The sequence below is a fragment of the Paenibacillus sp. PDC88 genome (genome assembly GCF_900106725.1).
Lineage (GTDB): Bacteria > Bacillota > Bacilli > Paenibacillales > Paenibacillaceae > Paenibacillus > Paenibacillus shunpengii.
In genome coordinates, this window is sequence record NZ_FNNT01000004.1 from 1 (window position 1) to 57671 (window position 57671).

Genomic DNA, 57671 nt, shown 5'->3' on the forward strand with positions numbered 1-57671 from the left:
CCGAAGATATCACAGCGCAAAAATCATGTTTGGTGGCGATAGCGGAGGGGTTCCACACGTACCCATCCCGAACACGACCGTTAAGCCCTCCAGCGCCGATGGTACTTGGACCGCAGGGTCCTGGGAGAGTAGGACGCCGCCAAGCTGAACTATTATTTTATTACATATTCCCTGATAGCTCAGTTGGTAGAGCACTCGACTGTTAATCGAGTTGTCACAGGTTCGAGTCCTGTTCGGGGAGCCAGCGGCCCGTTGGTCAAGGGGTTAAGACACCTCCCTTTCACGGAGGTAACAGGGGTTCGAATCCCCTACGGGTCACTTTCTTTTAAACTTTACATAATGGAGACTTAGCTCAGCTGGGAGAGCATCTGCCTTACAAGCAGAGGGTCGGGGGTTCGATCCCCTCAGTCTCCATTCTTAATATCGCGGGGTGGAGCAGCTCGGTAGCTCGTCGGGCTCATAACCCGAAGGTCGCAGGTTCAAATCCTGCCCCCGCAATTGATTTACGTGGAACTGTGGTGTAGAGGCCTAACATGCCTGCCTGTCACGCAGGAGATCGCGGGTTCGAATCCCGTCAGTTCCGCCATTTAAATCTTTGATAACTAGTTGGTTCGAGTCTATATGACTCTCCATATATATGCGCGTGTGGCGGAATTGGCAGACGCACTAGACTTAGGATCTAGCGTCTTTGACGTGGGGGTTCAAGTCCCTCCACGCGCATCCTATTAAGCGGAAGTGGCTCAGCGGTAGAGCATCGCCTTGCCAAGGCGAGGGTCGCGGGTTCGATTCCCGTCTTCCGCTTTTTCTTTATTTTACAAAATAGGCCGGTGTGGCGGAATTGGCAGACGCGCGCGACTCAAAATCGTGAGGGAAACCGTGGGGGTTCGAGTCCCTTCACCGGCATTATTTATCGGGATGTAGCTCAGCTTGGTAGAGCACCTGGTTTGGGACCAGGGGGTCGCATGTTCAAATCGTGTCATCCCGATTCAGGGAAAGGTTATCGCTAAGGCGGTAACCTTTTTTGTATATATTTATTGAATTCCGGTCACACTTAACAAAAAAGTGTGATAGAAGGGGATTCCATTGATTTTTTTTCGACGAAAAAATAAAGATAAACGATTTAAACGACTTAAACGTACTTTCTGGACGCTTACCATATGTTTGCTTCTCGCGGCTATGGCTATCGGAGGGCTTCCGTTATCACAATCTTTGCAGTCTTTATTGACTTTGCCGGACAGTGTGGAGGTCATTGGACATCATATGACGTTTATAAAAGAGTCAGACCCCTCACAGGAGGTGCTTATCAAGAAGCTCGAAGGAACAAAACAGGTAAGAGAAGTCTCCTTGGAGAAGAGTTATATATGTGGCGTAGAGACTATATCTCTGGGGATATTTGATACCGCTGAAATGGTCTCCATGATTAAGCAGCATCCCGATTGGAGCGGTCGCTTGGAACAGGACCGACTTATACTGAATGAACAGATTCATGATCTATCTCCAGAATGCAGAGAAAATGCATTTATGGGAGTAGATCCTAATGGGAATTTGATACTGTACCAAGGTGAACCTGATGAAGAGAAGGTCATTCGTACTTTTTTTCAGCTGGACGTAGGGACGATGGAATCTTCCCTCCCGGAAGGTGTCCTTGAGCAGCTTCATAAAGGAATTCGCATTCAGGATGTTGATGAATATAATAGTGTTTTATCGACTTTTAGCGATTATGCAGTTGCACCGGTCGGGAATATTGTAAGGTAAGTATATTTCGAATTTAATATGCAGTTATATTGAAGAAGGCAGTGAGAACTGCCTTTTTTGTGTTTCTTTTGTTCGAAATTCACGAAATTGTAGGAGTTTTCGTCGAAGTGCAAACTTTTTCGTTCTATGCCTTGAACATTTGATATAATGATTAAACGATACATATGTTCGCAGATGTTAAGGAGAGATGGTTTTGCGCTTTTTAGGAATTGACCCTGGGATAGCTATTGTAGGGTTTGGCTTCGTGGATAAAACAGGGAACAAATTAACACCTGTACAATACGGATCGATACAGACAGAGGCACACACGCCTGATGAGGAACGACTACTACACGTATATGAAGCCATGTGCCAATTGATAGATAAATATAAACCGGATGCAGTTGCACTGGAAAAATTGTTTTTTAATCGAAATGTAACTACAGCGATGTCAGTAAGTCAGGCGAGGGGAGTGCTGGTGCTTGCTGCTACGCAGAGGGGACTGCCTATAGCTGAGTACACACCGATGCAGGTTAAGCAGGCTATCGTTGGCTACGGTAAGGCAGAGAAGAAGCAGGTTCAGGAGATGGTTCGAATGTATCTCAAGCTGCAGACCGTCCCTAAACCAGACGACGTTGCAGATGCCTTGGCTGTGGCTATATGTCATGCCCATTCCTATACACTAAATTCGAAGTTAAATGAGGTTACGAGAAAATGATAGATTATATTAAAGGGCCTGTTGTCATGATTGAAAATGATTATGTGGTCATCGATGTTCAAGGAATCGGCTATCAGATTTTTTGCCCGAACCCTTTTGTTTTTGCTAAGCAGGAAGGAACTGCTGTAACGGTGTATACTCATCATCATGTGAGAGAGGACGCAATGCTGTTATATGGTTTTTCTACGCGTGAGGAGCAGCAGCTTTTTCGTAAATTAATTGAAGTCTCCGGGATTGGTCCGCGGGTAGCACTGGGCATCCTAACTGGAGGTACACCAGATCAGCTGATCGCGGCCATTCATCAGGAGAATATTACGTTTCTTACGAAGCTGCCGGGTATCGGTAAAAAGACGGCTCAGCGGATGATACTTGACCTGAAGGACAAGCTTGACGGATTTGGAGGTGCCATGTATGCTACCGGTCTATTTGCACCGAATGTGGCGGAAGAAGGCGATGGCTCCTACTGGTCAGAGGCACGTGAAGGCTTGAAGGCACTTGGATATACAGACAGCGAACTGGATAAGGTATGGCTCAAGATGAAGAATGAGACAACTGCTGAGGATACAGCAGACCTTTTGATGAAAAAGGCACTCAAAATGTTGTTTACTGGATAAAAAAAGCGGGATATCTCCGCTTGTTAATGCTTGAAGCAGAATAGAGGGATAAATATGGATGAACGGATTATATCCGCCAATCTGATGATGGAAGATCACGCGGTGGAGCTAAGTCTGCGTCCCCGCTATTTAAATGAGTATATAGGGCAAGATCAGGTCAAAGAGAACCTGAAGGTATACATTGAAGCTGCCAAGATGCGTAACGAGGCGCTGGATCATGTGCTATTGTACGGACCTCCGGGTCTTGGCAAAACGACATTATCCAACATTATCGCGAATGAGCTGGGTGTTAACCTTCGGACAACCTCAGGACCTGCCATTGAACGGCCGGGTGATCTGGCTGCGCTCTTAACCAATCTGCAGGAAGGGGACGTTCTCTTTATCGATGAAATTCACCGATTGCATCGTTCCGTAGAAGAAGTGCTGTATCCGGCTATGGAGGATTTTGCTCTTGATATTATGATCGGAAAAGGACCGAGTGCGCGTTCTGTGCGACTGGATCTTCCTCCGTTTACATTGGTAGGTGCTACTACACGAGCAGGACTGCTATCAGCACCGTTACGAGATCGTTTCGGAGTAATCAGTCGTCTTGAGTTCTATACCGTGGACGAGCTGACTTACATTGTATCTCGTACAGCGGATTTGCTCGGTATTGAGATTGTTGGCGATGCTGCCGAAGAGATTGCACTTCGTTCAAGAGGAACGCCTCGAATTGCGAACAGATTGCTGAAGCGTGTGCGTGATTTTGCTATGGTGCGGGGAGATGGAATCATTACTTCTGCTTTGGCAGAGGAAGCTTTAAAAAGATTGCAAATTGATCCGCGTGGACTTGACGATATAGATTATAAGATGCTGAAGTCGATGGTTGTGAGCTTCCGGGGCGGGCCTGTCGGACTGGATACGATTGCAGCAACAATAGGTGAAGAAAGTCAGACCATTGAAGATGTTTACGAGCCTTATCTGCTTCAGATTGGATTTCTTCAAAGGACACCTAGAGGCAGAGTGGTAACACCTGCGGCATACGAACATCTTGGTATTCCCATGCCAACAGATAAGTAAGAGTTTGACCTAGAGTAAGACATGTTCATAGGCAATAATGCCCCGCTGCTGGAGAACTGGCCATGTATTTCTGCTGCATATCTTATATCAAATGATGCTCAAAGTGTTGGATAAGTAGAACAAATCTACAGGTATAATTGTACAGCCAGAGAAACGATATGAACATTATGCAATGGAGAGGGAGTCTTTTGCACCAACATGGGGGAGGAGAATAACTAAATGTACCGAAGAACAAAGTCGAGCGAGCGTCGTCTGCATTGGTTACAGGGGGCGAAGCTCGCTGTAGCAGCGGCAGTGGTAGCAGGAAGTCTTTACATGCCGTCATATGCTGATGCATCGGAAGTTGATACGATTCGTGTTGCCATGTTTGCTGATCTAGGCAGCACGTATAAGTCAACCACGCCGGCAGTTACCATGCAAACAGCAGGTAATGGGTCTGCTGGAATAATAGGCAGTAACGGATATGAAGCATGGATCACACTTTCAAATGCTGACGAGGTTCGATTCAGCGTTGACGGATATCGTGTGAAAGTATTCGAAACCAATGAGTTTGCCAAAGCGGCAGCGATCACTAAGGCTCTGCAGAGCACAGCTGACAAACCGATAATGTATTCTGCTTCTAAGAGCGGTAAGACCGTGTATCAGGTATATGCAGGAAATTATAGTACGCTGAGTCTGGCTGAAGCGGCTTCTTCACGTATAGCCCAGAATAACAGCACTCTGTTAAATGGACAAAAGCCTGCAGTGAAGGGAAGTAAACATAGCTCTGTCGGTGTCTATGCTTCCAAGGCGGCAGCTGACAAGGTACGCAGCACAATTACGGCTGAAGGATTGGATGCGTATACTGTGCTGCAAGCTACGGGTACAGGAGCTCCTGAATATGCAGTTTGGATCGGTGAAGAGACGACAGATGCACTGCTCACTTCAGTGGAAAAAGCAGTAAAACAGCAGCTGCCCCAGCTTACCGTGACTCCGGTCTCTCCAAATACCAAGGCAATTATAATTCGTGAGGATACTATGCTGAACCTTGCTTCACCAGCGGCGCGGGATCATTATATCGTCAGTGGAAATGATGCTAAGCTCGTGCTGGACGGAGGAGATGCAGGTATTCGCGTTACGGAACGATCAGCGAGAACCTATCGTGGTGATTTTGAGATTAGCACCTATAACGGTCAATTGGCATTGGTTAATGAGCTGCCGCTTGAGCAATATCTCTACTCTGTCGTGGGAACAGAGGTGTATACCTCCTGGCCGGAAGAGACATTGAAAGCCCAGGCTGTTGCTGCACGGAGCTATGCTCTATATCAGGGCAATCGATTTACAATAGCCAATGTTGTAGATACGACACTTAGTCAGGCCTATAACGGGATCGGAGCAGAGCATGAGCGTGTTACACAGGCCGTTAATGCGACAGCAGGTGAAGTCCTGAAGAGCGGCGGCAAGATTATTGAAGCCATCTTCTCCTCTAATGCAGGCGGAACAACGGCTGATCCTTCGGAGGTATGGAACGGCGGTGGCAACCTATTCGCTAGTGTGGCAAGTCCTGGAGACCAAGCAGCACAGCAAGGTACATACGAGTGGTATCATGTGCTGCTTACGGATGGCAAGACAGGCTACGTAAGGGAAGACAATACCAAATTGCTGGAAGGCACGACGGCAGCAGGGCTTCCAAAGCTGACAGTAACGGCTCAGAATACGAATGTGCGAAAAATTCCATTAATTCAATCGACTGTCAACCCAATAGCTCAATTGAATCCGGGAACCGAAGTCGTCGTTCTGGGTAAGGTTAATGAATCGGGAAGCTTCAGCTGGATGAGAGGTCCTTTCACTTCCGCAGAGGTCGTTGCGATGCTGCAAGGGAAGGTGAACACAGCTGTACCGTCTTCTATCACGAGCCTTGAAGTTACGGAACGAGGGCCGTCAGGCCGGGCTTTAGAAGTACAGGCGAACGGTCAGGTGCTTGGTGTGAAATATGGTGATGCTTATCGGTCTGCATTTGGCAGCTTGCCAAGCACATTGTTTGATATTACGGATACCGGAAGTTATACTGTACTAGGTGCAAATGGACAAACCGCGGAGAAAAAAGGTTCCGGCGGTGCTCATGTCATTTCGGCTTCAGGAACCTCATCCTACTCAGGCAATTCAATGGTCGTTATGAATGGCGAGGGAGATGCGCGAGCTGTAAGCAAGACTCAATCCTTCCTATTTAACGGACAGGGCTACGGTCATGGATTGGGCTTGTCTCAATGGGGTGCCAAGGGAATGGCAGATGAAGGGTATGATTACCAGTCTATTTTGAAACACTATTATCAGAATGTAATTATTGTTAAGGAATGACGAACTTATGAATGTAGATATGTATGATTTTGAACTACCCGAGTCTCTGATTGCTCAAACGCCGCTTAAAGAGCGCAGTGCATCACGGCTGCTTACGCTCAATAAAGAGACGGGTGAGATGGAGCACCACACTTTTACGGATATCATAGATTTTCTTAACCCAGGCGATACCTTAATACTTAATGATACGAGGGTTATACCCGCCAGATTGTTTGGTATTAAAGAAGACACGGGTGCCAAGGCAGAGGTTCTCCTGCTGCATAATCTTGGGGAAGATCGCTGGGAAACGCTCGTTAAGCCGGGGAAAAAGCTGAAGAAGGGAGCCGTCATCCGTTTTGGTGAAGAGTTGTCCGCTACCATTGAGGAAGAGAGTGATATGGGTGGACGAGTTATTCGCTTTAGCTATGATGGTATTTTCCAGGAAATACTGGATCGCTTAGGGCAGATGCCACTTCCTCCGTATATTAAGGAGAAGCTGGAGGATAAAGAGCGCTACCAGACGGTATATGCTAAGCATGAAGGCTCTGCAGCGGCTCCTACAGCAGGACTTCACTTTACTAAAGAGCTTCTTGCAAGAATTCAAGACAAAGGGATCTCCATTGGATTTATTACCCTTCATGTAGGGCTTGGAACGTTTCGCCCCATGTCGGTCGATGTCGTAGAGGAGCATGTCATGCATGCGGAATATTACTCCTTGAATCAAGAAACAGCAGATCTGATCAATGAGACGAAAAAACGTGGGGGACGCGTTATCGCGGTGGGAACAACAAGCTGCCGGACTCTCGAAACCGTTGGAACTCAGCTTGAAGGTAAAGAGCTCACAGCCAGCAGTGGCTGGACAGATATATTTATGTACCCTGGGTATGAATTCAAGGTTGTAGATGCTTTAATTACGAACTTCCACCTTCCTAAGTCAACACTTGTCATGCTGGTGAGTGCTCTTGCTGGTCTTGAGAACATCATGACTGCCTACAAAGAGGCAGTAAATCAAGAATATCGTTTCTTCAGCTTCGGAGATTCAATGTTCATTTACTAAGATAGAGGATGAGAATAATAAAATGTCAGCAGCAATTACTTATGAACATATAAAAACTTGTAAACAATCAGGCGCACGTCTGGGACGAGTTCATACTCCGCATGGTGTGATTGAGACTCCTATTTTTATGCCGGTAGGAACCCAAGCCACAGTTAAGACAATGAGCCCAGAAGAGCTCAAAGAGATGGAGGCTCAGATTATACTGAGCAATACCTATCATCTATTCCTGCGTCCAGGGCACGATATCGTGCGCGAAGCAGGGGGCCTGCATAAATTTATGAACTGGGATCGTCCTATCCTAACGGACAGCGGTGGGTTTCAAGTGTTTTCCTTGAGTGAAATGCGTAAAATCACCGAGGAAGGTGTACACTTCCGTTCGCATCTAAATGGAGATAAGAAATTCCTCTCTCCTGAGGTTGCGATGGAAATTCAGAATTCTCTAGGCTCGGATATTATGATGGCTTTTGATGAATGTCCTCCTTATCCTGCAGACTATGAATATGTCAAGAGATCACTCGAAAGAACGAGCCGCTGGGCGGAGCGCTGTCTTGAGAGTCATGCAAGACCTCATGACCAAGGATTATTCGCGATTATACAGGGTGGAATGCATGAAGATTTGCGTAAACTAAGCGCTCAGGATTTGACTTCCATGGATTTCCCGGGGTATGCTATTGGTGGACTCAGTGTGGGCGAGCCCAAACATTTGATGTACCAAGTTTTGGATTATACAGTCCCATTGCTTCCGGCAGACAAGCCGCGTTATTTGATGGGGGTAGGTTCTCCGGATGCATTGATTGAGGGAGCCATCCGAGGCGTGGATATGTTTGATTGTGTACTTCCTACTCGTATTGCACGTAATGGAACAACAATGACCAGTCAAGGCAGACTAGTGGTTCGTAATGCGAAGTATGCCCGTGATTTCAGTCCGCTTGATCCTGAATGCGATTGCTATACATGCCGGAATTACTCCAGAGCATATCTACGACACTTAATTAAGGCAGACGAAACGTTTGGCTTGCGTCTTACAACGTATCATAACCTGCATTTCTTATTGAATTTAATGAAGAAAGTGCGTCAGGCGATCATGGATGACCGTCTGCTAGATTTCCGTGATGAGTTCTTTGAGCAATATGGACTTCATGATAATGACAAAGGGTTTTAAATCAGGGGAATGTAGCTTATAAGCGGTACTTGATGATAAGGTATGTGAATTTGTGAAAGGGGGGAAAACAGATGATAAATGCTCCATTACAAGCAGCAGGCGGTGGCGGTCTTCAGCTCATCATTATGATGGTACTTATGTTTGCGGTGTTCTATTTTCTTCTGATCAGACCGCAGCAAAAAAGACAAAAAGAACATAGAAATTTGCTGAACTCCTTGAAAAAAGGAGATAAGGTCGTAACCATCGGCGGACTTCACGGTGTAATTACAGAAGTAACGGACGATACGATCGTATTGCGTGTAAACGATGTCACTAAATTGACATTTAACCGCAGCAGCATCAGCTCCGTCGTTCCTAGAGAAAGCGAAGAAACTGCATAAGCTTCTGCCTTAGAAAAGAGTGATATGATGTCCTTAACAGGACTGAGCATTGCCTCTAAAGCTAAAGAAGTGAGAAAGGACTCCATTCAGGAGTCCTTTTTTTGAGATCATCTTTTTACATTGACACCGAATATGCCGCCCAAGGCAGAGACGATAAATGCAATTGCCCATTGCAGCAAATCATATAGTTGAATCGAAGAATTAAGTGCGAGAAATCCGATAACAAAGACGAGAAGACCGTAGACAGCTCCTGTAATACCACCATGATACCATCCGCGTTCTCCTGATTTTTTTCCTGCAGCAAACCCTCCAAACAAAAGGGCAATGGAATGAACTAAATAGGTATAAAAGGATAAGTCTTGCTCTCGCATACCCGTCAGCCACAGAAAGAGAGACAATACCAGGGCACCAACAAACATCCAGATAAAAGCAGTAATCAATCCTGAGAGCAGCGGGCTGTGAATACGAATGGAAAATACGCGGCGTACGAAATCCATACAGGAAACCTCCTTGATCGGCTGTAATTAATACATTCTATGGCCAAGCTATACGGCTTAAGAACTCATTTTCCATTAATTAAATGGAATGGCACTCATGAACTTCGGTCAACCTATCCATTACCAATGTCCACATTTGACCCAAAGCTACAGGGAGGCCTGGATCATGATCGATCATGTCGTGCTACATATACTGCGTACTGTGCTCATGTACTGTATTGCTGCTTTTGCAATTCGTTTGATGGGCAAGAGAGAGATAGGAAAGCTGTCTGTTTTTGATTTAGTCATATCCATCATGCTTGCAGAGATTGCCGTCTTCGCGATAGAGGATGTGGAAAGACCTCTATATGAAGGCATCGTGCCGATAATAACCCTCATTATTCTGCAGGTTAGTCTCGCGCTCCTCGGGCTCAAGAGCAGATGGTTTCGTCTTGCTGTCGATGGTAAACCGGTCATTCTCGTGTCAAATGGGAAACTGCAGCGTGATGAGATGAAGAGACAGCGTTATAATCTCGATGATCTCATGCTGCAATTGCGTGAGCAGAATGTTGATAATATCGATGAATTACAGTTTGCCATTCTAGAGACAACAGGTAAGCTGTCCGTCATTCCAAAAGAGAAGAAGCCGGATGAGCGACACAAGCAGTCGCAGAAAAGCCTGTTTTCGCATATGAGCGAAGCTGCTGAAGAGTTGGATCAGAACAGTATTAATCTGACGAATATCCGATACGAGGCACTGCCGCTTCCACTTATTATGGATGGGAAGGTGCAGGATGCGAATCTGGATATGATTCAGAAAAACCGCTTCTGGCTGAAGAATCAAATCCAAGAGCACGGTATAAAAGATTTCAAAGATGTTTTTCTATGCTCGATTGATCATAAGGGCGAGATTTACGTGAATGCTAAAAAAGACAGCTCTAAAAAATAATTGAAAATTTGCAGCAAACTATTTACGTGGTGATATCCATGAGCCGATAAAAGGAACACGGGATAAATCGTGCAGATCAATTAATCGGCAGGCTGCCATCACTGCTAAATAAACGATAAGACCTATGAAGCTGGAAACTATAAATTGTAAGAAGGATAAATGGGTCCAGGGCAGATGAAGGAATAAATACTGTGTTAGCCCGGCCATAATTACCATACCTGCGGCCACTTTAATAAGATCAAGCCAGCGAAAACGAAAACCAAGCAGCTGTCTCAAACTTTGGCCGTGCAGCAGAGTGACGATGAGAGAGTTAACACAAATAGCGATGACGGCTCCGTATATGCCATATTCAGGTCTTGAAGCCAGCGTAAGGATAAGGGTGATCTTGATAACAGCACCGATTGTGGTGTTAATGAGTGCTCTTCCTGGCCGATCTAAAGCTTGTAATGCTGCCTGAAGTGGTGCCTGTACATAGATGAACAGAGCAAAAGGAGTCATGGTCTTGAGCATGTTGGCAATGGAGCCATCGTCGTATAGCAGCCGGCATAGAGGTTCTGCGAGCACAAACATCACGACGGCAAAGGGTCCCCCGGTAACGAGCGCAAGTCTGAGAGATTGATGTAGTCTCTTATGAATGGTTTTATAATCTTTTCTTGCGGCTGCCTCGGATAAGGAAGGCACGAGGGATGTCGCCAGTGATGATGTGAGCGCACCTGGCAGCAGCAGCAGAGGGATGACCATTCCTTGAAGTGCTCCATATTGTGCTGTAGCCAATGCCTTGGTCAGCCCTGCAAGAGCGAGACTTTGAGCCGTAACGATGGTCTCCATTAAGTAAGACAATGAACCTACTAGGCGCCCGGCTGTAACGGGAATGGAGATGGCCATCAGTTTTTTGAAGATTGATTTTTGTTGCCCCTGACTCTGTTTAGTGGGTGCCGAAGAAGGGAGAGAGGGTAAGGATTTCCCTGTTTTCCTGTGCTTCTCATGCTGCCAGAGGAGCACAATCATACCGATCAGTTCACCTGCGACCGCGCCCAGCATGGCTCCTGCTGCGGCATATTCGATACCCCGAGGGAGCAGAAGATAGGAGAACCACAGCACACATAATATTCTCATGAGCGTCTCGGCAATGGATGAAGCAGCAGAGGGAATCATGTTCTGCTTACCTTGGAAATATCCTCTGTACACGGACGAAACTGCGATGATGAGAATCATGGGGGTCATGCTCACAAAGGTATGATATACTCGCTCATCCGTTAGAATGGTGCTCGTTACCCATGGTGCAAAGATAATACATAAGGTAGTGAATAATACGCCCAGCGACAATGTGAACAAAAGACTGACTCGAAGAATTTTTTCGGATGTGCCGTTATTGCCTAACGATTCCGCTTCAGCAACTAGCTTGGCGATCGCTAAGGGAAGGCCTCCAGTAATCAAAGTTACAATGACGATAAAAAATGGATAGCCTTGCTGGTATAGACCAACCCCCTCAGCTCCAATGACTCTGGGCAGTACGATACGGGGAATAAATCCAAGGATACGATTGATAATGCCGGCTGCAAGTAGAATCATGGTTCCTTGGATGAATGTTTGTTTTTTCATAAATGGATTTCCCTCTTCCCCTGGGTTAATACGTATTTCCTGTGTCTGATGGACTGGCTCTTAATAAATGGATATGCCAAACCTGTCCCATCTCATGACTAGGAAGTTTGCCAATTATGATATTTCCTGAATATAACAGCCTTCTAATCCTGAATCAGGCAGGAGTATAGCGGGTATAAGACGAATAAAGGATTATGGAAGGTCTAAAGGAGGACTGAAGCAGATGGATTCCACAATTGAAGAAATGGATGGACAAGAGCTTGAAGAAGCCATCGAGCTGTTATGCTGCAGTAAGGCTGAGGAACTTCGGTTGGTAGGATATGAGCATGTAACCAGTAAGGATGTGTGGAATTGTATTAGTCATAAATATGAGAAACACGGCGTTCCGCAGCTGCATCAGCTGGTTAACGATATTTTATCGCTGAAGGCAACCAGCTTTATGAATTACATGACGCTGTCCGCTTATCGAGGTTCCTCTTTCTAATGGAAAGAGGGATTTTTTTGTTTCTGAAATAACGGTTCGCCCGATGCCTTTTTCATATAGGAAAATTGACTGAGATTTCCTGCATAGCTATAATAGGAATATTGAGAATGAAGGGGGATAAAAGTGACGGCATGAAGAGAGCTATCAGTTTCATTCTGGTCGTGCTAGTGACCGCCGGCGTTATGGCTTTTACAAGCCCAGGTCTGCTTAACAATATACGCCTCGGCCTCGATTTAAAGGGAGGCTTCGAGATTTTATATGAAGCTGAGCCGCTGGAAGCAGGACAAGAAGTCACCAGAGAATCACTTACTCAGACGGCGAAGAGTCTCGAGCAACGTGCAAATGCGTTAGGAACAAGTGAGCCTGAAGTAACAACAGAGGGTTCGAACCGGATTCGCTTGAAGCTTGCTGGGGTTACGGATGAGACCGAGGTACGCAGCAAGATGAAGGAGCCGGCTGTTCTGACGTTCCGCAGTGCGCAGGATGGGGACGAGCCCGGCGAGTACAGCAAAATTGAACTCAGAGGTAATGAGTTTGTCGAGAACGGCGCCTCTGTTGTATTTGGCAGCCTAAATGAGCCTATGGTGGACATTCAGGTGAAGGATAAGGAGAAATTCGCAGAAATTACGGAGCGTCTGCAAGGTCAAGAGCTTGCCATTTATCTGGATGATGAACTGTTATCTGCACCCATTGTTCAGCAAGTATTGACCGATGGCAAGGCACAGATCACAGGCAGCTACACACGGGAAGAAGCGAACCAGCTTCGAGACACCATCAATCTTGGAGCGCTCCCACTGAAGCTGACAGAGAAATACTCTCAAAGCGTAGGTGCTTCACTTGGACAGCTGTCCCTGGAACAGACAATTAAAGCCGGGATTGTTGCATCCGTCTTTATTTTAATATTTATGATCGCTTTATATCGTATACCTGGGATTGTAGCAAGCTTTTGTCTCATCGTGCATACATGGCTTGTTCTGCTTATTTTTTATTGGGGAGATTTCGTTCTCACCTTGCCAGGGATTGCGGCCTTCATTCTGGGGATCGGGATGGCGGTTGACGCCAATATTATTACTTATGAACGGATTAAAGAAGAGCTTCGCAGCGGAAAGAGCGTCATGTCTGCTGTTAAGTCCGGTGAACGGATCTCATTCCGTACGGTAATGGATTCGAATGTGACCACGATTATTGCAGCTGGTGTTATGTTCTGGCTTGGTACCGGAGCAGTCAGAGGCTTCGCAATCGTTCTGATCATAGATATTGTAACGAGTATTCTTACGAATATCTTCTTCTCCCGCTTCTTGCTGAACTTGCTTGTCAAAGCAAAACTGATTAAGAAGCCTTCTTACTTCGGCGTGAAGGAGAGTGAAATTCGTGCGCTTTAATTGGGAATTTGATTACATCAAAATAAGTAAATATTTTTATACGTTTTCCATCGTCATTACTTTGCTTGGGATATTAAGCCTTGCTGTCTTCGGACTTAATTATGGCGTAGATTTCCGATCTGGCTCGAATGTGGACGTGACTGCGTCCAAAACGATTACAACGGAAGAAATTGAACCTGTCCTTGAAGAGCTGGGGCTTGCAGATGACGAGCCTGCCATTTCTGCAGGTACAAGCCAAGTGAATATTCGTTTTTCTTCGGTGCTCAATGAAGAACAGGAAGCTAATTTGAAGTCCGCTTTTAATGAACAAATTGACCCGGAAGCGTCCTTTGAAGTCAACACCGTTGATCCGGAAATGGCCAAAGAGCTGGGACGCAATGCAATTTATGCCGTACTGATTGCAAGCTTAGGGATTTTGATCTATGTTACCATTCGGTTTGAGTGGAGATTTGCTGTAGCTGCAATCGTCGCACTGCTGCATGATGCATTTGTCGTTATCAGTATTTTCTCTTTATTCAGATGGGAAGTAGATCTGACCTTTATTACGGCAGTATTAACCATTGTCGGTTTCTCCATTAATGATACGATCGTTGTGTTTGACCGGATTCGAGAGAATTTGAGATTTGCTAAGACCAAGACAAGTAAAGATGTGAATGAGGTTGTAAACCGAAGCATTGCACAGACAATGACTCGTTCATTGAATACGACAATTACCGTATTTATTGCATCACTGTTCCTATTCCTGCTGGGCGGCGAATCGATTCGCATGTTCTCACTGGCTATGGTGATTGGTCTTGTCTTCGGTGCCTACTCGTCTATATTTATTGCAAGCCCACTCTGGGCCATTCTTAAAAATAAACAAAAGCCAAAAACAAACAATCCTGCGAAGTCGGCTAACTGACTTCAATGGTAAAACAATGAAAGCCGCGTCTGAGTAAGGCGCGGCTTTCGAATCTAACCGTCTAACGTGTAGAGGGGGAACACGGATGACCACTGATTATATGGAAAAAATGAACAGGTCTCGTTTCTGGACTAGTATGCTCGGAAATATGGGACTTACGATATTAAAAGGCAGTGTAGGTTATATTTCGGGAAACAAGGCACTTTTGAGCGACGCAATATACTCCGCAGGTGAGGTCTCTACACTTATTACACATCGGTTCGGTAACGCTGACAAGGAACCCATCATAGAATCCTCTACAAGCCGCACGGTTCGATTCGGAGAATTTCTCGCACTGATCATTCCTTTGCTCGTTATATTAGGTGCAATGCAAATTGCTTTCTCTTCGATCTATGTTATGGTGGCAGGAGATCTTGAACCGCCGCAGCTGATGGTCTTAATCATCGCGTTTGTTGCTTTTGTTGCAAGAGAGATATGGTTTCAATATGAATGGAGACGCAGCTACAAGGATAAAAGAGCCATACATATCATGGGCCGTCATCACCGTTTAGCTCTATATAGCTCTATAATCGTCCTTACAGGCATCACGCTTGCTATGATCGGTAAAGAAATGGATTACTCTTTGCTTCTATACAGTGAACCTGTTGCTGCGCTTATCACATCCGGAATCGTAATCTGGAAGGGATATGAGCTGCTCGCAAGCTATTTCTTGGGCCGCAAAGATAAGGAAGTTCGACAAGATACCTATGATTACATGGAGACAGTTCAGCGTGTACATGGTATTGTAACGGTTGAACAGATTAACGCCTACGAGCGGACGAGTGGTATCTATGTAGATGTGAGAGTGACCGTAAATCCAAGAATGAGCGTTGCTGAGGCACAGGAAACGTCAGAGCGTGTCAAGGTTCTGCTTACAGGAAGATTTGAACAGGTTACAGAGGTCAGCATAGAAGTTCTGCCGTATCTATCAGAGTATCCATATAAGAGTAATTATGAGCTGGCTGAACGCGAGTCTACTACTTTGCTTCAGTGAACAAACGGCCATTGTATATAAGCAGCTGTTACTTTGGATACAAAAGGTTTGTGGCGTGCTGGATAGATTGAACTATGGATTAATGATGCCAAGTTCATTCTGTATAGAAAGAAAGGTGATTTACAGTGCTTTATTCGAAATATCAATGGAATATGCCGAAGCATGATGAGGAAGAAGTACAGAAATTAGCTGATGATCTAAACATATCTCCCCTGATGGCTAGACTGCTTGCTAATCGAGGCTTAGGTAAGATAGATGATGCTTCACACTTTTTAAATGCTGGTGCGGGGTCCATGCATGATCCCTATCTGTTAAAAGGAATGAAGGAAGCCGTGCCTCGCATTAAGGATGCGCTGGATCAGCGTGAACATATTTTAATATATGGCGACTATGACGCCGATGGAGTCTCTAGTACCTCGCTGATGATTCATTTAATGCGCAGACTCTCTGCCTCTTACGATATATATATTCCCCATCGTGCTAATGAAGGCTATGGCCTTCATAATCATGCGCTGGACTGGGCTCATCAACAGGGAGTTACATTAATCATCACGGTAGATACAGGGATAAGTGCGGTAGAACAAATTGCTTATGCAAAAGAGCTCGGTATCGATGTCATTGTCACTGACCATCACGAGCCTCCTGATGTATTACCGGAAGCCTATACATTAATTAACCCCAAGCAAAAAGATTGTCCCTATCCTTTCAAAGGCTTAGCTGGTGTAGGGGTTGCTCTTAAGCTTGCCCAAGCGATTCTGGGAGATGTACCGAAAGAATGGATGGAAATTGCAAGCATCGGCACGATAGCGGATCTAATGCCGCTTACAGATGAGAATCGAATCATTGTAAAACAAGGTCTCGAATCGATGAAAAATTCGGCGTATCTTGGGATTCGTGCTCTCCTTGAGATCAGCGGAGTTGAACTAGCAACCGTCAATTCTGTTCATATCGGTTTTTCAGTAGGTCCCCGCATTAACGCTAGCGGCAGGCTTGATCATGCAGGCAGGGCTGTTGCCCTATTAACAACCGAGGATCAGGATGAAGCTGTAAGGCTTGCTGAGGAACTGGATCTGCTGAATCGGGAGCGTCAGCAGGTGGTGCAGCAAATGACCCAGCAGGCTGTCGAGATGCTGGAGCAGAAAAAAGCCTCCAAAGGTCACCTTCCGCATGTCATCGTCATTGCAGGAGAGGGCTGGAATCCAGGTGTTGTCGGGATTGTAGCTTCAAAAGTGCTGGAACGTTATTATCGTCCCACACTAATCCTGGGCATCGATCCAGAGACCGGCAAATGTAAAGGCTCTGCCCGGTCGGTTCCTGGGCTCGACATCTATGAGGCACTAACTGCTTGCAAGGATGTCATGGATCATTATGGAGGTCATCCTGCGGCTGCAGGTATGACGCTGCATCGTGATCAACTGACACTTTTTGAGGAGCAGCTGAATGAGTACGCAGAGAGAACGATGCAGCCTGAGCATTTTATCCCGGTGAAGGATACAGATGGAGAGTGCAGCCTAGGCGAGGTACCTCTGTCTGTCATTGAGGAGCTGGAGCTGCTTCAGCCATTTGGCATGGATAATCCTACGCCTAAATTCGTGATTCGAAATGTGAATCTGGTCGGCATCCGCAAGATGGGGAAAGATCAGTCTCATTTAAAGCTTACGCTAGAACAAGATGGTCAGCTTATTGATGCTGTTTCATTTGGGAACGGCATATATGCAGACTATCTTCCAGAGGGCTCTGCACTTGAAGTGATGGGCGAGCTGCAAATCAATGAATGGAATGGCTCCAGGAAGCTGCAGCTGATGCTGGACGATTTCAGATTTCCTGAGCACCAGGTGTTTGATTATCGGGGAAGCAGGGACCCAGGACGCGAAATCGAGCGATTCATACAGCAGCTGGGCAGCCGGGCTCAATCACCGTCAAGCATCAGCGGAGTGCTTGTTCATGAAAAAAATATATTTGGTCTAGAAAACCAATTGAATGAAAAGGCTATTTGGGTATATGATAGGAAGGTTGGAGTCGTTCCGAAGAACGACTTAGCGTTAGAATTTGAGGGAGAGCAGCTGGATAATCTGTTTGTTCTGGATACCCCCGAAACTGCCGAGCAATTAACAGCGATGCAAAGCTTGATCAAGAGAACGGGTAATGTTATTCTTCTTCACGCCCATGTACATCGAAGCGAGAGATTGCAGCGATTTACGCGTGATGATTTTAAACGTATATATGTCCTTATATCCAAATGGGGACAAGAAGCTGTACCGGAAAAAGGAATGATGGAGGCACTCAGTCGTCAGTGCGGATATTCTGTAAGGATGATCTCCAAAGTGATGGATGTGTTTGAGGAGCTGTCATTCATTGAACGAAATTCTGGTACAATAACATTCGTGAGGAATCCTTCCAAGCAAAATTTGATGGATTCCCGAAACTACCAGGCTATTGAACAGCTCGTTGATATGGAACATGCGATGTTCGATTTGGCAGCGCCCCAACTGATGCAATGGATGATGACTCACATGAAAGGTGCATCCTAAGCATTTATTTATTTTAGGAGGAGATTATTTTGGATTTTAAAGATTACATTCGGGTTATTCCTGATTTTCCGCAGCCCGGAATCAGCTTCAAGGACATTACAACACTGCTGAAGGACGGCGAAGTGTACCGCAAAGCGGTAGATGAAATCAAGCAGCTTGTATCTGATTTGAAAATTGACGTGATTGCGGGCCCTGAAGCACGCGGCTTTGTGGTTGGAGCGCCGCTTGCTTATGCGCTGGGTGTTGGTTTTGCACCTATTCGCAAGAGCGGTAAACTACCAGGGGAAACGATTGAAATCGGATATGATCTCGAATACGGTAAGGATCAATTAGCAATGCATACAGACGCCATTGAAAAAGGTCAAAATGTGCTGATTGCTGATGATTTGCTCGCAACAGGCGGTACCATTGCGACTTCCGTAAATCTAGTTCGTCAGTTGGGTGGAAACGTAGTTGGCGCTGCATTCCTGATCGAGCTTGAAGAACTCAAGGGTAGAGATAAACTTACAGATGTGAATGTGTATTCACTTATGAAATACTAATCTCCCGTTTCCCGGGAAATATTTTGACGAATAAACGTCAGATGATTGAAAAAAAGGTGATCAGCTGTAGCTGATCACCTTTTTTCGTTCGTATGTGTGTGTTGTGTATATCTTAGTGAGCGGACTCATCCTCACGTTCATTCATCCAGCCCAGTTTTTCGAAGAGATAGAACAGCAGCGCAGCAATCATACCAACAATCGTGGCAAGTGCCATACCTTTTAACTGTACGGTTCCTATCTCAAGGGTAGCACCGCTGAGCCCTGTAACGAATACAAGTGTAGTCAGCAGCATGTTTTTGGTTTTGGAGAAATTAACTTTTTGCTCGACAAAGATTCGGAAGCCGGATGCGGCAATGATCCCAAACAAGAGAAGGGATACGCCTCCCATTACAGCGGTCGGAATGTTGGCGACAATAGCGGTAAACGTTCCTGAGAACGAAAGTATAATGGCGATAATCGCAGCCCCTCCGATAACGAATATCGAGTAAACGCGAGTTAAAGCCATGACACCGATATTTTCCCCATAAGTTGTGTTGGGTGTAGAGCCAACGAATCCAGATATCACTGTTGAGATGCCGTTACCCAGCAGGGAACGATGAAGCCCAGGATCTTTGGACAGATCCTTGCCTACGATGCTGCCTGTAACGAGCAGGTGACCGATATGCTCAACGATAACGACCAAGGCTACCGGTACAATCGTAAAGATTACCCCCATATCCCAAGTAGGAGTCGTTATTTCTGGCGTTTTAAACAGGCTTGCACTTGAGAAGCTGGCTGTATCGACTACTCCCATAAAGAACGCAAGCAGATAACCTGCCACAATACCGATCAGAATATGAATGATCTTCGCAAATCCACGAAATAGAATGGAGCCCAGCACGGTTACACCAAGAGTGACCATGGATAGTGTGATTGTGGTTGCATCCGGGGACCAACCCTCTTCCGTGCCAACAAGTCCTGCCATTCCTGCTGCGACTGGAACGAGTTCCAGTCCGATTAGAGCCACAACAGCTCCCATCACTGCCGGGGGAAAGAGCACGTCCAGCCATTTTGTGCCGGTATATTTAATAATCAAAGCAACAAGACAGAAGATAATACCCGTGACAATAAACGCGCTGAGGGCCATGGAATACCCATTATCCCCATGTTGTCCTAATACCACTCCCACAGGTGCAAGAAAAGCAAAGCTGGAGCCAAGGTAGGCAGGTATTTTTCCTTTACATATAAAGATGTAGAGAAGGGTCCCTATACCATTCATTAATAGGATCATCCCAGGGTCGACACCAAAGATGTTAGGTACCAGTACAGTGCTGCCGAACATGGCAAACAAATGCTGAATACTTAATAGTAGACCTGGTCCTACAGGGAGCTTCTCATTAACTCCGATTTCACGCTGCAAAATTGTTCACTCCTCAAAATAAAATCATACATAATCGTTAGATGTAGCCTCTGCAATCCTTAATAGATTATACAGTTTTCCGACATTTTTCAATGAATTTCTTTTCATTTCAGTTCTGTGGTTTGACACGCTTTCATAGGGGAACTAGATGCCTATATATTATAGTTGGTGAAAAAGCATAACTTGTCATCTAATGACGACGGTTGACGTAGAAGCAGGTAAGCGTCATAATATTATAAAATCACTTTTTCGGGGAACCTGTGTAGATGTAAGATCGGCGGGTTCCATTTTATTATAGAAAGGAATCGGACAAGATTAGATGGGCATAGAGCAATTACTGGAAAAGGCTGGAGCCTATATCAAAGAACCCGAATTAACCCGGATCCGTGAAGCCTATGACTTTGCTGAAAAAGCTCATCACGGACAGACGAGAAAATCGGGTGAACCGTATATATTGCACCCGCTGGCTGTTGCAGATATCGTGGTGAACATGCAGATGGACAGCATATCAATCATTGCTGCCCTGCTTCATGATGTCGTTGAAGACACTACGGTATCACTGGACGAGATCAAAGAGAAGTTCGGAGATACATGCGCCATGCTGGTGGATGGTTTGACGAAGCTGGAGCGTATTAAATTCCGTTCAAAAGAGGAGCAGCAGAACGAGAACTACCGAAAGATGTTTATTGCGATGGCTCAGGATATCAGGGTCATTGTCATTAAACTGGCGGACCGTCTCCACAATATGCGTACGTTGAAATTTCAGTCCGAAGAAAGTCAACGCCGTATTTCGTATGAAACCTTGGAGATCTTCTGTCCGATTGCCAACCGGCTCGGGATCTCGGCGATTAAGTGGGAGATGGAGGATATTGCACTCCGTTATTTGAACCCGCAGCAGTACTATCGTATTGCTAACCTGATGCACAAGAAGCGTGCAGAACGCGAGCAATATATTGATAATGTCATTGATCGGATATCCGACAAGCTGGGTGAGATGGGAATTCAGGCCGATCTGTCCGGACGCCCTAAACATATATACAGTGTGTATAAGAAGATGACGAGCAAGAATAAGCAGTTTAACGAAATTTACGATCTGCTCGCTATTCGAATTATTGTTGATAATATTAAAGATTGCTATGCTACCCTCGGAATTATCCATACCTTATGGAAGCCGATGCCTGGAAGATTCAAAGATTATATTGCGATGCCCAAAGCCAATATGTATCAGTCTCTGCATACGACCGTAGTAGGTCCAAAGGGAGAACCGACCGAGGTTCAGATTCGTACTTGGGATATGCACCGCACAGCAGAGTTCGGTATTGCTGCCCACTGGGCGTATAAGGAAGGCGGAGGCAATAATTTAGAGGACAGCATTACGTTCTTCAGAGAGATTCTTGAGCTGCAAAATGAAGCGAAGGATGCTTCAGAGTTTGTAGAATCCTTGAAGATGGACTTTTTCTCGGATCTTGTATTTGTGTTTACTCCAAAAGGTGAAGTCATTGAGCTTCCTGCAGGCTCAGTGCCTCTTGATTTTGCTTACCGGATTCATACAGAAGTAGGTAACCGTACGATTGGAGCTAAAGTTAATGGACGAATTGTACCACTGGACTATCAGCTCAAGACCGGCGATATAGTTGAAATTTTGACTTCCAAGCATTCGTATGGTCCTAGCCGTGATTGGTTGAAGATTGCGCAATCTTCTCATGCACGCAGTAAGATTAAACAGTGGTATAAGAAAGAAAAACGTGAAGAAAATGTCGAAAAAGGTCGAGATAGCCTTGAACGTGAGCTGAAACGGATTGGCCTCGAGCCTTCTCAATGGCTTACGGATGACAAATTGCAGGAGGTCTGCAAACGTTTCGCGTTTAACGATATTGACGATATGCTGTCTGCGATTGGCTTCAGCGGTATTACTGCATCCCAAATCGTGACACGTCTGACAGAGAAGCTCCGGAAAGAGCAGGAGGAAGCAAGCCTGCTTGAGCTTACGACAGAACGCAAGGAAATTAAGGCCGCTCCTGAGCGAAAGGCTCAGCATACCAACGGTGTTAAAGTCAAAGGCATTGATAATTTGCTTGTGCGATTTGCACGCTGCTGCAATCCGGTGCCAGGTGACGAAATTGTAGGGTATGTTACGCGCGGGCGCGGGGTTTCTGTCCATCGTACCGATTGCCCGAATCTTCCGTCATTAGACCTCGAAGGGGAAGAAGCGGCACGTGTGATCGAAGTAGAGTGGGAGAACGAGAATGAAACGGCGAGCTACAGCGTCGATATTGAGATTACTGGACATGATCGGAATGGGCTGCTTAATGAAGTACTTCAGGCCGTGTCCGAAAGTAAGACGAATATATCTGCTGTTACGGGGCGTACAGATAAGAATAAGCTTGCTCAGGTTCATATGACCATTCTGATTCGGAATACGGATCATCTGCAATCGGTTGTAGAGCGAATTAAGCGAGTTAAAGATGTATATTCTGTACATCGGATTATGCAATAAGGAGTACAGATCAACATGAGAGTGGTATTGCAGCGCGTAAGCGAAGCGAAAGTAACTGTAGATCAAGAGATTGTCGGTCAGATAAATAGAGGATTTATGCTGCTTGTTGGTATAACGCATGAGGATACACTGAAGGATGCTGACTATTTGGCCGAAAAGATCGCCGGTTTGCGTGTGTTTGAGGACGAAGCCGGAAAAATGAACAATAGCATTATGGATGTCGGCGGTGCCATCCTATCCGTGTCGCAATTTACGCTGTATGGAGATACACGTAAAGGAAAAAGACCGAACTTCATGGCTGCGGCAAGGCCTGATGTGGCAGAGCCGCTGTATGCGTATTTTAATGAGCAGCTTAGAAGCAAGGGGCTTATCGTTGAGACAGGGAAATTTGGAGCGATGATGGATGTTGCGCTGAATAATGACGGCCCTGTGACGCTGATCTTGGAGAGCAAGGTCTAACTCGACTTCGTAGGTTTACATCAGATTAATTCCATAGACACCGGGACATACTAGGTAATGAATAAGCCTAGTGAGGACGGTGTCTTTTTGGTATGCGACAATCTCTAAAGCAAATGAACATGAATGTGTCTATGCTGCTTCTGCCGGGAAGTGTACCCGAAGCCATGAATTTGGCCAATGTAGCAGCAACCAAAACAATCTCGTTGTATGAAACAACAACAACAGATAAGCCGGTCAGAATCCGGCTGCCGCGATCTTAGAGCTATTTTCTTCGAGAACTTCTCTCAAGGAGATAGTTTTTTTCATTTGATGACTTATAAATTTAATTTTTATGGATATAGAGATTTTTGCGGTGGATGTTATAAAACAGGTCATTCAGGGTAATGAATACTCGAGGCGCTATTGCCTTGAAAGGAGACGATAATCAATGAGTAAAGTAGCATTTTTGTTAGCAGACCAATTCGAAGACTCGGAAATGAAAGTTCCCTACGATGAGGTAAAAAAAGCAGGACATGAAGCCGTGATTATCGGCCTTGAAGCAGGAGCTACCGTGAAAGGGAAACAAGGAAAAGAAGAGTACACCATCGAGAAAGCCATTACGGAGGTCAGTGCAGCTGATTATGACGCCGTCGTCATTCCGGGTGGATCTTCACCAGAAAATCTTCGTTTGAATGATCAAATTCTGACCTTCGTTACCGAGGTCAATCAGGCGAAGAAGCCAATCGCAGCGATATGCCATGGCCCGCAAATATTGGCAAGCGCGGATCTGTTGAAGGGACGTACCGTTACTTCTTATCCACCGCTCAAAGACGATATGATTAATGCGGGTGCTGAATTCCGCGATGAGGAAGCCGTTGTAGATGGTAATTTCATTACATCCCGTACACCTGAGGATGAACCAGCATTTGTTCGAGAAATACTAAAAGCGATATAAAATGGAGCTGACTTTCAATGTCGTGCTTCAGAACACAATGAACTAACTATTTTAATAAGGAGGGTTTGTCATGTCGAAGAGAATACAAGCGTATTTCAGAACCGAGGATGATGCAGAAGGTGCCAGAATCTCCCTACATGCGTTTGCTACAGAGCAATTGGAGGTAGGTGAACTGGATTCTTCCATAGGGAGATCAAATCGAATTCTCATTCCTCTTGTTCCCTATAACAACGTAGGGGGGGTTAATACAACCGGTGCTGTAGGCACAGCAGCTGGAACACAAACGGAGGGTATAGTTCCCGTTGTGTCAGATCGTAATCCGGATGAACCAACAGCGGCAGATCGCAATGGAAATCGGGAAGGCGGGCTGCTGAATGCGGAGGATGTATTTACTGACGACTATGACAACCTCCATTATGTATTATCTGTGAAGGTAAAGGATGAAGAATACGAGGAAGTCGTAAACAAAATTCGCTCTAAAGGCGGATATGTGGAAATCGATGAGTAATCTTTAATGATATATGCAAGAGCAAGCTTTTACAGAAGGATTGATGCGGAATCCGCAGGAACTTTGTGTAACGGTTTATGGAATGAGACATTTTAGACCAAGTGAGTTAAAGCGCTTTCAAAATTGTAATACACTCGTAATATTAACAACATCAATTATTAATATATGCTGTTTATAATAACAGCATGACCCCCTTTTTTAATATATACTTTGAACCTACAAACCGTTTTTGTAGGTTTTTTTCTGTCTTTTTTCTGGAATTAGTTTACCTCGCATGTTATTTTCTTTTGTAAAATGCTTGACTTTAATGTATGGGTTCATTACAATCGAACAATAATATAAGGATATATAATGTGATTTGATGACAGGACCAAGTACTCCGTGCCCCACATGCTTAGAGATGAATCCCTTAGGCTGGAAGGATTCTCATGATGACCGGACGAATGACTTCCTCGAGAACGGGCGGCGAAAGCAATGGGTGATTAGCCGTACCGCGCTGGCGAGCGTTACACGCCTTAAGCGAACGAAGGATTAGCAGTAATCTAATCTTTGTTCGGAATGTGGGTGGTACCACGGTAGATATGCTTCTAGCAATCTCTCGTCCCTGTTTCATGTATGAGACAGGGCGGGAGATTTTTTGTTTTGATTCCATTTCATGAAGAATTGGAAAGTGATGGAGGGATGAAGAATGGCTTTTCAAAAACCGACAGGGACACAGGATTTGCTGCCAGGTGTGGTAGAAAAGTGGCAATATGTTGAGAGTAAGGCAAGAGAGCTGTGCGGACGGTTTAACTACCGGGAGATTCGCACACCGATATTCGAGCAGACGAACCTGTTTGAACGGGGTGTAGGAGAAACCACCGATATTGTAGAGAAAGAAATGTACACGTTCAAAGATAAGGGCGATCGGAGCATGACGCTTCGACCGGAAGGAACAGCAGGAGTTGTCCGTTCCTACGTGGAGAACAAGCTGTACGGAGAGCCGGATGTAACGAAGCTATATTACACAGGCCCGATGTTCAGATATGAACGGCCGCAGGCTGGACGCCAGCGTCAATTTCACCAGTTTGGAGTGGAAGCGTTCGGTGCGGTAGACCCTGCGATTGACGCAGAGGTGATTGCACTTGGATATCAATTTTGCCGGGAGCTGGGACTTCAGGGCGTTACCGTGGAGCTGAACTCCGTTGGTAATGCGGAGAGCCGGGCTGCATATCGCGAGACCCTGCTTGCCTTCCTTAATCCGATGAGAGAATCGCTGTGTAAGGATTGTCAATCCCGGATGGATCGGAACCCGCTGCGTGTGCTGGACTGTAAGGTGGATCAGGATAAATTTACTGACGCGCCTTCTATTCTGGACAGCCTGAGTGAGGAAGAAACGAACCACTTCAAGAAGGTACAAGCATATTTAGACAGCATGGAAATTCCTTATACACTGAATCATCGTCTTGTACGGGGACTTGATTATTACACAATGACTGCGTTCGAGCTGAAAGCAGAAGGAATCGGCGCCATTGACACTATTGGCGGCGGTGGTCGTTATAACGGGCTTGTAGCTGGTATTGGCGGCCCGGATCAGCCGGGTATCGGCTTTGGTATCGGTCTTGAGCGTATCCTGCTGATTCTGGATAAGCAGGGAGTGGAGCTTGATGCGGTGAAGCCGCTTGATGTTTATTTTGTTGCCCTGGGCGAAGCTGCTGAGGCCGAGGTGACAGCGCAGCTGTTTAAACTGCGCCAAGCTGGATACAGCGGAGAGCGCGATTATTTGGGCCGGAAGATGAAGGCCCAAATGAAGTCAGCCGATCGCCTGAAAGCGCGGTATACCGCGATTCTTGGCGAGGATGAGCTTGAGCGGGGAGAGATCACGCTCAAGTCAATGCAAGACGGCGAGCAGCGTGTTGTGAAGCTCGCCGACCTGGTCTCCGCGCTGCAATAGAATAGCAGCGCTTCCGCTTGCACCGAGCGAAGCGGTGTAAGACATGCCGAAGGCTAAGGGGTTTTCACGCACTTTCCTTGCATGAAGCGAAGCGATGCAAACCACGCCGAAGGCTACCAGGGTTTTCACGCCCTTGCCTTGCATGAAGCGAAGCAATGCAAGCCACGCCGAAGGCTACCAGGGTTTACGCGCCTTTGCCTTGCATGAAGCGAAGCAATGTAAGCCATGCCGAAGGCTACCAGGGTTTACGCGCCTTTGCCTTGCATGAAGCGAAGCAATGTAAGCCATGCCGAAGGCTACCAGGGTTTAAGCGCACTTGCCTTGCATGAAGCGAAGCAGTGCAAGTCACGCCGAAGGCTAAAGGGGTTTACAAACGCTTTTGGGACGCAGTGAAGCGTGGTCCGTACCTTTGCAGCAAAGCGGAAAAGGTACGGACAGTAGCGCTCCCACCACCAACGTAAGTTTTTTCACCTTCCACCAACTGTTGCATCTGCTGCAGCTTCCGGGTGTCCAGAGGGCAGGCGCCATCTGGGGTCCTCCCTGTCAGGGAGGATTTAGGAGGGTGATTTTAAAAAGTTTCCTAAACATTTTATATAAATTTTTGATTACAAAGGAGAATGAAGATGCAAAGAAGTCATCAATGCGGAACACTCACGACCGAGCACATCGGTCAAACAGTTACACTAAACGGTTGGGTACAGACTCGCCGTGACCTTGGGGGCGTGCTCTTTATTGATCTGCGTGACCGCAGCGGCATCGTGCAGATCGTATTTAACCCGGATTACTCCGGCGAAGCGCTCAAGATTGCTGACCGTGTCCGCAGTGAATACGTTCTGGCAGTGAAAGGAACGGTAGTCAAGCGTGAGGAAGAGACGGTTAACCCGAACCTGCCAACAGGCTTGATTGAAGTACAAATTACAGAGATTGAAGTGCTGAATGCATCTAAAACACCCCCGTTCTTTATTGAAGACGGAATTGAAGTGGATGAATCCCTTCGTTTGAAATATCGCTATATGGACCTGCGTCGTCCGGAAATGCAGGAAACGCTTCGTCTGCGTTCCAAAGCAGCCAAGGTATTCCGTGATTACCTGGATGAGAAAGAGTTTATTGAAGTAGAAACACCAATTCTGACAAAGAGTACACCGGAAGGTGCACGGGATTACCTGGTGCCAAGCCGTGTGCATGAAGGCGAATTTTTCGCTTTGCCGCAATCACCACAAGTATACAAGCAGCTTCTTATGGTAGGCGGTCTAGAGCGTTACTATCAAATTGCCCGCTGCTTCCGTGATGAGGATCTTCGTGCAGACCGTCAGCCAGAATTTACGCAGGTCGACATTGAAACTTCCTTCCTTCAGCAGGATGAGCTGCTGCCAATGATGGAAGAGCTTATGGTTAAATTGTTCCGCGAAACCAAAGGAGTCGAGATCGAAACTCCGTTCCAGCGTATTACTTATGCGGATGCCATGGGTAAATATGGTTCAGATAAACCGGATCTGCGCTTCGGCATGGAGCTTGTCGAGCTGAACGATATTGTTGGCACGAGCGGAGTAAAAGTGTTTGCTTCGGTTATCGAAAAAGGCGGAGAGGTTAAATGCTTGAACGCCAAAGGCTGCGGAACATGGACTCGTAAAGAAATCGATGATCTGGGACCTTATGCAGCACGTTACGGGGCGAAGGGTCTGGCTTGGATTCAAGTGAAAGAAGGCGAATTCAAAGGGCCTATCGTGAAATTCATGTCACCTGAAGAAATCGAAGCAATCAAGGAACGTACAGGTGCAGAGGACGGAGACTTGCTTCTGTTCTCAGCTGACAATAAAAAAGTAGTAGCAGATGTGTTGGGCGCACTGCGTTTGAAAATCGGCCGTCAGCTTGGTTTGATTGACGATAATAAGTTTAAATTTGCTTGGGTGGTGGATTTCCCACTCCTTGGATACGATGAAGACGAGAAACGTTATGTGGCAGAGCATCATCCATTCACGCGTCCGAAGGAAGAGGATCTGCACCTGTTCGAAACCGATCCGGGTCAGATTCGTGCTCAGGCTTATGACTTGGTACTGAACGGTTATGAAGTAGGCGGCGGCTCCATGCGTATCTTTAAGCGGGATGTACAGGAGAAAATGTTCGGTGCGCTGGGTCTGTCCACGGAAGAAGCTTACGATAAATTTGGTTTCTTGCTGGACGCATTTGAATACGGCACGCCTCCACATGGCGGTATCGCCTTCGGTTTCGACCGTTTGGTTATGCTGCTTGCAGGACGTAACAACCTCCGTGAAACGATTGCATTCCCGAAAACAGCAAGCTCTACAGACCTGCTCATGAATGCGCCGTCGGAAGTAGATACGAAGCAGCTGGAACAGCTTCATATCCGCGTTTCTCGCAAGCCCAAAGCGGAAAAGAACTAAGTAAGGGGGACGAATTGTCACCATGCTACATCAATTTTCAAGAACGGAACTTGCGATTGGACCAGAAGGCCTGGAGAAGCTGAAGAACAGCACCGTTGCTGTTCTCGGCATCGGGGGCGTCGGCTCAATGGCCGTGGAAGCTCTGGCTCGTACCGGTGTCGGACGGATTATTATGATTGATAAGGATGTCGTCGACATTACGAATATCAATCGTCAGATCCATGCCTTAACGACCACGATTGGTCAGAAGAAAGCAGATCTGATGGTAGATCGGGTAAAGCTGATTAATCCGGACATCGATGCCATTGCCCTTAATATGTTCTATACAGAAGAGACTTACGAGGAATTGTTTAAATACGAGCTGGATTATGTACTGGATGCCTCTGATACGATTATTTACAAGATCCATTTAATCAAGGAGTGTATGGAGAGAGGAATTCCGATGATCTCCAGCATGGGAGCTGCTAACAAAATGGATCCTTCCAAGTTCCAGGTCGCCGACATTTCCAAGACCTCCATGGATCCGATTGCTCGTGTCATTCGTAACAAACTGCGCAAGGAGCACGGGATTAAGAAAGGCGTAAAGGTCGTCTTCTCAACAGAGCAGCCAATGAAGCCGCGTCAGGATGTAACGGATAAGATTGTTCCGGAAAATGCACCTGAGATCCGTAAAGCAAAACAGCCGCCTGCAAGTAATGCTTTTGTGCCTCCTGTCGCAGGACTTATCATGGTCAGTGAAGCTATCAAGGATTTGCTAGCCGAGAATAAGAAGCAAGCTTAAGCCGATGCTTTCAGGTTTAGGTTTAAAATGAGCACAAACTGAACAAGATAAACTTGTTCCCGCGTGGATACCAGCGTATGGTATTCACGCTTTTTTTCTTTGTATGGAGTATTTGAGTATTTATATGGATATCTGATAACTGTAACTGAAGTGAAGGAAAAGAGGATTAGCGTATTATGAAACAAAAAAGTCTGTTCCGATGGGTTGGAATGAGACAAGGAGATGTGCTCAAGAAAGAATTTGGAGCAGGAATCATCTCCTACTTCTCTGTGGTTTATATTGTAATGGTCAATGCTTCTATTCTGGCGGATGCAGGTATGCCGCTGCAGGCAGCGATGGTGGGAACCTTGTTAACCTCAATTGCTGGCTGTCTATTTATGGCGTTTATCGGCAAATCACCGATTATCGTAGTTCCAGGAATGGGAATTAACGCATTTTTTGCTTATACACTGGTTCACTCGATGAAATTAACTTGGCAGGAAGCATTAGCGGTGGTCACGATTACGGGCATTCTTTTTGCGATTGTCGCTTTTACGAACCTGTATAAAGTGATTAGTGAAGCAATTCCTCACAATTTACAGCATGGCATTACGGTAGGGATCGGATTATTCCTGACCTTTATCGGTCTTCAAAAAAGCGGGATTGTTGTCGCGCATCAAACGACCTTTGTAACGATCGGCCATTTTGATGATCCCGGGGTGCTGACGGCTTGTCTTACCTTGCTGCTAGCTTTTGTGTTGTTCGTCAGAAATGTGCAGGGCGGTCTTCTTATCAGCATGGTTGCAGGTACGATATTGGCCTATGTACTTGGTGCCGCAGAAGCCCCATCTCAAATGATGTCCGCATCGGAACCCATACGAGAGTATGGACAATTGTTTGGGGAGCTGTCTTTTACAGGGCTGGTGAATCTATCCTTCTGGATAGCGGTCTTCTTGCTGCTGCTTATTGTTGTATTTGAAAATATTGGCCTCATTGCCTCTCATACGAACATTACTCAGCGTCCGGAAACATTTAAAGGAAGCCTTCGGGCACTTTCCATTACGAATGTGTTTGCCGGAATATTCGGTACAAGTCCTGTAGTCGCAGCAGCCGAGACAACGGCCGGAATCGCTGCGGGGGGACGAACCGGGCTTACGCCGCTCACGACAGCGGTATTGTTTGGAGCTACATTTTTGTTCATCCCATTATTAACGCTCATACCGGACAGTGCAATTGCACCTATTCTGATCATTATCGGAGGTCTGATGGTGCAAAGCGTTAAGGATATCAAATTCTCGGATTATACCGAAGCCTTTCCTGCATTCCTGATTATGGTGATGATTCCCTTCACGTATAGCATAGTCGATGGGATGGCATTTGGATTCATTGCATATCCCGTTGCTAAGCTGGCGGCCGGTCAAGGAAGGGAAGTGCCTAAGGTTATGTATTTCATAGCCGTGCTCTTCCTGCTCAATTTTGTAGTGTATGCTCTGTTATAACACAGACCGTGTATTCCACCAGGCCTCTCCGGAAATGAATGGCTTTTCTTTATTTTTTGTGGTATATTAGTACTCCTTTTGCTGTACGGATACGTCCGAGCTGCAAAATAATTCTTAGGAGGTAACTGAACTATGGATGACACGATTCAAAGTGCCTATCAAGAAGAGGAGCAGAGGCTTAAAGATACGATGAAGGAAGTCGATCAGCAGCTTGCGAGGCTTCAGTCGGTTCCGGTATATACTGGGCATGACTTTACGGAGCAGGTACTGGAGGCGGGACGAGAGGAACGCAGACAAAGACTTTCCAAGAGCGTAAAGGAGCCCTATTTCGGACGTCTTGATTTTGAAGAGCTCGGCACTGGCAGTTCAAAACCGTTATACATTGGCAAAGTCGGCGTAGATCGTGAAGAATACACAGATCAGCCGCTGGTCATTGATTGGCGGGCGCCAGTGGCGAGTCTCTTTTATTCTTTTACCGGTGGAGATGGACCCGCAGAATATGAATCGCCGGAAGGCATCATTGAAGGTCTCGTTTATTTGAAGCGGAATATCGTGATTCGCCAGCAGATTCTTGAGCGTGTGGCCGACACCTATAATCGGGATAGTGACCAGCCTGCCGTATCCGATGAGTTCCTCGTCTATCGACTTGGAGAGAATAAGGACAACAAGCTGCGAGACATTGTGTCTACAATTCAGGCCGAGCAGGACCGGATTATCCGGGCCGCCCGGAATACAGCGCTCATTATTCAGGGGGTCGCAGGAAGTGGTAAGACAACCGTAGCCCTGCATCGCCTTGCTTTTTTGCTGTATCAGTACAAGGAGCAGGTATCGGCAGAGAAGATGATTATTTTTGCCCCCAATAATATGTTCCTGGATTACATTTCAAACGTACTGCCTGAGCTCGGTGTGGGAGATATTCAGCAGAGCACCTTCTCGGATTGGGCTATGAATCTGCTGGACCTGGAGCTGAGGCTGGCCGATCCTGCAGAAACGCTGTCTTATTGGTTCGAGGGTGAAGGAGAATTACCGGAGATTACGGAGGAAGTACCAGGACGGTTTAAGGGATCTATCGCATTTATGGAAATTCTCCGTGACTGCATTAAGAGGATGGAGATCAGCTCGGTACCGGACATGGACTTCTCACCTTGGGACGGCGCAGTGCTTCCGAGGGCAGAGATTGTGAAGTGGTTTGAGGAAGAGTATAAGCCTTACCCTCTCGCGAAGCGCAAAGAACGAGTCATGGCCCGGGTGCATCGCTGGGTTGAAATGGAGCTCAAAAAGGCGCCTTCGGCCGCCGTTCTTAAAGAATGGAAGAAGAAGGCATCGGCACGCGAGAAGGCTTATGGCAACAAATGGCCGAAATATGAGCCGCTTACACTCTACAAACAGATCTTCAAAGCAGCCAAAGGTGCAAGCCCCATGCCAGAGGAAGTCGTCAGCCAGATTCCAAAGTCTGTGTTGAAGTCGACAGCTCTTGATCTGAAGAACAATGTCATTCGCGAAGAGGACCTTCCGGCCCTCGTTTATTTGCATGTACTGGTGCATGAGGTGGACGGTAATCAGCGCTTTGATCATGTGGTCATTGACGAGGCGCAGGATTTCTCTCCATTTCACATCGCACTTCTGGATCTGTTCGTCAAAGGGCACTCCTTTACGATCCTCGGCGATTTGTCCCAGGGCATTCATGCCTATCGAGGCGTGCATCAGTGGGAGGAAATGAGCTCACTTTTTGCACCGGAGTATAATGATTATTTTGCGCTGACCCGAAGCTATCGATCTACGATGGAAGTCATTGAGTTTGCTAATACGATTCTGGAAAAAGGCGTTCAAAGCGGCATCACCGCTGTACCCGTGTTCCGGAGTGGAGACGGTGTTCGGCTCATTGATTACGGACAAGAGGGAAGAGAAGCTTCCTTGAAAAAAGCAATGGAGACGCTCATTGGCAAGGACTACCGGACGGTATCCATCCTGACGCGCACTCTGCGGGAAGCCAAAGCTTTGCATGAGCGGCTTCGGTCAGAAGGGCTGGAGGTTAATCTGATCGATGACGGCAAGAAGCAATATGAGGGCGGTTATTCAGTGCTTCCGGTGTATCTGTCCAAGGGACTGGAGTTCGATGCCGTCATTGTTGCCGACGCGGATCAAGCTCATTATGGCAGCAGTGCATGGGATGCCAAGCTCTTATATGTCGGCTGTACGCGTGCACTGCATGAGCTGTGGCTCATGAATGGTGAGGACCGGCCTCACTACGTGGAGCAGGATAATGATGAGGTAGTTGTTAAAGGCTGGCCAGAGTAGGGCTTGCAGTTAATCAAGTTGAGGACCGTAAGACGCACCCGTGATTTGGATGTGCTTATGTGTTCTCGGCTTTTTTGTTTCGGAGAATAAAGTATCCGAGAATATATCGAACCCACATTACAGTAAATAAGATGGTGGTAAAGACTTTGATCTGAACAGAGGCCCAATCGACAGGTCTTGGTATGCCGTTTGTTCTAGGTCTGGGATTCAGCTCATTAAACAGCATATTAACTTGAAGAAGCACTACAAAAGCGACACCGAACAAGCCGAAGAGATATTCCCTTCGCATTTTGAGCAGCTTTTCATCCGTCACACTGCCCAGCAGCTCATGCTTCTCTTGCCATATCATATAGACCCCTGCACCTGCGGTAAATAAAGTGAGAAGTACAAAATCAAGACTAATTAGACGGTCAGCCTCGTGAACGAACGTACGGATGAGGAATATACCAATTCCTACAATATAAAGAACCATGCTTATCGTTTTCTTAGACATGCAGATCTCCTTTTTCTATTTGTTGATAATTTACTCTATGTTCGAGATACACTCTGTTTGAGCCTTTTCAGAACCCATAGTCCAGCGATTGACCGTAACAAGAACAAGGAGAAAAAGATAATACCAAGAAGTTTTAACTGTGCTGAGTCCCAATCAATGGGCATTACTCTTCCTCCAAAAAACACTTCTGGAGTAAGATCGTCCTGAAGCCTGGGTATATAAAGCAGGAGACAGATGATGGATACAATTAAAGTATAATAAGTGTCGGATTTGAATTTTTTGATTTTGTCCTCATCTCTATCGTTTAACAGCTCACGAAACTCCAGAATGGAATAGCATAGGAATGAACTACAGCTGGCTAACGCGATTAAAATAATTGGAAAATCCCATAAGGGACCGTCCGATTGCAAAAATGATACACTGAACAGACTAGCAGCAAAGCAGAAGATAAAAATAATTAAAGCCAAGTTTTTCTTAGAGATGGTCAGCATCCTCCTTGTTGTTTTCTTTTTGTTTCAATGCCCGAGAGTGCCTCTGAAGCACGAGATATGAACGAATAGCTGTCAGGGCGGCAACCACAATCACATATATACGAATCAAGATGTTGAACCATTTTCTTTTTGATGGAATTTCAAATCCTTCTATATCGGGCAAAGGGAATTTCAATTCCAAATATATAGAGTTAATGCTCACGAGTATCATGATAATTGAGACTGATAAAGTGATCTTATTAGGAAGAGGCAGGTTCATAAACTCTTTTTCTGCGAAGCCCTTCTTCTTAAACTGGACCTTCTCGGTAATAAGACCATACAGAAGCACACCGATGGTGACAAGCAGACATACTGCATACTCTGTATACAAAATATGACCGTCCAGTTTATAAGTGAAGAAGAATCTTCCGCCGAAAATAACCAGAGTGAGCGTAAGCAGACTGGCCGCGGACGTTCGTTTAACCAATGTGCATACCTCCCTATATAGAGAAACGTGAGTAACAACGGGATAGTTAGATTTTACCATAATTAATTCCGATAAAGGATTTAGGACTGAAAAATCGAATTTTTGAAAATGAGAAGTTTAAAGCTTCATGGAGGTGGTATTTATGAAATGCGGTGCGAGAAGGTACGTGGTTGTCGTTGATACGGAAGAAAATCAATTCAAGGAAATCATCGTCAAAGCCAGAACCGCCATCGAAGCGAGAAAAGTCATCCGCAAGCAGTACGGACCTAAGATTAAAATTACAAGTGTGTCACTCCTAAATCAGGAACAGGAAGGACATGTGTTATGATAGGGTAAGCACAATTTAAGGGAAGTGAAATGATGGATTTATTCTCATACAGTCAGGATGCGGAGCCGAAGGCGCGGCTGCTTGCTGATCGCATGCGTCCGCAGAGCCTGGATGAATATATAGGTCAGGAGCATATTGTCGGACCCGGGAAGCTGCTTAGACGGGCGATTGAGGCAGATCAGGTCTCATCCATCCTGCTATACGGACCTCCGGGCTGCGGCAAAACGACACTCGCACATATTATTTCTCACCATACCCAAGGAGAATTTGTCCGGCTGAATGCAGTCGATGCCTCAGTAAAAGATGTCAGAGAGGTCATTGAACAGGCCCAAAATAATAAGTCCATGTACGGCACGAAGACGATCCTCTTCCTGGATGAGGTACACCGTTTCAACAGCTCTAGACAGGATGCTTTGCTGCCCGCGGTGGAGAAGGGCACCATTATCTTCATCGGTGCAACGACAGAGAATCCCTTTCATTATGTGAATGGAGCCTTGCTCAGCCGTTCAACCTTGTTCCAGCTCGAATCACTGACCAAGGAGCATTCACTCCTCGCCATGCGGCGTGCTCTACATGATTCGGAGAAAGGACTCGGGTATATGAAGCTGGAAGCGGATGAGGATGCCCTTCTTCATATCGCTTCCATGGCAAACGGAGACATTAGAAGGGCGCTGAATGCTCTGGAGCTTGCCGCGCTGACGACGCCGCCTGAGCCAGACGGTACGATTCATATTACCCTTGCGGTAGCCGAGGAATCGATTCGTCGTCCCATTGTCAAAGCAGATGAGTCAACACAGTACGATGTACTGTCTGCCTTTCACAAAAGCATTCGGGGCTCCAGTGACGCGGCTCTCTTCTGGTTCTTGTATGCGGTAGAGAAGCTGGGGATGGACCCGATGACGTTCATACGCAGGCTTATCGCCGCGGCAAGCGAGGATATTGGTCTTGCTAATCCTCAGGCGATGGTACAGGCTGTATCTGCCCTTGAGGCTTACCGCAACAACGGCTGGCCGGAGGCCAAGCTGAACATTGCGCAGGCCATCCTGTTCGCGGTCGAGAGTCCAAAGTCAAACCGAGTGTACACTGCTATAGCGAAAGCAATGGCTACGATGGATGAATTAAAATCAGCGGAAGTGCCTCTCCATCTAAGAGACGGACACTACAAAGGCTCTGTTCAGCTTGGACATGTGGGTTACAAATATCCACACAATTATCCGGGGCATTATGTAGAGCAGCAATACTTGCCGAAGGAGATTCAGGATGAGATCTTTTACGAAGCAACGGAGCAAGGCAATGAATCCAAAATTAAGCTGAATCAGGAGCGGAGAAGAATCCGGAATCAAAGAGGATGAGGGAGCTTATTTACATTGGTATCGGCGGATTTGTGGGAACGGCAGCTCGGTATGGGGTACAGGATTTGATTCAACCGGAAGAAGGTTTATTTCCTCTGGCTATATGGCTGATTAACATGGCAGGCTGCTTCTTTCTGGGGTGGTTTTTCACAGTTACTCCAGGTAAATGGAGCATCGGGCCCGAACTGAGGTTATGTATTGGCACCGGATTTACCGGTGCTTTTACTACGTTCTCTACCTTTACGGTGGATGTTGTCCGATTAGCCGGCATGAGTGAGCTGTTGCTTGGAGTATTGTATGTGGTTCTAAGTGTAGCGATCGGAATATTCATGAGTGAGATAGGAATCCGATGGGGCAAATGGATGTTAGGCAAGGCATCACGGAAGGAGAACACAATATGATCTGGGCTGCTGGAGTAGGGGGCATGGCAGGAGCGATACTCAGGTATGCGCTTGGGAAAATCATCACTCGTAAGGCAGCCGCTGCAGGATCATCGTTTCCTTGGGGTACCTGGGTGATTAATATCAGCGGATCCTTGCTGCTTGGGATACTGTATGTGCTCACCGTGGAGGGCCTGTTGCCGCCGTTATGGTGGGCAGTGCTCGGCATTGGATTTTGCGGAGCGTATACGACATTTTCTACTTTTGGATATGAGACGATGAAGCTTATAAGAGCGCATAAAAGAATGCAGGCAGTATTGTACGTCATGAGTTCTGTAATCGTGGGAATAGCTGCTGCATTTGCAGGTATGTGGTTAACCACATTCATCGTTAATTAAAAATTTAAATAATTCCTATAAAAAAAGCAGGGAAAAAGCCATTCTTCATGGTAATACATGAGGAATGGCTTTACTCATCTGCTTATGTGTATGAATCACGCTTAAGCAGGTGAACCCGCAGTAACCTTTTCAACGATATCTATTGTACCGCCGCCGAGACACACATCACCGTCATAAAATACGACAGCTTGTCCTGGCGTTATTGCTTTTTGCTCTTGATCAAACTGAACATGTACCGTGCCATCTTCACGCCAGGTTAGAGTCACGCCTTGATCCGGCTGACGATATCTAAACTTGGCAGTACAGTGATAAGGAGCACTCGGTACGTGATCATTGCCCGCTATCCAGTTTACTCCTGTGGCAATAAGTCCGGTAGAGTACATGCTCGGATGCTTGTCGCCTTGGACAACATAGAGAATATTCTTCTCTAAATCCTTATCTGCTACAAACCAAGGCTGTCCATTGCCGGAGCCGCCGATGCCAAGACCTTGACGCTGGCCGAGCGTATAATACATGAGCCCATCGTGACGGCCCTTTATTTCTCCGCTCTCGATATCGACCATATCGCCGGATTTGGCAGGCAGATAGCCAGAGAGGAATTCTTTGAAATTGCGTTCACCGATGAAGCATACACCTGTGCTGTCTTTCTTCTTGGCCGTGTAGAGACCGGCTTCTTCCGCAATGCGGCGTACCTCAGGCTTCGGCAAATGACCGATCGGGAACATGGCTCTAGACAGCTGCTCCTGATTCAGTGCATTAAGGAAATAAGTTTGATCCTTGTTATTATCTACACCACGAAGCAGTTTGTATGTTCCGTCCTCTTGAATCAGACGTGCATAATGTCCTGTAGCAACATAGTCGGCCCCAAGGTCGAGCGCTTTGTTCAGAAATTCGCCGAATTTGATCTCACGGTTACACATGACATCCGGATTAGGAGTCCGACCGGACTTATATTCATCTAAGAAATAGGAAAATACTTTATCAAAGTATTCCTTCTCGAAGTTGACTGTATAGTAAGGAATGTCCAGCTGTTCACAGACGCGGCGGACATCTTCCGCATCATCTTCTGCCGTACAATGACCGAATTCATCGGTGTCGTCCCAGTTTTTCATGAAAATACCGATGACGTCGTAACCCTGCTGTTTGAGCAGCAGTGCTGTGACGGAGGAATCTACGCCTCCCGACATGCCGACGATGACGCGGGTGTTTTGATTATCGTTAGACATCGTCATCACCATCTCTATCTAAAATTGTAATACGCGTTTTATTTTAACACACTCTACCCTAACTTACGACGTAAATCGAACAATTACGATATAGAGCACTGAATCGATCTAATTCTTAATATTATCGTCACTGTTTTTTCCCCATAAACGTCCTGTTTATGTTACCATTGTTTAATGGTTATGATCGGAATACTGTGAAATATGGCAATGCTGATCATAAGACCGAATTAAATCACGACATAAACCTTCTCATGATGCGAACGAGCTCATAATTACAAAATACGACTGGTTCCTTAGAATATTACTAAACAATGAGGTGTACACACTTGAAGATATCTACTAAAGGACGTTACGGATTAACCATTATGATGGAACTGTCTGGGCGATTTGGCGAGGGCCCGACTTCACTTAAGAGTATTGCAGAGAAAAATCAGCTGTCAGAGCATTATCTGGAGCAGCTCATCGCACCTCTGCGCAATGCAGGTCTTGTTAAGAGTATCCGGGGAGCATATGGCGGATATATTTTGGCGCGCGAGCCCATTACGATCACAGCAGGAGATGTTATTCGGGTGCTGGAAGGACCGATTTCTCCGGTTGATTTTACAGAGGAAGATGATCCGGCCAAACGTGACTTGTGGATGCGTATCCGCAACAGCATTGCAGAGGTACTGGATTCTACAACACTTCAAGATCTGATCTCCTATAAAGAGGATACTGAATCAGACAGCTACATGTTCTATATTTAAGCGGGGTGAAAGTCAAAATGAATATCTACTTGGATCATGCCGCATCCACTCCTGTACATCCTGAAGTTGCAGAAGCAATGCTTAAGGTAATGACTGGTCAATTCGGTAACGCATCGAGCGTGCACGCCTTCGGGCGTGCTGCGAAGCGTACCGTAAGCAGTGCCCGGGATAAGATCGCGGCTTTTTTGGGCTCTTTTCCGGATGAGCTTATATTTACGTCAGGGGGGACAGAGAGTGACAACCTGGCTATTTTTGGTGCCTTATCTGCCCATGAAAATAATGGAAAGCATATCATTACCACTTCCATTGAGCATCACGCAGTGCTCCATTCTTTTGAACAGCTGGAACAAGAGGGCTATGAGGTTACCTATCTTCCGGTTGATTCCTATGGACTTGTCAGCACAGATGATGTGAGATCAGCCATAAGACCAGATACGATTTTAATTAGCGTGATGTATGCCAACAACGAAGTGGGAACCATTCAGCCCATCGAAGAGATTGGAAGCATTGCACGGGAGCACGGTGTTTTATTTCATGTCGATGCAGTACAGGCACTCGGCTCTGTTCCTATAAATCTGCATGCATTGCCTGTGGATATGATGAGCTTCTCAGCCCACAAAATTAACGGACCTCAAGGTGTCGGAGCGCTGTATCTGCGTCGTGAGGTGAAGCTGAATCCGATCGCGTTCGGAGGACTTCAGGAGCGTAAACGCCGTGCGGGTACGGAAAATATGGCGGGGATTGTTGGTTTTGCAACAGCGGTGGAACTGGCAGCTTCTCATATGGAGGAGAGAACAGCACACGATCTTGAACTGCGAAGCGTGTTTCTTGAAGAGCTCAGCAAGGAAGTTGGAGAAGGTGAATTTGTGTTGAATGGCCATCCTGAACAGGTTCTTCCTCATATCGTTAACGTCAGTTTCCCTTCTGTCAAAACGGAGACGATGCTCATGAATCTTGATGTAGAAGGTGTAGCCTGCGCAAGCGGCTCAGCATGCACCTCAGGCTCACTCACGCGTTCCCATGTGCTTGAAGCGATGCAATTACCTGAAGAAATTATGGATTCTGCGATTCGATTTAGTTTTGGGCTGGGTAATACTAAAAAAGATTTGGTATATACCGCTCAAAAAGTTGGAACCATTATTAAGCGGCTGCGTAGTAGAGCTTAAGGGTTTCTATATATACGGACAGAGGAGGGAATTTGCGTCCTGTTGTCATCGGCCGAATATAGCAGCACCTCGTGCTGCTCATATTCTAATTCAAGGAGATGAAAGGGATACCCCCAAGCAGACATGAAACTTCAAGAGATGATAGGTCTTGCCGTTTATGATATGACGGTCGGCAGACAAATCGGCAAAATTGTTGATTTTTTGCTTACAGAGGACTGGAAGATTTGTGGAATCGAGTTAGACGGTAGAGCCCTTTTTTCGGGCAAGGTCAAAACGATTGAATGGGGAGACATCGTCGCTTACGGCGAGGATGCAGTAATGATTCGTAATCAACAGGCGATCCGGCATACGGAAGCTGACGACATACAATATAGCTATGCCAAAGGTCATCATAAACTAAGAGATATGTCGGTGCTTACAAGGGAAGGCTTGAAGCTCGGACATGTAACCGACGTTTATTTTGACCAGGAATTGGGAAATCATATAATAAGTCTCGAAATTAGTGACGGGTTTGTCACTGACTTGATGGAAGGCCGGAAATGGCTGCCTCTTGCAGAAGAGATAACGCTTGGCGAGCATGCCATTATCGTTCCTGCTGCAAGTGAGCAGCATCTGTATAGAATGAATTAAGAGAGCGGATATGTAACCAAGTATATGATCTTAAGTTCAAGCTATGACAGTATTAAGTGTTTAATATTCTGCTAACGGATAGGTGAAGTTAATGAAATGTCCAAATTGTAGTTCCAAAGATATAGGAAAGATTGGTTCACACCAATTTTATTGCTGGGGATGCTTTATTGAGCTGACAGTGAACGGAGATAAGATGTCAGTGTATCAAGTGGAAGAGGATGGAACGCTGAGCTCACTTGATGATCTATTCTTTGGTGATGAGATGCCTCAGGATTATCCTGGCATACAAATATCACAATAACTTATTACCAACAACTTCCTCTATGCACGGTCTAACACGCGCTAATCATGACTTCTAGAAGAAGTATACATAGCTGTCGGTTCATGTGATGGGGATAGTCAGAAAAAATAGAAACGCTAATCGTATTTCAGCCGTTGGAATACAGTTAGCGTTTTTTTGTTGTACCTTTATGTCTCTTGGACGAGTACAGGATTAAATTGTGATGGTCTTACATATACTTACATGGATAAGCCCGTCCGAGGAGGAGACAGATGTGGAGCACTTAAAAAACAGCAAGCTGTTTCGATACGGATTGCTCATATTACTTGCCCTTATCATTTTATATTTTATTTGGCTGCTTCGGCCAATGCTCCTTGATATATACGATTTTTTCAAAGCTATACTCGCACCATTCATTGTTGCCTTAATTGTATCGTATGTGCTAAACCCTGTCGTTAGTATGCTCGGAGGCCGCAAAGTGCCTAGAAGCATAGCTGTGCTGCTTATATATGCTGTGTTTATCACCTGTCTTGTCGTTATCCTGATGAATGTCATTCCGATGTTTGTTGAACAGCTGGAACAACTGAATGAGCACCTGCCTGAGCTCAATATGCATGCACAGAGCTTAATGAATAACATGAACAGCGGTTTAATGCCTCCGGGGATTAGGACAGGTATTAATGGATGGCTGTACCAAATGGAGAATCGTTTGGCCACAGGGATCTCCGCTTTTATGGATAACATTGGCTCAACGATCAATACGATTTTCAATATATTTATCGTTCCGTTTCTGATTTTTTACATGCTCAAGGACTTTGATGTTATGGAAAAAGCGGTCGTCTCCTATCTTCCGCGTTCGCAGCGAAAATCCATTGTCATGCTCTTAAAAGATATTGATACGGCGCTCGGCAATTATATAAGAGGTCAGTTTATCGTATGTATTGTTGTCGGCATATTTGCTTACATCGGATATATGATCATTGGCATGCCGTATGCCTTGCTTCTGGCGAGTGTTGTATGTGTGTTTAATATTGTACCTTACCTGGGTCCTTTTCTGGGTGCTGCTCCGGCGGTAGTCATGGCCTCTACGATCTCTTTTAAAATGGTGCTGTTTGTCGTTATTGTGAACACCCTTTGCCAAATACTAGAGAGCAATGTAGTGTCTCCACAAGTGGTTGGCAAAACGCTTCATCTGCATCCGCTGACGATCATATTTGCGCTGCTTGTTGGAGGAGAACTGGCGGGAGTGATTGGTCTGGTACTGGCTGTTCCTGTATTTGCCGCGCTGAAGGTGATCTTTCAGCATTTCTTTATATACTATATCAAGCGGAAGACGATCGAATAAGGCAGCAACTCTTTCCTTTCCCGAAAGGCCGCGTTGACATGTACATTCTGGAACGATATAATAAATTATGTATGTTTATATCGTAAATTCAATGATGAAATCAAGTACGTCAGGGTGTTCCCTCAGAGAATGGACTCCTTCAGCTCCTGTTAACGAACAGATAAGATCAGGTGATGAGCTGTTGGGTGTAAGAGTCCTGGAATGAAGCGGCGGAAAGCTAATTTCGGAGAGCGGTTAAAGCCGCCGGTTGACCTACCGTTATCAGGTTCTACAAGGCGATCGCTTGTATTCTCATTCGTAAGATGAGCTGCAGCGATAACCAGGGTGGTACCGCGATTAACTCGTCCCTGATCTCATCAGGGGCGTTTTTTTATTCCCTGCGGCTTTTCTCCCGTACCGGGAATAACCTTTTTTCAATTTATTTTTTAGCAGGGATTAGCCCAAATTGAAGCGGAGGAAACGGAATTGTTTAAGAGGAGCGAAGCGTTCGTATTTGAGACTGAATTAATAGGCGTGGGCTAGGCACATGCCTTGGATCAGGAGCAAGAACGACCGGATAAATAATCCGTTTATGGAGCGTCCTATTTTGGGCAACAGTTCCCGGCTAATCGATATACATTTAAAAACCGGAGGTTATGAACTATGAAGGCTAGTGAAATCCGTTCCAAATGGATCGAGTTTTTTGCATCCAAAGGACATAAAATCGAACCCAGCGCATCGCTTGTACCGCATAACGACCCATCCTTATTATGGATTAACGCAGGGATGGCGCCCCTTAAGCAGTACTTTGACGGACGTGTGAAGCCTGAGAATCCGCGTCTTGCCAATTCACAGAAATGTATCCGTACCAATGATATCGAGAATGTCGGCAAAACGCGCAGACACCATACCTTTTTCGAAATGCTCGGGAACTTCTCCATTGGAGACTACTTCAAGGAGGAGGCGGTTACTTGGGCATGGGAGTTCCTGACTGACAAGAAATGGATCGGATTTGATCCCGAACGCTTGTCCGTTACCGTTTACCCAGAGGATGAAGAAGCATATAAGCTGTGGAATGAAAAAGTCGGCCTGCCGGCTGAGCGCATCATTAAGCTCGAAGATAATTTCTGGGATATCGGCGAAGGTCCATGCGGACCTTGTACTGAAATTTTCTATGATCGCGGCGAAGCTTACGGCAATGACGCGAACGATCCGGAACTGTACCCAGGTGGAGAGAATGAGCGCTACCTCGAAGTATGGAACCTGGTATTCTCCCAGTTCAACCATAACAAGGATGGCAGCTATACACCGCTTCCGAACAAAAATATCGATACAGGTGCAGGTCTGGAGCGTTTGACTTCGATTCTGCAGGATGTAGATTCCAACTTCGATACAGATCTGTTCCAGCCGATGATTCAGCGTACAGCCGAAATTGCTGGAGTGAAATACAATGACAGCGTAGAGATTGATGTCGCGCTTAAAGTCATTGCTGACCATATCCGGACCGTTGCGTTTGCCGTTGGTGACGGGGTGCTGCCTTCCAATGAGGGTCGTGGTTATGTTATCCGCCGTTTGCTGCGTCGTGCAGTGCGTTACGGCAAAGTTCTTGGTCTAGATCGTCCTTTCATGTATGAATTGACACAGCAAGTAGCAGACGTTATGGGTGTATACTATCCAGAGGTTATCGACAAGCAAGAATTCATCGCTAAAGTGGTGAAGACGGAGGAAGAACGTTTCCATGAAACACTGAGTGATGGTCTTGCCATTCTGGCAGATATCAGTGGACAGGCTAAATCAGAAGGACGTTCTGTTATCAGTGGACAAGATGCGTTCAAGTTATATGACACCTATGGCTTCCCATTCGACCTCACAGAGGATTATGCAGCAGAGCATGGCCTGACTGTAGACCGTGAAGGCTTTGATGCAGCAATGCAAGAGCAGCGGGATCGTGCTCGTTCTGCACGACATGAGAATGAGAGTATGAAAGTTCAAGGCGGGGCGATTGCCGATCTGACGGTTAAAAGTGAATTTGTTGGATATAATGACCTCGTGACAGAATCAACGGTGGTTGCTCTTATTCACAATGATGTGAGTGTAGATGCAGTCGGTGAAGGCGATACTTGTCAAGTCGTACTTGATATCACTCCTTTCTATGCGGAGAGCGGCGGCCAAGTTAGTGACAAGGGGATTCTTCGCGGAGCAGCTGCTGTGGCTAAAGTAGAGGGCTTGATGAAAGCACCGCTTGGACAGCATGTTCATATCGTAAACGTTGAAGCTGGTGAGCTTCGCGTAGGGGATAAGATCAAAGCTGAAGTAGACAAGACGAGCCGGGATGCGATTGTCAAGAACCATACCGCAACTCACCTGCTTCACAAGGCATTGAAAGAAGTGCTTGGTGAGCATGTCAATCAAGCAGGTTCTTTGGTCGAACCTTCACGACTGCGCTTTGACTTCTCCCATTTCGGAAGCATTACGCCAGAAGAGCTGCTCGACATTGAACGTAAAGTAAATGAGCAAATCTGGAATCAATTAGATGTAGTCATTGAATATAAATCTATTGATGAAGCAAAAGCTATGGGTGCAATGGCATTGTTTGGCGAGAAATATGGAGATATCGTGCGCGTCGTTCAAGTGGGCAGCTACAGCCTCGAGCTGTGCGGAGGCTGTCATGTAAATAACACTTCTGAGATTGGTCTCTTCAAATTGGTAAGCGAAAGCGGTATTGGCTCTGGTGTGAGACGGATCGAGGCACTTACAGGACGCGGCGCATATGAATACCTGGAAGGACAGCTGGATCTGCTGAAACAATCCGCTGCACTGCTCAAATCCAATCTTAACGATGTTCCTAAGCGTATTGATTCGCTTCATCTGCAAGTGAAGGAGCTGACACGTGAGAACGAATCTCTTCAAGGGAAGCTCAGCTCGATAGAAGCAGGTCAGCTTACGGATAAAGTAGTCCAGCATGGGGATACCAAGCTGCTTGCAACTCGAGTGGAAGTGTCCGGAATGGAAGCACTTCGTACACTGGCTGATGAGCTCAAGGTGAAATTGCCGGATACGGTCCTTGTTCTTGGAGCGGCAAACGAGGATAAAGTGAATTTTGTCGTTGTTGTACCGCAGGAGCATGTGAAAAAAGGCCTGCATGCGGGTAAAATAGTTAAAGAAGTAGCAAGTGTGTGCGGCGGAGGTGGAGGCGGACGTCCTGACATGGCACAAGCCGGCGGCAAGGATGCTTCGAAGCTGGATGAAGCGCTCCGCGTAGCGGAACAGATCGTGGCAGGATAACGATACGGCTCTTCCCGCAAAAAGTTTAAAACACTCACTTTCTTTGATATATTTGCAAAGCGCCAAAATATGTTATGATATAGAAGAAATCAATTCGGCATGGCAAGAGTTTACTCTCTTGCCTTATGCAGGAGCGAGGTGTCATAAGTGGACTCCATGGATAAGACAGTTAAATTCAACGTCAAGGGTGATGTGGAAGAAGCCTCTGCACAAGAGATTCTTCTAAAGGTATATGATTCATTACTGGAGAAAGAATATAATCCGATTAACCAAATCGTAGGTTATCTGATCTCCGGAGATCCTGCCTACATCCCTCGTCACAACAATGCCAGAAGTCTAGTCCGCAAAAAAGAACGCGACGAACTGATTGAAGAACTGGTACGTTCTTATCTGGCCAATCACCGATAAGAATAGGAGAACTGAATGAAGATTTTGGGTTTGGATTATGGCGACCGAAGAATTGGTGTCGCGATCAGTGATGCCTTCGGCTGGACTGCCCAGGGATTGGAAGTAATAGAGCGGCGCCGGGATGGGGATGAATTTGGACGAATTCATGAGCTCGTTCGTGAGAACGAAGTCAGTGAGATCGTCGTTGGTTTACCCAAGAACATGAACGGCACCGTAGGTCCTCGCGGCGAGCTTTGCATGGAATTTGCACAGAAGCTGCGGGAGATGTTGGACTTGCCCGTTCACCTGTGGGATGAGAGGCTGAGCACCGTTTCGGCAGAACGAACGCTCGTCGAAGCTGACGTCAGCCGGAAGAAGCGTAAGAAGGTTGTGGACAAAATGGCCGCAAGCTTAATATTGCAAAATTATTTAGATGCCAAAAGTACAAGGTGAGGGGGACGTTAAGCTATGACGGATAATCGTTTGGGTATGGACGAGGATCGCGAGATTATTTATATTACCGATGAGGAAGGCAACGATGAGGAGTTTGAAGTCATCATGACCTTTGACGTCGATGGTTCAGATGCGAAATACATGATGGTTGTCCCTGTGGAAGCGGACGAGGACGAAGATGAGTCCGAAGTATATGCATTCCGTTATGAAGAAGACGGGGATGATATTAAACTGTTCACGATTCAGGATGAAGCGGAATGGGCCATCGTTGAAGAAACTTTCAATACCCTTGTTGCGGCTGAAGAAGACGAGGAGAATGTATAGATGACCGAATATCCTTTTTCAAGAGCGAATCTTGTCGTTACAACTCGCTTAAGAGAAACATTTGGATCTGAGGTTGAACTGGAAGATGAGAGCGGTAAGTCGGTTCCCTATGAGCTTCTCGCTGAGTTCGAAGTGTTGGGTCAAGGATATGTTGTACTGCAAGCCTTGAAGAGCAAGTTCGATGATTATGAGCTGCTTCGGGTTATGTACAATGAGAATGGAATTCCTGAGCTGATCACGATTGAAGATGATGAAGAGTGGGAGAACATTGCTGAGCTCTATGATGAATGGTCTTTACCAGATGACGAAGGCTAGAATGAGGCACCTCTACCGAGGTGCCTGATTTGTATGTTATCATAGTAGGTATGAATAGGATTGAATTATGGAAGGGCGGAGAAGTCCGCTCTTTTTAGTTATGAAGGGGTGGAATTTTTTTTGAAAGCAAAATACTTCAGACGGTTCATCGTGCTAATCCTGCTTATTGTCGTGTTAGCAGGGGGAGGACTGTATGTATGGCAATCCATGAAGCCGGTGGCTTCCAAGGACGAGCCTGTTGTCTTCACGATCGAACCCGGAACAGGTACCTCAGGCATCGCCGATTTACTTGAAGATAAGGGACTGATTCGAAACGCTCTATTATTCAAAGCATATTTGAAGCTGAACGATCAAGGTGCGAACTTTCAAGCAGGCACTTATGCCTTTCAACCCGGAATGAATTATGATGAAATGATTACGGCTCTTAATAGCGGAGATGTACAAAAAGAAGAAATGCTGCGTTTTACAATTCCAGAGGGCTATACTTTAAAGCAGATAGCGCAGAAGCTGGAGGATGAAGGGATTACAGACGGTAAGATCTTTATGCAGTTAGTTCAAGATAAGGAGCTGTTTAATGACATTCCTCTGGTGGCTTCTATACCGGACAATGCAAATTACCGATATGCACTTGAGGGATATTTATTTCCTGAAACCTACGAGATGAAGAAGGATAGTACAGCGGAAGATATTATTCGTCGCATGCTGACGGAAATGCAGGATAGACTGAATGGTATTCCTGAACTGGATGCAGACCTCAAGGCGGTTAACCTGAATCTTCATCAGCTGCTTACTGCAGCTTCGCTCATTGAACGTGAAGTGGTGGTCGATCGTGAAAGACCGCTCGTTGCGGGAGTCATTTATAATCGGCTAGAGCAAGATATGAGGCTTGAAATGGATGCTACTGTTCAATATTTGCTGGATAAGCAGAAGGAGCGTCTCTTGTACAAGGATCTTGAAGTGGAAAGTCCATATAACACCTATCGGAATGAAGGACTGCCGCCCGGTCCGATTGCAAGCCCAAGCTTAAGTGCGATTGAAGCTGCGCTTGCGCCGGAGCCATCTGATTATTTATTTTACGTTACCAAGAAGGATGGGAGCTCAGAGCATTTATTTGCTGAGACCTATGAAGAGCATTTAGACAATATCGAGAAAAGTAATGAAAGTGCGGAATAACGGAGGGATGGCTTTGACACGGCCTTATGAACTGCTCGTCACAGCAAGTGATTTACAGGAAGCAGAGCGCCTGCTGAAGGCAGGAGCGGATGCTGTTGTTATTGGGGAAGACCGGTTTGGAATGCGCCTTGCGGGAAATTTCATGCTGGATCAGATTGCAGAAGCGGTACGGCTGGCGAAGACATATGATGCCAAAATCTACGTATCCATGAACAACATTATGAATAATGATGTGCTGTCTGATATTCCAGAGTATGTACGTGCGCTGGCGGAAGCCGGTGTGGAGGGAATTGAATTTAATGATCCTTCGGTGTTAAGCGCTGTTCGGGAATTTGCACCTGAGCTTAAGCTGCACTGGAACGCAGAGATGACCTCTACCAACTATAGAACCGCAAATTATTGGGGACGTAAAGGGGCTAGCCGGGTTGTCCTTGCAAGAGAACTAAATATGGATGAGATAACCGAAATGATAGATCTTCTAGAGGTTGAAGCCCAGGTTCAAGTTCATGGGATGACGAACATATATCATTCTAAGCGCCAATTGGTAGCGAGCTATATGCAGCAGCAAGGCCGCCCCGTTGAGGGAGATCTCGGCTTAGCCAGAGGCTTGTTCCTCATTGAAGCAGAGCGCAGGGAAGAGAAATTCCCGATTTACGAGGATCGTAATGGCACGCATATTATGAGCTCAGAGGATATTTGCATTATGGAGGATCTCCATCTGTTAATGGCGGCTGGTGTACATTCCTTCAAGATTGAAGGGCTTCTGAAGAGTGCGGCATATAATGAGGCGGTTGTCCGTGCTTATCGTACAGCGATAGATGCTTATACTGCTGATCCGTCCGGTTATGCCTATAAGGAAGAATGGCTGGATGAAGTGCGTCAGCTGCAAGACCCAGAGCGTGAGCTTTCGTTTGGATTTTTCTACAAAGAACAAGTTTATTGATTCGAGGTGCGAATAGGTAGAATGGAAACATTATCAAAACGGAAGTATTCAGGTAAGCGTAACCGGTTGGCTAAGCCTGAGCTTCTAGCTCCTGCAGGAAATTTGGAGAAATTGAAGTTTGCTATCCATTATGGTGCAGATGCAGTGTATATTGGCGGTCAAAAATACGGCCTTCGTTCAAACGCAGATAATTTCAGCTTTGAAGAAATGCGTGAAGGTGTAGAGTTTGCGAAGAAATATGGTGCCAAAGTCTTTGTAGCGACCAATATATACGCACATAATGAAGATGTGGATGGGATTGAAGCTTACCTGAAAAATCTGTACGAGGCAGGCATTGCGGCTATTATCGCTGCAGACCCGGCCATTATAGAGGTCGCTCAGCGTGTGACTCCAGGTATGGAAGTGCATCTTAGTACGCAGCAATCAACGGTAAACTGGCAGGCAGTCAAGTTCTGGAAAGAAGAAGGACTGCCGCGTGTCGTTCTGGGACGTGAAGCAAGCTTCGAGGAAATTCAAGAGATCAAGAAGCATGTGGATATTGAGATTGAGGCATTTATTCATGGCGCGATGTGCTCGTCCTATTCCGGCCGCTGTGTGCTATCCAATCATTTCACAGACCGCGACTCGAACCGAGGCGGCTGCTGCCAGTCCTGCCGCTGGAAATATGACCTGTTTGAAGATGTACGCGAGGAGGGCGTGTGGGTATCTGAGGAGGATATGCAGAACGCTCGTGTGCTTCAAAATTTTGAGCTCGGCGTCAATCAGATTCCGTTGTATGAGCAAGAGGATCAGGCCTTTACAATGGGCTCCAAGGATTTGTGCATGCTAGAGCATATTCCAGACTTAATTGATGTAGGAATTGACTCTTTCAAGATTGAAGGCCGAATGAAATCCATTCATTATGTAGCGACGGTCGTTAATGTATATCGACAAGCGATTGATTCCTACATGGAAGATCCGGACAACTATGTGTTGAAGCCGGAATGGCTGGAGGAAATACAGAAGGCAGCTAATCGTCCGCTGAACACTGGATTTTTCTACGATACACCAGATCATGAGGATCATATTTATGAGCCGGAAGAGAAGGCAGTACCGTATGATTTTGCCGGACTTGTCATGGACTATGATCCACAGACACAGGTAGCAACGATCGAGCAGCGGAATTACTTTAAGCCGGGCATGGAGATCGAATTTTTTGGACCGAATGGAACATTCTTTAAGCAGAAGGTTACTGAAATCTTCGATGAAGCAGGTAATCAGCTGGAGGCTGCCCGCCATCCGCTGCAATACATTAAGATGAAAGTGGACCAGCCTGTAGCGTATTTTGACATGATGCGCAAGAAGAAGTAAATAAGACTCAGGACCAAAGCCCTCGTATATCGGCAAACGAGGGCTTTTTTTTAATAGTATTCTAGGAAAAAAGTTATAGTTAATTTCTCAAAAAAGCAAAGGTTTTGGAAGAAACTTGTCGAAATAATAGATAATACTAGAAAGTTTACATAGCTATGATAATTCTTTACGGTGGGTGAATAAAAGATGAAGTGGAATCCAGTGAAAAAAAGAAAGCGTAAACATGAGGAGGAGATCCAAAAAAAGGAGAAAAAGAGACTTGAACTGGCTTCGATCTTATCTTGGAAGCAAGTATTGAAATTTAATCCTTTGCGTTCAGTAGGTGTACGATTATTTCTTATTTTCATGGTTGCTATCCTGCTTGTCGTGTTTGGTCTAGGCACCCTGTCTTATCAAACTGCCAAATCGACGATCAAAGAAACGGCCTCTGTTGCCAACCAGGAAGCCATTCATCAAGTGGGTCAAAAGCTCGATCTGATTATGGAGCGTTATGTAGATTTATCGACACAGATCTTTTTCGATACCCATATTCAAAGCAATCTAGAGACATTACTCAGCACGGGCATATCCGATTTCGACAGATTTGAGGCAACGTCCCTGGTAGGCGAGTCGCTTACGAATATGCAGTTTACAAATGCAACAGTAGCTTCAATGACCATCATTCATAAGAATGAAGAGGTTCCTGTGATCAGCACCGGGGCAGCTTCAACCATGAGTGGTGTTCGTGAGGAAGAATGGTTTAATACCCTGCTCGAAGCCGGAGGGGTCATGTGGCTGCCAACTACAGTTGCAGAATCTGGACAGGAACATACATATCGAATGGCCAGAGCTCTTAAAAATGTGAATGCCAGTATCGGTACTTATATCATCGTAATAGAGATTAAGGCAAGTGCTATTGAAGACGAACTGAAGACTATAAATTTGGGTGAGAACGGAGTTACACAAGCAATTTCAGAGGATGGCATTGTGGTTGCTTCTACCCTTCCTGATCGGGCAGGCCGCGAAACTGAGCTCTCCTTCTATTCCGAAATTACGGAGGAAGCAGGCTCCACCGATGCAAGGAATACCATCAATGGTCAGAATGAAGAGGTTCTGGCAGTCTATAACACACTTGATGTATCCGGCTGGAGGATTATTGGGATGATCCCGGTGGTCGAGCTGGTTAAGGATGCACAGTCGATTCTCGTTACAACGATTATCGTCGCGATTGTTTCCTTAGTGCTCGCTATTTTACTAGGAATATGGATGGTACGCATGATTGCGAAGCCGCTGGTGAATTTGAAGGATCTGATGTTCGAAGGAGCGAAGGGCAATCTGACGGTGCGTACAACACATAAGAGCAAAGATGAAATAGGGATGCTCTCCGAGAGCTTTAATCTGATGATGGAACAGATCACCAAGCTCGTGAATCAGACGAATCAGACGGCAGAAGATGTGCTGCTGACGGCATCTGAGCTTAGCTCAGCCTCACAGAAGACGGCTGCAGCAGCAGCTGAAGTAGCGATCGCAACCGAACAAATTGCAGGTGGGGCTACGAACCTGGCATCCGAAGCAGAGAGAGGCAGTGAGATGACGGAGCTGATCTCAACACAGATGCAGAAGGTGGTTGGAACCAACGAGGAGCTTGATCAATCCGCTAGACTGGTTGAAGGGGCGAGCCAGGAAGGTACAAAGTATCTTGGTGAGCTGCTAGGCAAAACGGAGCAAAGCGAGCAGATGATTCGAGCGTTGGTTACAAAAGTAGATACACTCAAAACAAGCACTTCATCTATTCTGGGCATTCTGGATGTCCTCCATAATATTGCAAGACAAACGAATATACTCTCGCTTAATGCGACAATCGAGGCAGCAAGAGCTGGCGCCGCAGGCAGAGGCTTCATGGTAGTAGCAGGCGAGGTGCGGCAATTGGCAGATCAATCGAAGCAATCGATTGACATGGTTGCGGAGATGACGGATCGAATTATGAATGAAATGAACGAGACGGTAGCAGCATTGTCAGAAGCATACCCGCTCTTCCAGGAACAGATACAAGCTGTGAAGGAAACAGGCGAGATCTTCCAAACCGTAGAAGAACAGATGGGGATGTTCGTGAACAAGCTGACCGAAACGTCCGCTTCCATCGATGCGCTGAGTCAATCCCAAGCTACATTATCTGAAACGATGATGAGTGTAAGCTCTGTAGCTGAGCAGTCCTCTGCTACGTCGCAGGAGGTTGCATCTCTCAGTAGTGAACAGCAGAGTGTCGGCAACCAGCTCGTGGAGCTATCGAACAAAATGGAACGCGTATCCGAGGAGCTGAAAAGTACATTATCTGCATTCCGTATATAATCTTTTTCATATGAAAGCTGAATGATTTTACTTTCCTCCGTCCAACAGGACGGAGGTTTTTCTATATCTGAGGAGATGAACTTAATAAAAAGATAGGTTTTGAGCATAACGGAAAGGGAGATAATAGGATGTAATTGAGTTTCTTGTATAAATCCTAACTAAGGAATCAAAGGCAGGCGGCAGCTATGAATTTGCTTCGAAAACAAAGAATATTTTACGCCTTATTCCTGATGCTGATCGTATTTGCAGCCATAATTATACGCCTTGGGTATATTCAGTTCATTCAGGTGAATCATCACTTAGAGAATTCTGAACGAACGATGCTGCAAATGTCCGTGCTTCAGCGTGAGCAGGGAATCGTGCTGGATTCAGGCAGGGGACAATTTATGGATCGGAATCACAAGCCGATTACAGGGCAGCTGATATGGGTTCCGGTCTTATTCCCGTTAGAGGATAAGTTAAATGGGGAACAGGAACAGCAGCATCGAAAATTGGCTCATATATTGAATATAGACGCAAACCAGTTGTGGGAGAAATGGAGTGCGCTTCATTCCCCTGTATACTGGAAATCTCCCACAGGAGAGCCGGTGAAGTTAAGCCAGGCACAGATCCAGGCAATTCGGCAGTTGCAGCTGGAGGATGTTCAGGCTCTGCCCTATATGGATCGATACTCTGCCTTGAAGGAGAATGGAATGCAGTGGCTGGGCTATTTATCTGAAATGCCTGACGCTGAGAAGCCGGTTGTAAAGCTCGAAGTCAAGGATCCCTTTAATGTAAAAACAGGTGCCGCAGGTCTAGAGCGAAGTCTTGAACCCTTACTAAAGGGACTTGGTCCAACCATTGTCTCCAATATGGTAGATAGTCACAAGAAGCCGGTAGAAGGCATGGGACCACGACTTATCGCACCGCATAATCCCAAATATCCGCTCCATATTCAAACAACGATAGACTTATCCCTTCAGCAGAAGCTGGAGCAGCTGACCACTCAAGCTGAGGTGAATGAAGGAGCAGTCGTTGTGCTCGATGCGGACAATGCCGAGGTAAGGGCGATGGTATCGCGTCCTTTTTACCATCCAGCGGATATTCACCTTGAGGACGGCAGCTCGGTCAATCAGGCCACCACGGCGGCGGTTCCCGGTTCTATATTCAAGCTGGTCACTGCAGCCGCAGCTTTGGAGCAAGGGGCTGTGAGCTCAACTGAAACATTTCATTGCTCAGGTCATTATGGCAAGTATGGCCTGGCCTGCTGGAAAAAAGAAGGACATGGTACGATTACATTCGAAGAGGCTTTTGCCGGGTCCTGCAACGTTGCGTTTGCAGAGGTAGCCTCAAGGCTCACCTCGAGCCAGCTTCTACAAGCAGCCCATGCTTTGGGGCTTGGACAGCAAGTAGGCTATCATCGGGAGCATTACTTGGGCCTGCAGGATTTTAGACTGTTTGATCACGAGGACGCAGGAGAAGTATTCCATTCGGCAGATATATTGAAGCAGAACGATGAAGGAATTCGGATCCAGACGGCAATCGGTCAAAGAGATGTAAAGATCACCCCGCTTCAGGCGGCTAATATGATCGTTACGGTACTCCATGAAGGTCAGGTACTCTCTCCCAAGATTGTATCAGAGATTCATTATGCGGATGGCAAGCTCCTTGCCGAGATTAAAGACCCGTCTTTGACCCAATCCGGGATGCCCACAGCTTCTCCCTTTCAAATTCACAGTTCGACTGCGAAGCAGCTGCGATCCTATATGGAGCAGGTTGTCGAGGAAGGGACAGGCATTCGTTTGCAGCAGGCCATTTGGCCGTTAGCCGGCAAATCCGGGACGGCTCAAGTGCTGCACAATGGCGTGGAGAAGAATAATCAGTGGTTTATCGGATATGGACCCGTAAATCATCCCAAGTACGCTGTAGCCGTTCTGGTGAAAAATGAGTCGGTTCATTCCCAACATAAAGCCACAGCGCTTTTTCAGCAGGTTATGGATGTTCTTGCAGGTACTTCGGATTAGAAGAGGAGCGGAACTATAAGTTCCACGTACGAAAAAAGGATAGGTAAGGCATGCTATTGCGTGCCTGCTATCCTTTTTTTTGAATTCAATATCAATTGCTGTTGTTCTGATCATCCACTGCAAAAGGAGAGGATTGGAATTCATCCTCAGGCAATCGGATCCAGCGCTGCAAATACCCCTGCTGCCACAATTCTTTAATCAGAATGAGCAGGATTGGTGAGAGAATGACGCCAGAAATGCCGAAGATCGAGAGCGAGATGAGCATAAAGGATAACATCAGATAGGCGGACGTTACCCCGATGGAGTTGCCTGATATTTTTGGCTCAGCCAGCTGTCTTACGAGCATAGTCACGCCCATTACGATTAATAAGCCAACGGCAGTTCCGACATCACCCACGATGAACAAATAAATGCTCCACGGAATAAATATAACAGGTACCCCGAGCAGCGGCAGAAGATCCAGTACAGCTGCGATGAGCGCGAGTGTAAGGGCGTTTCCGGTTCCGAGAATGATTAGACCGATCAATACAAGCACAAAAGTAATGGAGATGAGAATGAGCTGTGCTTTAAGATAAGCTCCAATCGCCTTGAATACATGATTCTTCAAGAACAGATAAGCTTGCTTAAGCGTATTAGGTGCTTTTCTTTTGGTAATCATTCTCCACATATCAAACTCGACGCTCAGGAAGAATGCCAGTATAATGGCCACTGCAAAATTTCCGATGAACGAGGAGAAGGAGCTCAGCATACCGACTATGTACCCGAGGAAGCCTGCGCCCCAAGAGGAGAGGGCTGCCGTTACTTTTTCAAAATTCTGATTAATTTGGTCAGTCACGGTTGCCGGCAGTGCATTCCACTGGGTCTGAAACATTTCGAGCAGCTGAGTAAATTGGGTCTGGATCAGTGTCATATACGCCGGGATATTATCCTGGAATTGAGTAATGGACGATACAATGATTACACCTAGTCCGAAGAAGATGCCTAAGAGAACAGCTACGAACAAAAGTACCGAAATGGCTGACGCCAAGGCTTTTTTTAAGCCTCTTTTATGTAGAAACTTAGCCAAGGGCTCGATAATGACAAATACAAGAAAAGATAGAAATACCGGAGCAGCGATCTGGTACAGCTGGCTTGAAACAAACATGATCAGAAATACGGTCAGCGCAATTAATCCGACATCGAGTGCGGTTCGCCAATATTTTTTGTAAAGAGGAAGCATATTATAACAACGACTCCTTTTATAAAGTGTGTAATTCTCCTATCTAGGAAGTATACGTTAATTTTAAAATCAAGGGTTCATTTTATTCACAATATGATAAAATAATAGTTAGTGTTGTTTTTAAGATTTTGTAATGTACGTCTTACAACCACACGTTACGAGTCTAAAAAAGTGAGGAATACCGTCATGCAGAACTTGCTGCTGTTGCTCTTTTACATTACATCTTTTTATGCATTTATACCTAGTTTGATCAGCCGTTTATTCGGATTTCGAGTATTCAGACGCGGAAGGAATCTAAAGGATTTTGCATTAACTTTCGATGATGGCCCGGATCCCGACTACACGCCGCAGCTGCTTGATCTGTTGAAGAAGCATAATGCCAAGGCCACCTTTTTTGTTGTGGGTGAACATGCAGAGCGCAATCCCGAGCTGTTAAGAAGAATGCACGCTGAAGGTCATCTTATCGGCATCCACAATTATATACATCAAACCAATTGGCTGATGACACCCAAAGTCGTTCGTCAGCAGATAGAAAGAACCGGCTCCATCATTTATAAGATTACTGGATCCCATGCACTATATTACCGTCCACCGTGGGGAATTACCAATTTATTTGATTTCTCCAAGAAGCATCACCATCGCATTGTATTATGGTCTGGCATGTTCGGTGATTGGAGAGAACGACTTGGAGCAGATCGGCTGACAGAGCGGATGCTGAAGAAGCTGCGAGGCGGCGAGGTCATGGTACTTCATGATTGTGGAACGACACCAGGAGCAGATCGGCATGCACCGGCTCAAATGCTCATTGCACTGGATCGGGTTCTGTCAGAGGCTAGTCACCGAAATATTCAAAGTATACGAATTGATGATATGATATCTCAACATTACGCGGCTAAGCAGCAAATAGCGGGAAGGGAGGCAGTTATGAAGATTCAGTCTAGCTTTAAACGTTTAGTGGTTCGGGCATGGCTCGGTTGGGAGC

52 protein-coding genes, 9 tRNA genes and 1 rRNA gene (1 of these 62 running past the window's edge) are annotated in these 57671 nt (G+C 46.1%); 55 read left to right on the forward strand and 7 right to left on the reverse strand.

The genetic code is table 11. The features are described 5' to 3' along the window. Window positions 1-28 precede the first annotated feature (28 nt). The 18 genes from rrf (at window position 29) to yajC (ending at window position 9040) form a co-directional block, all read left to right on the forward strand. Window positions 29-145, forward strand: a 5S ribosomal RNA gene (gene rrf / locus BLW49_RS13300). Window positions 146-168: 23 nt separating this feature from the next. After that, a tRNA-Asn gene (locus BLW49_RS13305) sits at window positions 169-244 on the forward strand. Between the two features lie 2 nt (window positions 245-246). Further along, window positions 247-318 (forward strand) — tRNA-Glu (locus BLW49_RS13310). Between the two features lie 23 nt (window positions 319-341). Further along, window positions 342-414 (forward strand) — tRNA-Val (locus BLW49_RS13315). A 10-nt stretch (window positions 415-424) separates the two neighbouring features. Beyond that, a tRNA-Met gene (locus tag BLW49_RS13320) sits at window positions 425-498 on the forward strand. A gap of 11 nt (window positions 499-509) precedes the next feature. After that, a tRNA-Asp gene (locus tag BLW49_RS13325) sits at window positions 510-586 on the forward strand. 53 nt (window positions 587-639) lie between these two features. Further along, window positions 640-720, forward strand: a tRNA-Leu gene (locus BLW49_RS13330). A gap of 9 nt (window positions 721-729) precedes the next feature. Then, window positions 730-801 (forward strand) — tRNA-Gly (locus tag BLW49_RS13335). 22 nt (window positions 802-823) lie between these two features. Further along, window positions 824-903: transfer RNA gene (locus BLW49_RS13340), tRNA-Leu, on the forward strand. An 8-nt stretch (window positions 904-911) separates the two neighbouring features. Beyond that, window positions 912-985: transfer RNA gene (locus BLW49_RS13345), tRNA-Pro, on the forward strand. A 98-nt stretch (window positions 986-1083) separates the two neighbouring features. After that, window positions 1084-1755: a BofC C-terminal domain-containing protein gene (locus BLW49_RS13350; RefSeq protein ID WP_090725103.1), complete on the forward strand. Its 672-nt coding sequence runs from the start codon at window positions 1084-1086 to the stop codon at window positions 1753-1755. A gap of 193 nt (window positions 1756-1948) precedes the next feature. Beyond that, window positions 1949-2452: a crossover junction endodeoxyribonuclease RuvC gene (gene ruvC / locus BLW49_RS13355; protein WP_047913334.1), complete on the forward strand. Its 504-nt coding sequence runs from the start codon at window positions 1949-1951 to the stop codon at window positions 2450-2452. Continuing rightward, window positions 2449-3066, forward strand: coding sequence for a Holliday junction branch migration protein RuvA (gene ruvA, locus BLW49_RS13360; RefSeq protein WP_047913333.1), 618 nt, complete (start codon window positions 2449-2451; stop codon window positions 3064-3066). The genes ruvC and ruvA overlap by 4 nt, the downstream gene beginning before the upstream one ends. A 54-nt stretch (window positions 3067-3120) precedes the next feature. Further along, window positions 3121-4125 (forward strand): Holliday junction branch migration DNA helicase RuvB, encoded by a 1005-nt coding sequence (ruvB, locus tag BLW49_RS13365; RefSeq protein ID WP_047913332.1) that lies wholly within the window; start codon window positions 3121-3123, stop codon window positions 4123-4125. Between the two features lie 219 nt (window positions 4126-4344). Further along, complete coding sequence (locus BLW49_RS13370; RefSeq protein ID WP_090725104.1) at window positions 4345-6462, forward strand: SpoIID/LytB domain-containing protein; 2118 nt, start codon at window positions 4345-4347, stop codon at window positions 6460-6462. 7 nt (window positions 6463-6469) lie between these two features. Continuing rightward, window positions 6470-7498 (forward strand): tRNA preQ1(34) S-adenosylmethionine ribosyltransferase-isomerase QueA, encoded by a 1029-nt coding sequence (queA, locus tag BLW49_RS13375; RefSeq protein WP_047913331.1) that lies wholly within the window; start codon window positions 6470-6472, stop codon window positions 7496-7498. Between the two features lie 22 nt (window positions 7499-7520). Further along, on the forward strand, window positions 7521-8660 hold the full coding sequence (tgt, locus tag BLW49_RS13380) for a tRNA guanosine(34) transglycosylase Tgt (RefSeq protein WP_047913330.1): 1140 nt from the start codon (window positions 7521-7523) through the stop codon (window positions 8658-8660). A gap of 71 nt (window positions 8661-8731) precedes the next feature. Next, entirely contained in the window at window positions 8732-9040 is a 309-nt protein-coding gene (yajC, locus tag BLW49_RS13385) for a preprotein translocase subunit YajC (RefSeq protein ID WP_047913329.1), read from the forward strand. Window positions 9041-9147: 107 nt separating this feature from the next. On the opposite strand, the gene BLW49_RS13390 is transcribed toward yajC, so the two are convergent. After that, window positions 9148-9537: a TIGR04086 family membrane protein gene (locus tag BLW49_RS13390; protein ID WP_047913328.1), complete on the reverse strand. Its 390-nt coding sequence runs from the start codon at window positions 9535-9537 to the stop codon at window positions 9148-9150. A gap of 166 nt (window positions 9538-9703) precedes the next feature. Here BLW49_RS13390 and BLW49_RS13395 point away from each other — a divergent pair, with 166 nt between their 5' ends. Then, window positions 9704-10465: a YetF domain-containing protein gene (locus BLW49_RS13395; RefSeq protein WP_047913327.1), complete on the forward strand. Its 762-nt coding sequence runs from the start codon at window positions 9704-9706 to the stop codon at window positions 10463-10465. An 18-nt stretch (window positions 10466-10483) separates the two neighbouring features. Here BLW49_RS13395 and spoVB read toward each other — a convergent pair whose 3' ends face one another. Then, the gene (gene spoVB / locus BLW49_RS13400) at window positions 10484-12067 is read right to left on the reverse strand and encodes a stage V sporulation protein B (RefSeq protein WP_090725106.1); all 1584 of its coding nucleotides are present in this window, start codon (window positions 12065-12067) and stop codon (window positions 10484-10486) included. A gap of 223 nt (window positions 12068-12290) precedes the next feature. On the opposite strand from spoVB, the gene BLW49_RS13405 reads away from it, so the two are divergent. The 6 genes from BLW49_RS13405 (at window position 12291) to BLW49_RS13430 (ending at window position 18940) form a co-directional block, all read left to right on the forward strand. Next, complete coding sequence (locus BLW49_RS13405; protein ID WP_047913325.1) at window positions 12291-12551, forward strand: post-transcriptional regulator; 261 nt, start codon at window positions 12291-12293, stop codon at window positions 12549-12551. A gap of 131 nt (window positions 12552-12682) precedes the next feature. Then, window positions 12683-13933, forward strand: coding sequence for a protein translocase subunit SecD (gene secD / locus BLW49_RS13410; RefSeq protein WP_076313568.1), 1251 nt, complete (start codon window positions 12683-12685; stop codon window positions 13931-13933). Continuing rightward, on the forward strand, window positions 13923-14834 hold the full coding sequence (gene secF / locus BLW49_RS13415) for a protein translocase subunit SecF (RefSeq protein WP_076313488.1): 912 nt from the start codon (window positions 13923-13925) through the stop codon (window positions 14832-14834). The genes secD and secF overlap by 11 nt, the downstream gene beginning before the upstream one ends. 85 nt (window positions 14835-14919) lie before the next feature. Beyond that, complete coding sequence (locus tag BLW49_RS13420; protein WP_090725107.1) at window positions 14920-15867, forward strand: cation diffusion facilitator family transporter; 948 nt, start codon at window positions 14920-14922, stop codon at window positions 15865-15867. 125 nt (window positions 15868-15992) lie between these two features. Then, entirely contained in the window at window positions 15993-18398 is a 2406-nt protein-coding gene (gene recJ / locus BLW49_RS13425; RefSeq protein WP_090725109.1) for a single-stranded-DNA-specific exonuclease RecJ, read from the forward strand. 29 nt (window positions 18399-18427) lie between these two features. Further along, on the forward strand, window positions 18428-18940 hold the full coding sequence (locus BLW49_RS13430; protein ID WP_047913322.1) for an adenine phosphoribosyltransferase: 513 nt from the start codon (window positions 18428-18430) through the stop codon (window positions 18938-18940). 112 nt (window positions 18941-19052) lie between these two features. Here the strand turns inward: BLW49_RS13430 and uraA are convergent, their stop codons facing one another. Further along, window positions 19053-20339, reverse strand: a complete 1287-nt coding sequence (gene uraA, locus BLW49_RS13435) for a uracil permease (protein WP_090725110.1) — start codon at window positions 20337-20339, stop codon at window positions 19053-19055. A 319-nt stretch (window positions 20340-20658) separates the two neighbouring features. Here uraA and BLW49_RS13440 point away from each other — a divergent pair, with 319 nt between their 5' ends. The 10 genes from BLW49_RS13440 to BLW49_RS13480 all read left to right on the forward strand — a co-directional run bounded on the left by BLW49_RS13440 (window position 20659) and on the right by BLW49_RS13480 (window position 33629). Further along, on the forward strand, window positions 20659-22836 hold the full coding sequence (locus tag BLW49_RS13440; protein ID WP_076313484.1) for a RelA/SpoT family protein: 2178 nt from the start codon (window positions 20659-20661) through the stop codon (window positions 22834-22836). Window positions 22837-22851: 15 nt separating this feature from the next. Then, the gene (gene dtd / locus BLW49_RS13445; RefSeq protein ID WP_090725112.1) at window positions 22852-23295 is read left to right on the forward strand and encodes a D-aminoacyl-tRNA deacylase; all 444 of its coding nucleotides are present in this window, start codon (window positions 22852-22854) and stop codon (window positions 23293-23295) included. A 92-nt stretch (window positions 23296-23387) separates the two neighbouring features. Beyond that, on the forward strand, window positions 23388-23555 hold the full coding sequence (locus tag BLW49_RS28795; protein ID WP_177178738.1) for a hypothetical protein: 168 nt from the start codon (window positions 23388-23390) through the stop codon (window positions 23553-23555). 167 nt (window positions 23556-23722) lie between these two features. Further along, window positions 23723-24229 (forward strand): type 1 glutamine amidotransferase domain-containing protein, encoded by a 507-nt coding sequence (locus BLW49_RS13450; RefSeq protein WP_047913318.1) that lies wholly within the window; start codon window positions 23723-23725, stop codon window positions 24227-24229. A 70-nt stretch (window positions 24230-24299) separates the two neighbouring features. Continuing rightward, on the forward strand, window positions 24300-24737 hold the full coding sequence (locus BLW49_RS13455) for a hypothetical protein (protein ID WP_076313482.1): 438 nt from the start codon (window positions 24300-24302) through the stop codon (window positions 24735-24737). 688 nt (window positions 24738-25425) lie between these two features. Then, complete coding sequence (gene hisS, locus BLW49_RS13460; protein ID WP_090725114.1) at window positions 25426-26670, forward strand: histidine--tRNA ligase; 1245 nt, start codon at window positions 25426-25428, stop codon at window positions 26668-26670. A 623-nt stretch (window positions 26671-27293) separates the two neighbouring features. After that, window positions 27294-29072 carry an aspartate--tRNA ligase gene (gene aspS / locus BLW49_RS13465; RefSeq protein ID WP_090725116.1) on the forward strand — a complete coding sequence of 593 codons (1779 nt, stop codon included), beginning with the start codon at window positions 27294-27296 and terminating at the stop codon, window positions 29070-29072. A gap of 22 nt (window positions 29073-29094) precedes the next feature. After that, window positions 29095-29853, forward strand: a complete 759-nt coding sequence (locus BLW49_RS13470) for a tRNA threonylcarbamoyladenosine dehydratase (protein WP_076313479.1) — start codon at window positions 29095-29097, stop codon at window positions 29851-29853. A 176-nt stretch (window positions 29854-30029) separates the two neighbouring features. Continuing rightward, complete coding sequence (locus BLW49_RS13475; RefSeq protein WP_076313478.1) at window positions 30030-31331, forward strand: NCS2 family permease; 1302 nt, start codon at window positions 30030-30032, stop codon at window positions 31329-31331. 132 nt (window positions 31332-31463) lie between these two features. After that, window positions 31464-33629, forward strand: coding sequence for a HelD family protein (locus BLW49_RS13480; protein WP_090725118.1), 2166 nt, complete (start codon window positions 31464-31466; stop codon window positions 33627-33629). 55 nt (window positions 33630-33684) lie between these two features. Here BLW49_RS13480 and BLW49_RS13485 read toward each other — a convergent pair whose 3' ends face one another. Next, on the reverse strand, window positions 33685-34122 hold the full coding sequence (locus BLW49_RS13485; protein WP_090725120.1) for a hypothetical protein: 438 nt from the start codon (window positions 34120-34122) through the stop codon (window positions 33685-33687). Window positions 34123-34596: 474 nt separating this feature from the next. Then, the gene (locus BLW49_RS13495) at window positions 34597-35079 is read right to left on the reverse strand and encodes a hypothetical protein (protein WP_090725124.1); all 483 of its coding nucleotides are present in this window, start codon (window positions 35077-35079) and stop codon (window positions 34597-34599) included. 142 nt (window positions 35080-35221) lie between these two features. Here BLW49_RS13495 and BLW49_RS13500 point away from each other — a divergent pair, with 142 nt between their 5' ends. From BLW49_RS13500 to crcB (BLW49_RS13515), 4 genes are read left to right on the forward strand one after another with little or no spacing between them, the layout of a single operon-like run. Next, window positions 35222-35407, forward strand: a complete 186-nt coding sequence (locus tag BLW49_RS13500) for a hypothetical protein (protein WP_076313473.1) — start codon at window positions 35222-35224, stop codon at window positions 35405-35407. A gap of 32 nt (window positions 35408-35439) precedes the next feature. Then, a complete protein-coding gene (locus BLW49_RS13505; protein WP_090725125.1) occupies window positions 35440-36759 on the forward strand; it encodes a replication-associated recombination protein A in 1320 nt (439 codons plus the stop codon). Continuing rightward, complete coding sequence (gene crcB / locus BLW49_RS13510) at window positions 36756-37160, forward strand: fluoride efflux transporter CrcB (RefSeq protein ID WP_090725127.1); 405 nt, start codon at window positions 36756-36758, stop codon at window positions 37158-37160. The genes BLW49_RS13505 and crcB (BLW49_RS13510) overlap by 4 nt, the downstream gene beginning before the upstream one ends. Next, window positions 37157-37537 (forward strand): fluoride efflux transporter CrcB, encoded by a 381-nt coding sequence (crcB, locus tag BLW49_RS13515; RefSeq protein ID WP_090725129.1) that lies wholly within the window; start codon window positions 37157-37159, stop codon window positions 37535-37537. The genes crcB (BLW49_RS13510) and crcB (BLW49_RS13515) overlap by 4 nt, the downstream gene beginning before the upstream one ends. Before the next feature lie 101 nt (window positions 37538-37638). Here crcB (BLW49_RS13515) and mnmA read toward each other — a convergent pair whose 3' ends face one another. Beyond that, the gene (gene mnmA, locus BLW49_RS13520) at window positions 37639-38769 is read right to left on the reverse strand and encodes a tRNA 2-thiouridine(34) synthase MnmA (protein ID WP_090725131.1); all 1131 of its coding nucleotides are present in this window, start codon (window positions 38767-38769) and stop codon (window positions 37639-37641) included. Between the two features lie 320 nt (window positions 38770-39089). On the opposite strand from mnmA, the gene cymR reads away from it, so the two are divergent. From cymR to BLW49_RS13595, 15 genes are all read left to right on the forward strand, one after another. After that, window positions 39090-39509 carry a cysteine metabolism transcriptional regulator CymR gene (gene cymR / locus BLW49_RS13525; RefSeq protein WP_047913302.1) on the forward strand — a complete coding sequence of 140 codons (420 nt, stop codon included), beginning with the start codon at window positions 39090-39092 and terminating at the stop codon, window positions 39507-39509. Between the two features lie 17 nt (window positions 39510-39526). Further along, window positions 39527-40675, forward strand: coding sequence for a cysteine desulfurase family protein (locus BLW49_RS13530; RefSeq protein ID WP_090725132.1), 1149 nt, complete (start codon window positions 39527-39529; stop codon window positions 40673-40675). A gap of 123 nt (window positions 40676-40798) precedes the next feature. Continuing rightward, the gene (locus BLW49_RS13535) at window positions 40799-41305 is read left to right on the forward strand and encodes a PRC-barrel domain-containing protein (RefSeq protein ID WP_076313467.1); all 507 of its coding nucleotides are present in this window, start codon (window positions 40799-40801) and stop codon (window positions 41303-41305) included. A 91-nt stretch (window positions 41306-41396) separates the two neighbouring features. Continuing rightward, window positions 41397-41606, forward strand: a complete 210-nt coding sequence (locus BLW49_RS13540; RefSeq protein WP_076313466.1) for a hypothetical protein — start codon at window positions 41397-41399, stop codon at window positions 41604-41606. Window positions 41607-41859: 253 nt separating this feature from the next. Next, a complete protein-coding gene (locus tag BLW49_RS13545; RefSeq protein ID WP_076313465.1) occupies window positions 41860-42930 on the forward strand; it encodes an AI-2E family transporter in 1071 nt (356 codons plus the stop codon). A 642-nt stretch (window positions 42931-43572) separates the two neighbouring features. Next, window positions 43573-46194, forward strand: a complete 2622-nt coding sequence (gene alaS / locus BLW49_RS13550) for an alanine--tRNA ligase (RefSeq protein ID WP_076313464.1) — start codon at window positions 43573-43575, stop codon at window positions 46192-46194. A 147-nt stretch (window positions 46195-46341) separates the two neighbouring features. Beyond that, window positions 46342-46602 (forward strand): IreB family regulatory phosphoprotein, encoded by a 261-nt coding sequence (locus BLW49_RS13555; protein WP_047913296.1) that lies wholly within the window; start codon window positions 46342-46344, stop codon window positions 46600-46602. A 15-nt stretch (window positions 46603-46617) separates the two neighbouring features. Further along, complete coding sequence (gene ruvX, locus BLW49_RS13560; RefSeq protein WP_047913295.1) at window positions 46618-47034, forward strand: Holliday junction resolvase RuvX; 417 nt, start codon at window positions 46618-46620, stop codon at window positions 47032-47034. Window positions 47035-47049: 15 nt separating this feature from the next. Further along, the gene (locus BLW49_RS13565; protein WP_076313463.1) at window positions 47050-47358 is read left to right on the forward strand and encodes a DUF1292 domain-containing protein; all 309 of its coding nucleotides are present in this window, start codon (window positions 47050-47052) and stop codon (window positions 47356-47358) included. Beyond that, window positions 47359-47673: a DUF1292 domain-containing protein gene (locus tag BLW49_RS13570; protein ID WP_047913293.1), complete on the forward strand. Its 315-nt coding sequence runs from the start codon at window positions 47359-47361 to the stop codon at window positions 47671-47673. 120 nt (window positions 47674-47793) lie between these two features. Beyond that, entirely contained in the window at window positions 47794-48846 is a 1053-nt protein-coding gene (gene mltG, locus BLW49_RS13575) for an endolytic transglycosylase MltG (RefSeq protein ID WP_083655907.1), read from the forward strand. A gap of 7 nt (window positions 48847-48853) precedes the next feature. Next, window positions 48854-49789, forward strand: a complete 936-nt coding sequence (locus tag BLW49_RS13580; RefSeq protein ID WP_090725134.1) for a peptidase U32 family protein — start codon at window positions 48854-48856, stop codon at window positions 49787-49789. 21 nt (window positions 49790-49810) lie between these two features. Beyond that, the gene (locus BLW49_RS13585) at window positions 49811-51139 is read left to right on the forward strand and encodes a peptidase U32 family protein (RefSeq protein ID WP_076313461.1); all 1329 of its coding nucleotides are present in this window, start codon (window positions 49811-49813) and stop codon (window positions 51137-51139) included. Window positions 51140-51325: 186 nt separating this feature from the next. Further along, entirely contained in the window at window positions 51326-53467 is a 2142-nt protein-coding gene (locus tag BLW49_RS13590) for a methyl-accepting chemotaxis protein (RefSeq protein WP_090725135.1), read from the forward strand. A gap of 185 nt (window positions 53468-53652) precedes the next feature. Next, the gene (locus BLW49_RS13595; protein WP_090725137.1) at window positions 53653-55470 is read left to right on the forward strand and encodes a peptidoglycan D,D-transpeptidase FtsI family protein; all 1818 of its coding nucleotides are present in this window, start codon (window positions 53653-53655) and stop codon (window positions 55468-55470) included. Window positions 55471-55561: 91 nt separating this feature from the next. Here the strand turns inward: BLW49_RS13595 and ytvI are convergent, their stop codons facing one another. Next, entirely contained in the window at window positions 55562-56689 is a 1128-nt protein-coding gene (ytvI, locus tag BLW49_RS13600) for a sporulation integral membrane protein YtvI (RefSeq protein WP_076313458.1), read from the reverse strand. 186 nt (window positions 56690-56875) lie between these two features. Between ytvI and BLW49_RS13605 the strand changes: the two genes are divergently transcribed. Next, window positions 56876-57671, forward strand: the 5' portion of a protein-coding gene (locus tag BLW49_RS13605; RefSeq protein WP_076313457.1) for a polysaccharide deacetylase family protein. 641 nt of this gene lie beyond the right edge of the window; the window shows 796 of its 1437 coding nt (coding positions 1-796); it begins with the start codon at window positions 56876-56878; its stop codon lies beyond the right edge, outside the window.

Excerpts from the sequence above, each read along its gene's own strand:
- ruvA (WP_047913333.1), top strand. The coding sequence starts at position 2,449 with ATGATAGATTATATTAAAGGGCCTGTTGTCATGATTGAAAATGATTAT.
- ruvB (WP_047913332.1), top strand. The coding sequence starts at position 3,121 with ATGGATGAACGGATTATATCCGCCAATCTGATGATGGAAGATCACGCG.
- BLW49_RS13370 (WP_090725104.1), top strand. The coding sequence starts at position 4,345 with ATGTACCGAAGAACAAAGTCGAGCGAGCGTCGTCTGCATTGGTTACAG.
- queA (WP_047913331.1), top strand. The coding sequence starts at position 6,470 with ATGAATGTAGATATGTATGATTTTGAACTACCCGAGTCTCTGATTGCT.
- tgt (WP_047913330.1), top strand. The coding sequence starts at position 7,521 with ATGTCAGCAGCAATTACTTATGAACATATAAAAACTTGTAAACAATCA.
- yajC (WP_047913329.1), top strand. The coding sequence starts at position 8,732 with ATGATAAATGCTCCATTACAAGCAGCAGGCGGTGGCGGTCTTCAGCTC.
- BLW49_RS13390 (WP_047913328.1), bottom strand. The coding sequence starts at position 9,537 with ATGGATTTCGTACGCCGCGTATTTTCCATTCGTATTCACAGCCCGCTG.
- BLW49_RS13395 (WP_047913327.1), top strand. The coding sequence starts at position 9,704 with ATGATCGATCATGTCGTGCTACATATACTGCGTACTGTGCTCATGTAC.
- spoVB (WP_090725106.1), bottom strand. The coding sequence starts at position 12,067 with ATGAAAAAACAAACATTCATCCAAGGAACCATGATTCTACTTGCAGCC.
- BLW49_RS13405 (WP_047913325.1), top strand. The coding sequence starts at position 12,291 with ATGGATTCCACAATTGAAGAAATGGATGGACAAGAGCTTGAAGAAGCC.
- secD (WP_076313568.1), top strand. The coding sequence starts at position 12,683 with ATGAAGAGAGCTATCAGTTTCATTCTGGTCGTGCTAGTGACCGCCGGC.
- BLW49_RS13420 (WP_090725107.1), top strand. The coding sequence starts at position 14,920 with ATGACCACTGATTATATGGAAAAAATGAACAGGTCTCGTTTCTGGACT.
- BLW49_RS13440 (WP_076313484.1), top strand. The coding sequence starts at position 20,659 with ATGGGCATAGAGCAATTACTGGAAAAGGCTGGAGCCTATATCAAAGAA.
- dtd (WP_090725112.1), top strand. The coding sequence starts at position 22,852 with ATGAGAGTGGTATTGCAGCGCGTAAGCGAAGCGAAAGTAACTGTAGAT.
- BLW49_RS28795 (WP_177178738.1), top strand. The coding sequence starts at position 23,388 with ATGCGACAATCTCTAAAGCAAATGAACATGAATGTGTCTATGCTGCTT.
- BLW49_RS13450 (WP_047913318.1), top strand. The coding sequence starts at position 23,723 with ATGAGTAAAGTAGCATTTTTGTTAGCAGACCAATTCGAAGACTCGGAA.
- BLW49_RS13455 (WP_076313482.1), top strand. The coding sequence starts at position 24,300 with ATGTCGAAGAGAATACAAGCGTATTTCAGAACCGAGGATGATGCAGAA.
- hisS (WP_090725114.1), top strand. The coding sequence starts at position 25,426 with ATGGCTTTTCAAAAACCGACAGGGACACAGGATTTGCTGCCAGGTGTG.
- aspS (WP_090725116.1), top strand. The coding sequence starts at position 27,294 with ATGCAAAGAAGTCATCAATGCGGAACACTCACGACCGAGCACATCGGT.
- BLW49_RS13470 (WP_076313479.1), top strand. The coding sequence starts at position 29,095 with ATGCTACATCAATTTTCAAGAACGGAACTTGCGATTGGACCAGAAGGC.
- BLW49_RS13475 (WP_076313478.1), top strand. The coding sequence starts at position 30,030 with ATGAAACAAAAAAGTCTGTTCCGATGGGTTGGAATGAGACAAGGAGAT.
- BLW49_RS13480 (WP_090725118.1), top strand. The coding sequence starts at position 31,464 with ATGGATGACACGATTCAAAGTGCCTATCAAGAAGAGGAGCAGAGGCTT.
- BLW49_RS13485 (WP_090725120.1), bottom strand. The coding sequence starts at position 34,122 with ATGTCTAAGAAAACGATAAGCATGGTTCTTTATATTGTAGGAATTGGT.
- BLW49_RS13500 (WP_076313473.1), top strand. The coding sequence starts at position 35,222 with ATGAAATGCGGTGCGAGAAGGTACGTGGTTGTCGTTGATACGGAAGAA.
- BLW49_RS13505 (WP_090725125.1), top strand. The coding sequence starts at position 35,440 with ATGGATTTATTCTCATACAGTCAGGATGCGGAGCCGAAGGCGCGGCTG.
- crcB (WP_090725127.1), top strand. The coding sequence starts at position 36,756 with ATGAGGGAGCTTATTTACATTGGTATCGGCGGATTTGTGGGAACGGCA.
- crcB (WP_090725129.1), top strand. The coding sequence starts at position 37,157 with ATGATCTGGGCTGCTGGAGTAGGGGGCATGGCAGGAGCGATACTCAGG.
- mnmA (WP_090725131.1), bottom strand. The coding sequence starts at position 38,769 with ATGACGATGTCTAACGATAATCAAAACACCCGCGTCATCGTCGGCATG.
- BLW49_RS13530 (WP_090725132.1), top strand. The coding sequence starts at position 39,527 with ATGAATATCTACTTGGATCATGCCGCATCCACTCCTGTACATCCTGAA.
- BLW49_RS13535 (WP_076313467.1), top strand. The coding sequence starts at position 40,799 with ATGAAACTTCAAGAGATGATAGGTCTTGCCGTTTATGATATGACGGTC.
- BLW49_RS13540 (WP_076313466.1), top strand. The coding sequence starts at position 41,397 with ATGAAATGTCCAAATTGTAGTTCCAAAGATATAGGAAAGATTGGTTCA.
- alaS (WP_076313464.1), top strand. The coding sequence starts at position 43,573 with ATGAAGGCTAGTGAAATCCGTTCCAAATGGATCGAGTTTTTTGCATCC.
- ruvX (WP_047913295.1), top strand. The coding sequence starts at position 46,618 with ATGAAGATTTTGGGTTTGGATTATGGCGACCGAAGAATTGGTGTCGCG.
- BLW49_RS13565 (WP_076313463.1), top strand. The coding sequence starts at position 47,050 with ATGACGGATAATCGTTTGGGTATGGACGAGGATCGCGAGATTATTTAT.
- BLW49_RS13570 (WP_047913293.1), top strand. The coding sequence starts at position 47,359 with ATGACCGAATATCCTTTTTCAAGAGCGAATCTTGTCGTTACAACTCGC.
- BLW49_RS13580 (WP_090725134.1), top strand. The coding sequence starts at position 48,854 with ATGGCTTTGACACGGCCTTATGAACTGCTCGTCACAGCAAGTGATTTA.
- BLW49_RS13585 (WP_076313461.1), top strand. The coding sequence starts at position 49,811 with ATGGAAACATTATCAAAACGGAAGTATTCAGGTAAGCGTAACCGGTTG.
- BLW49_RS13590 (WP_090725135.1), top strand. The coding sequence starts at position 51,326 with ATGAAGTGGAATCCAGTGAAAAAAAGAAAGCGTAAACATGAGGAGGAG.
- BLW49_RS13595 (WP_090725137.1), top strand. The coding sequence starts at position 53,653 with ATGAATTTGCTTCGAAAACAAAGAATATTTTACGCCTTATTCCTGATG.
- ytvI (WP_076313458.1), bottom strand. The coding sequence starts at position 56,689 with ATGCTTCCTCTTTACAAAAAATATTGGCGAACCGCACTCGATGTCGGA.